The 57,671-nt window shown below is 70.2% G+C and carries 45 protein-coding genes and 2 pseudogenes (1 of these 47 running past the window's edge); 21 read left to right on the top strand and 26 right to left on the bottom strand.

Annotated features, from left to right (window positions below; all coding sequences use genetic code 11):
- Positions 1-98, bottom strand: partial view of a hypothetical protein gene (locus ABD140_RS32805; RefSeq protein ID WP_344245511.1) — the 5' portion only. It extends 436 nt beyond the left edge of the window; only the first 98 of its 534 coding nucleotides appear in the window; its start codon is at positions 96-98; its stop codon lies beyond the left edge, outside the window.
- A gap of 282 nt (positions 99-380) precedes the next feature.
- Here ABD140_RS32805 and ABD140_RS32800 point away from each other — a divergent pair, with 282 nt between their 5' ends.
- Together ABD140_RS32800 and ABD140_RS32795 are read left to right on the top strand one after the other, a co-directional pair.
- Complete coding sequence (locus ABD140_RS32800; RefSeq protein ID WP_344245509.1) at positions 381-1,253, top strand: acyl-CoA thioesterase; 873 nt, start codon at positions 381-383, stop codon at positions 1,251-1,253.
- A gap of 56 nt (positions 1,254-1,309) precedes the next feature.
- Entirely contained in the window at positions 1,310-2,290 is a 981-nt protein-coding gene (locus ABD140_RS32795) for an LLM class F420-dependent oxidoreductase (RefSeq protein WP_344245507.1), read from the top strand.
- 491 nt (positions 2,291-2,781) lie between these two features.
- On the opposite strand, the gene ABD140_RS32790 is transcribed toward ABD140_RS32795, so the two are convergent.
- From ABD140_RS32790 to ABD140_RS32760, 7 genes are all read right to left on the bottom strand, one after another.
- Complete coding sequence (locus tag ABD140_RS32790) at positions 2,782-3,186, bottom strand: nuclear transport factor 2 family protein (RefSeq protein WP_344245505.1); 405 nt, start codon at positions 3,184-3,186, stop codon at positions 2,782-2,784.
- On the bottom strand, positions 3,183-4,892 hold the full coding sequence (locus ABD140_RS32785) for a class I adenylate-forming enzyme family protein (protein WP_344245503.1): 1,710 nt from the start codon (positions 4,890-4,892) through the stop codon (positions 3,183-3,185). The genes ABD140_RS32790 and ABD140_RS32785 overlap by 4 nt, the downstream gene beginning before the upstream one ends.
- 89 nt (positions 4,893-4,981) lie before the next feature.
- Positions 4,982-6,253, bottom strand: a complete 1,272-nt coding sequence (locus ABD140_RS32780) for an ABC transporter substrate-binding protein (RefSeq protein WP_344245502.1) — start codon at positions 6,251-6,253, stop codon at positions 4,982-4,984.
- 8 nt (positions 6,254-6,261) lie between these two features.
- Positions 6,262-7,389, bottom strand: a complete 1,128-nt coding sequence (locus ABD140_RS32775; RefSeq protein ID WP_344245501.1) for a branched-chain amino acid ABC transporter permease — start codon at positions 7,387-7,389, stop codon at positions 6,262-6,264.
- Positions 7,386-8,282 carry a branched-chain amino acid ABC transporter permease gene (locus tag ABD140_RS32770; RefSeq protein WP_344245499.1) on the bottom strand — a complete coding sequence of 299 codons (897 nt, stop codon included), beginning with the start codon at positions 8,280-8,282 and terminating at the stop codon, positions 7,386-7,388. The genes ABD140_RS32775 and ABD140_RS32770 overlap by 4 nt, the downstream gene beginning before the upstream one ends.
- Before the next feature lie 14 nt (positions 8,283-8,296).
- Positions 8,297-9,007, bottom strand: a complete 711-nt coding sequence (locus ABD140_RS32765; RefSeq protein WP_344245497.1) for an ABC transporter ATP-binding protein — start codon at positions 9,005-9,007, stop codon at positions 8,297-8,299.
- Positions 9,004-9,783 carry an ABC transporter ATP-binding protein gene (locus ABD140_RS32760; RefSeq protein ID WP_344245495.1) on the bottom strand — a complete coding sequence of 260 codons (780 nt, stop codon included), beginning with the start codon at positions 9,781-9,783 and terminating at the stop codon, positions 9,004-9,006. The genes ABD140_RS32765 and ABD140_RS32760 overlap by 4 nt, the downstream gene beginning before the upstream one ends.
- Positions 9,784-9,999: 216 nt before the next feature.
- On the opposite strand from ABD140_RS32760, the gene ABD140_RS32755 reads away from it, so the two are divergent.
- From ABD140_RS32755 to ABD140_RS32725, 7 genes and pseudogenes are all read left to right on the top strand, one after another.
- Complete coding sequence (locus tag ABD140_RS32755; protein WP_344245494.1) at positions 10,000-10,557, top strand: nuclear transport factor 2 family protein; 558 nt, start codon at positions 10,000-10,002, stop codon at positions 10,555-10,557.
- A complete protein-coding gene (locus tag ABD140_RS32750; RefSeq protein ID WP_344245493.1) occupies positions 10,554-11,306 on the top strand; it encodes an SDR family oxidoreductase in 753 nt (250 codons plus the stop codon). Before ABD140_RS32755 ends, ABD140_RS32750 begins: the two co-directional genes overlap by 4 nt.
- Positions 11,303-11,998, top strand: coding sequence for a VOC family protein (locus ABD140_RS32745; protein ID WP_344245492.1), 696 nt, complete (start codon positions 11,303-11,305; stop codon positions 11,996-11,998). The genes ABD140_RS32750 and ABD140_RS32745 overlap by 4 nt, the downstream gene beginning before the upstream one ends.
- Positions 11,995-13,050 (top strand): NAD(P)H-dependent amine dehydrogenase family protein, encoded by a 1,056-nt coding sequence (locus tag ABD140_RS32740; protein WP_344245491.1) that lies wholly within the window; start codon positions 11,995-11,997, stop codon positions 13,048-13,050. Before ABD140_RS32745 ends, ABD140_RS32740 begins: the two co-directional genes overlap by 4 nt.
- The gene (locus ABD140_RS32735) at positions 13,047-14,648 is read left to right on the top strand and encodes an AMP-binding protein (RefSeq protein WP_344245489.1); all 1,602 of its coding nucleotides are present in this window, start codon (positions 13,047-13,049) and stop codon (positions 14,646-14,648) included. Before ABD140_RS32740 ends, ABD140_RS32735 begins: the two co-directional genes overlap by 4 nt.
- A 15-nt stretch (positions 14,649-14,663) precedes the next feature.
- Positions 14,664-15,083, top strand: a pseudogene (locus ABD140_RS32730) (AAA family ATPase); the annotation flags it as partial.
- The gene (locus ABD140_RS32725; RefSeq protein ID WP_344245487.1) at positions 15,083-15,640 is read left to right on the top strand and encodes a LysR substrate-binding domain-containing protein; all 558 of its coding nucleotides are present in this window, start codon (positions 15,083-15,085) and stop codon (positions 15,638-15,640) included. The pseudogene ABD140_RS32730 and the gene ABD140_RS32725, both read left to right, overlap by 1 nt.
- 263 nt (positions 15,641-15,903) lie before the next feature.
- Here the strand turns inward: ABD140_RS32725 and ABD140_RS32720 are convergent, their stop codons facing one another.
- Genes ABD140_RS32720 through ABD140_RS32705 form a run of 4 tightly spaced genes read right to left on the bottom strand, consistent with a single transcriptional unit; the run spans position 15,904 to position 21,201 of the window.
- Positions 15,904-17,424, bottom strand: coding sequence for an AMP-binding protein (locus tag ABD140_RS32720; protein WP_344245485.1), 1,521 nt, complete (start codon positions 17,422-17,424; stop codon positions 15,904-15,906).
- A 36-nt stretch (positions 17,425-17,460) separates the two neighbouring features.
- Entirely contained in the window at positions 17,461-18,441 is a 981-nt protein-coding gene (locus tag ABD140_RS32715) for a winged helix-turn-helix transcriptional regulator (RefSeq protein ID WP_344245483.1), read from the bottom strand.
- A gap of 16 nt (positions 18,442-18,457) precedes the next feature.
- Positions 18,458-19,972: a carotenoid oxygenase family protein gene (locus tag ABD140_RS32710; protein ID WP_344245481.1), complete on the bottom strand. Its 1,515-nt coding sequence runs from the start codon at positions 19,970-19,972 to the stop codon at positions 18,458-18,460.
- Positions 19,973-19,983: 11 nt separating this feature from the next.
- Entirely contained in the window at positions 19,984-21,201 is a 1,218-nt protein-coding gene (locus tag ABD140_RS32705; protein WP_344245479.1) for an acetyl-CoA acetyltransferase, read from the bottom strand.
- Positions 21,202-21,395: 194 nt separating this feature from the next.
- Between ABD140_RS32705 and ABD140_RS32700 the strand changes: the two genes are divergently transcribed.
- From ABD140_RS32700 to ABD140_RS32690, 3 genes are read left to right on the top strand one after another with little or no spacing between them, the layout of a single operon-like run.
- Positions 21,396-22,604: an acetyl-CoA C-acyltransferase gene (locus tag ABD140_RS32700; RefSeq protein ID WP_344245477.1), complete on the top strand. Its 1,209-nt coding sequence runs from the start codon at positions 21,396-21,398 to the stop codon at positions 22,602-22,604.
- Complete coding sequence (locus ABD140_RS32695; protein WP_344245475.1) at positions 22,601-23,491, top strand: SDR family NAD(P)-dependent oxidoreductase; 891 nt, start codon at positions 22,601-22,603, stop codon at positions 23,489-23,491. Before ABD140_RS32700 ends, ABD140_RS32695 begins: the two co-directional genes overlap by 4 nt.
- A complete protein-coding gene (locus ABD140_RS32690) occupies positions 23,488-24,303 on the top strand; it encodes a DUF1295 domain-containing protein (protein WP_344245473.1) in 816 nt (271 codons plus the stop codon). The genes ABD140_RS32695 and ABD140_RS32690 overlap by 4 nt, the downstream gene beginning before the upstream one ends.
- A gap of 111 nt (positions 24,304-24,414) precedes the next feature.
- On the opposite strand, the pseudogene ABD140_RS32685 reads toward ABD140_RS32690, so the two are convergent.
- From ABD140_RS32685 to ABD140_RS32655, 7 genes and pseudogenes are all read right to left on the bottom strand, one after another.
- Positions 24,415-24,528, bottom strand: a pseudogene (locus ABD140_RS32685) (IS5-like element ISMra2 family transposase); the annotation flags it as partial.
- Between the two features lie 162 nt (positions 24,529-24,690).
- Positions 24,691-25,095 carry a hypothetical protein gene (locus tag ABD140_RS32680; RefSeq protein ID WP_344245471.1) on the bottom strand — a complete coding sequence of 135 codons (405 nt, stop codon included), beginning with the start codon at positions 25,093-25,095 and terminating at the stop codon, positions 24,691-24,693.
- Complete coding sequence (locus ABD140_RS32675; RefSeq protein ID WP_344245469.1) at positions 25,092-25,817, bottom strand: hypothetical protein; 726 nt, start codon at positions 25,815-25,817, stop codon at positions 25,092-25,094. Before ABD140_RS32675 ends, ABD140_RS32680 begins: the two co-directional genes overlap by 4 nt.
- 4 nt (positions 25,818-25,821) lie before the next feature.
- On the bottom strand, positions 25,822-26,292 hold the full coding sequence (locus ABD140_RS32670; RefSeq protein WP_344245467.1) for a hypothetical protein: 471 nt from the start codon (positions 26,290-26,292) through the stop codon (positions 25,822-25,824).
- 76 nt (positions 26,293-26,368) lie between these two features.
- On the bottom strand, positions 26,369-26,941 hold the full coding sequence (locus tag ABD140_RS32665; protein WP_344245465.1) for a hypothetical protein: 573 nt from the start codon (positions 26,939-26,941) through the stop codon (positions 26,369-26,371).
- Complete coding sequence (locus ABD140_RS32660) at positions 26,941-27,459, bottom strand: DUF4913 domain-containing protein (protein WP_344245463.1); 519 nt, start codon at positions 27,457-27,459, stop codon at positions 26,941-26,943. Before ABD140_RS32660 ends, ABD140_RS32665 begins: the two co-directional genes overlap by 1 nt.
- Positions 27,460-27,527: 68 nt before the next feature.
- Entirely contained in the window at positions 27,528-29,294 is a 1,767-nt protein-coding gene (locus tag ABD140_RS32655) for a TraM recognition domain-containing protein (protein WP_344245461.1), read from the bottom strand.
- A 74-nt stretch (positions 29,295-29,368) separates the two neighbouring features.
- Between ABD140_RS32655 and ABD140_RS32650 the strand changes: the two genes are divergently transcribed.
- Complete coding sequence (locus ABD140_RS32650) at positions 29,369-30,016, top strand: DUF6000 family protein (protein ID WP_344245459.1); 648 nt, start codon at positions 29,369-29,371, stop codon at positions 30,014-30,016.
- 41 nt (positions 30,017-30,057) lie between these two features.
- Here ABD140_RS32650 and ABD140_RS32645 read toward each other — a convergent pair whose 3' ends face one another.
- From ABD140_RS32645 to ABD140_RS32620, 6 genes are read right to left on the bottom strand one after another with little or no spacing between them, the layout of a single operon-like run.
- Positions 30,058-31,524: a hypothetical protein gene (locus ABD140_RS32645; protein WP_344245457.1), complete on the bottom strand. Its 1,467-nt coding sequence runs from the start codon at positions 31,522-31,524 to the stop codon at positions 30,058-30,060.
- Positions 31,521-32,987 carry an SCO6880 family protein gene (locus ABD140_RS32640; RefSeq protein ID WP_344245455.1) on the bottom strand — a complete coding sequence of 489 codons (1,467 nt, stop codon included), beginning with the start codon at positions 32,985-32,987 and terminating at the stop codon, positions 31,521-31,523. Before ABD140_RS32640 ends, ABD140_RS32645 begins: the two co-directional genes overlap by 4 nt.
- Positions 32,980-34,353: a hypothetical protein gene (locus tag ABD140_RS32635; RefSeq protein ID WP_344245453.1), complete on the bottom strand. Its 1,374-nt coding sequence runs from the start codon at positions 34,351-34,353 to the stop codon at positions 32,980-32,982. Before ABD140_RS32635 ends, ABD140_RS32640 begins: the two co-directional genes overlap by 8 nt.
- Positions 34,340-34,984: a DUF8175 domain-containg protein gene (locus ABD140_RS32630; RefSeq protein ID WP_344245451.1), complete on the bottom strand. Its 645-nt coding sequence runs from the start codon at positions 34,982-34,984 to the stop codon at positions 34,340-34,342. The genes ABD140_RS32635 and ABD140_RS32630 overlap by 14 nt, the downstream gene beginning before the upstream one ends.
- Before the next feature lie 11 nt (positions 34,985-34,995).
- On the bottom strand, positions 34,996-35,325 hold the full coding sequence (locus ABD140_RS32625) for a hypothetical protein (protein ID WP_344245449.1): 330 nt from the start codon (positions 35,323-35,325) through the stop codon (positions 34,996-34,998).
- On the bottom strand, positions 35,325-35,822 hold the full coding sequence (locus ABD140_RS32620; RefSeq protein WP_344245447.1) for a hypothetical protein: 498 nt from the start codon (positions 35,820-35,822) through the stop codon (positions 35,325-35,327). The genes ABD140_RS32625 and ABD140_RS32620 overlap by 1 nt, the downstream gene beginning before the upstream one ends.
- A gap of 147 nt (positions 35,823-35,969) precedes the next feature.
- On the opposite strand from ABD140_RS32620, the gene ABD140_RS32615 reads away from it, so the two are divergent.
- The 8 genes from ABD140_RS32615 (at position 35,970) to ABD140_RS32580 (ending at position 56,867) form a co-directional block, all read left to right on the top strand.
- A complete protein-coding gene (locus ABD140_RS32615) occupies positions 35,970-36,416 on the top strand; it encodes a helix-turn-helix domain-containing protein (protein WP_344245445.1) in 447 nt (148 codons plus the stop codon).
- Positions 36,417-36,440: 24 nt separating this feature from the next.
- Complete coding sequence (locus ABD140_RS32610) at positions 36,441-37,400, top strand: C40 family peptidase (protein WP_344245443.1); 960 nt, start codon at positions 36,441-36,443, stop codon at positions 37,398-37,400.
- Positions 37,401-37,430: 30 nt separating this feature from the next.
- On the top strand, positions 37,431-37,793 hold the full coding sequence (locus tag ABD140_RS32605; protein WP_344245441.1) for a helix-turn-helix domain-containing protein: 363 nt from the start codon (positions 37,431-37,433) through the stop codon (positions 37,791-37,793).
- 210 nt (positions 37,794-38,003) lie between these two features.
- On the top strand, positions 38,004-39,182 hold the full coding sequence (locus tag ABD140_RS32600) for a serine/threonine-protein kinase (protein WP_344245439.1): 1,179 nt from the start codon (positions 38,004-38,006) through the stop codon (positions 39,180-39,182).
- A gap of 63 nt (positions 39,183-39,245) precedes the next feature.
- Positions 39,246-42,401 carry a DEAD/DEAH box helicase gene (locus ABD140_RS32595; RefSeq protein ID WP_344245437.1) on the top strand — a complete coding sequence of 1,052 codons (3,156 nt, stop codon included), beginning with the start codon at positions 39,246-39,248 and terminating at the stop codon, positions 42,399-42,401.
- Entirely contained in the window at positions 42,398-47,872 is a 5,475-nt protein-coding gene (locus ABD140_RS32590) for a DNA methyltransferase family protein (protein ID WP_344245435.1), read from the top strand. Before ABD140_RS32595 ends, ABD140_RS32590 begins: the two co-directional genes overlap by 4 nt.
- Positions 47,869-54,570: a DEAD/DEAH box helicase gene (locus ABD140_RS32585; protein WP_344245433.1), complete on the top strand. Its 6,702-nt coding sequence runs from the start codon at positions 47,869-47,871 to the stop codon at positions 54,568-54,570. The genes ABD140_RS32590 and ABD140_RS32585 overlap by 4 nt, the downstream gene beginning before the upstream one ends.
- The gene (locus ABD140_RS32580; RefSeq protein ID WP_344245431.1) at positions 54,567-56,867 is read left to right on the top strand and encodes a UvrD-helicase domain-containing protein; all 2,301 of its coding nucleotides are present in this window, start codon (positions 54,567-54,569) and stop codon (positions 56,865-56,867) included. The genes ABD140_RS32585 and ABD140_RS32580 overlap by 4 nt, the downstream gene beginning before the upstream one ends.
- A gap of 87 nt (positions 56,868-56,954) precedes the next feature.
- On the opposite strand, the gene ABD140_RS32575 is transcribed toward ABD140_RS32580, so the two are convergent.
- Complete coding sequence (locus ABD140_RS32575; protein WP_344245429.1) at positions 56,955-57,527, bottom strand: hypothetical protein; 573 nt, start codon at positions 57,525-57,527, stop codon at positions 56,955-56,957.
- Positions 57,528-57,671 lie beyond the last annotated feature (144 nt).

Below are 57,671 nucleotides of genomic sequence, written 5' to 3'. Positions count from 1 at the left end.
AGAACGGGACCGTAGTGCGGACAGAGGTCCGCTTTCCGCAGCGTCCGGAGGAAGTTCCGGCCGAGCAGCTGGATCGTGCTTTCGCTCATCACGGCCATAGCCGCCAGGTTCCCATTCATGCTCTGATCCCGCATCCGGTTTCAGAGCACGACCGGTGTTCCAGCCCAGCGATGGAATCCGTACCCCGAACCGAGACCAGGATCGACGCCTACCGCCAACCCCGGTACAGAGCCTCCTTGCGGGCCGATCCCGTCGGGCGGGTGCGGTCGGGGAGCGCTCGCTGGTGGCGGGTGTTCGTCGGCCCCTGGTCGCCTCCTCCGTACTTGACTCTGTTTATTATAGTGACCTGGAGCACACCGATCGGGAGAGAGTGGGCGCGCATGGTCGGAGTCGACGGGCACAGCGGCATCGGGCCGGACACGGCGATCACGGGCGTGCTCAGCGCGCTCGACCTCGCCGAGACCGGCCCGGACGCCTATATCGCGCCCGCCTTCCACGGCATCGACGCTCCGCGCTCCTACGGCGGCCAGCTCCTGGCCCAGGGCCTTGTGGCGGCCGCCCGCACGGTGCCCGGCGCGGTTCCGGCGCACTCGCTGCACGCCTACTTCCTGCGCGGGGGTGATCCTCGCAAGGACACCGCGTTCGCCGTGCGGCGGCTGCGCGACGGGCGCCGCCTGTGCAGCCGCGCGGTGGAGATCAGGCAGGACGAGCGGGTCCTGGCGACGATGACGGTGTCGTTCGCCGCTCCGGCCGGGGGCCTGTCGCACCAGGCCGGGGCGCCGCGCGTCGCGCCGCCGGAGGAGTTGCCGACGCTGGTGGAGTGGAGCAGCGGGCATGGGGCGGATCCCGAGCATCTGTGGGACATGCCGACGGTCGAGACACGGGTGGCGTCGGACATGCCGCCGCACGGCAGCGCGGCCTGGCATCGCATGGCGGGGGCGGTGGGCGATGAGCCGGCTCTGCATCAGGCGCTGCTGGTGTACCTGTCGGATGTGACGACGCTGGCGGGTGTTCTGGTGCCGCACGGGATGCCGCTGGGGGTGGAGGTCGCCGACGGGCAGGTGTGGGATGCGGTGTCGCTGGATCATGCCGTCTGGTTCCATCGCGCCGCGCGTGCCGATGACTGGCTGCTGTTCCTGCAGGATTCGCCCGTGGCCGAGGGCGGGCGCGGCCTGGTGCGCGCCGATGTGTTCGATCGGGGCGGTCTGCTGGTCGCCTCGATCGCGCAGGAAGGCCTGTTCTATCCCCGCTGAGAGCTTCCGGCCCCCGTCGGAGCCTCCATGTCGAAGTGAAAGTGAAGGAGACGCCTGTGAGCATTCTGCCGTCTTTGGCGGTGTCGCTGGGATTCTGGCAGGATCGGCCGCCGGCCGAGGCCCTGGAGACCGCACGGCATGCCGACGCGCTGGGCTATGAGCGGCTGTGGATCGGTGAGATGGCGACGTATGACGCGTTCGCGCTGGCCACGCGGATCGCCGCCGGGACGCGGCTCGCTCTGACGGTCGGGCCGCTGGCCGTGGCGGTGCGCGATCCGATGCTCATCGCGCGTGGTGCGGCCTCGGTCGCCGATCTGGGCGGGCGGCCGGTCGATGTGGCGGTGGGCACGTCGAGCCCTCTGGTGGTCTCCCATTGGCATGGCAGGTCGCGGGAGCGGTCGGCGAGGGTGCTGAGCGAGTCGGTTCGGGCGCTGCGGCCGCTGCTGGCGGGTGAGAAGACCGATTTCCAGGGTGAGGCCGTCAGCACGCGGGGCTATCATCTGCGGCTGGCGGCGCCGGGGTCGTCGCTGGCGGTCGCCGCGTTCGGTCCGGCGGCGGTGCGGACGGCGGCGCGGTATGCCGACCGGATGGTGCTGAATCTGCTCACTCCGGCGTCGGCGGGTGCGCTGACCGCGGCGATGCGGGAGGAGGCGGCTCTGGCGGGCCGGGACGCGCCGGCGGTGACGGCGTGGGTGAGCGCCGCCGATGCCGGTGACGGTGAGGCGGTCGACCAGGTCCGGCGGGGTGTCGTCGGTTATCTGGCGGCGCCGGGGTATGGCGAGATGTTCACCGAGGCGGGGTTCGGTGACCTGGTCGCGTTCGCCCGGACCCGTCCGCATCCGAAGGAGCTGCTGGCGGCGGTGCCGCGCGAGCTGGTCGGGGCGGTCGGGTTGGTGGGCTCCGATGAGGAGGTCCGTGCTCAGCTCGCCGCTTATGCGGCGGCGGGTGTGGACGAGGTGGCGGTGATTCCCGCGAGTGTCGGCGCCGATCCCGGTGGGCGCGCCACGCTGGAGCGGCTGCGCCGTCTGGCTTCCTAGAGGAGGGGGGGTGTTTCCTCCGGCGGGTGCTGTGGCACCCGCCGGAGTGAACGCCACGCGGGTGCGTTCCAGGGGTTCGCTGCAGCCGCGGCAGCGCAGGTACGGCTGGAGGGGCCGTCCGCAGGCGCGGTGGATCAGGTGCACGTCGCTGCCGGGCGGCCAGGTGTACCAGCGTTGGGCCCCGTCGGCGAGGAGTGCGAAGGCGCCGAAGAAGGCGGCGCCTTCGTCGGTGAGCGGGTAGCGGCGTGCGGTGCCGGTTCCTTCGGGGTGCAGGACGCCGAGTTCGCGTTCGAAGTCGGCGAAGCGGCGGATGTGCTGGTGGAAGGCGCGTTGGAGGATGAGCAGGGTCCATTGCCCGCCGATCGCCAGGAGTGCCTGTCCGATGGCGCCCGGTCTCGCCTCGACCGCCATGGTGCCCGCCTCCGTTCGGTCGCCTGTCCGGTGGTTCTCTCGGGCTGGCTTCGGTCACCGAAGTGGAGGCGGGCGGGGTGTCAGGTGTCGAAGTCGGTGGCGGCGGTGCGGCCGAGGCCTGCCAGGAGTGTCGCCCGGTCGTAGTACTCCAGCCATTCGGATACCAGTCCGTCGGCGGTGTAGGACAGGACGCCGACGACGGGGACCTCGGTGCGGCCGTGGCCGCTGTCGAACACGTCGCGGCGCTCCAGGAAGACGCGGCCGTCGATGACGCCGAGGGCTCGGACCTGGAGTTCGAGGTGGGTGAGGCCGACGGCGAGGTGGCCGAGCCGTTCGGCGATGGCCTCGCGGCCGCGCAGCGGCTCCTGCATGACGCTGTGCAGGAGGCCGTCGGGGGCGAACATCGCGGTGATGCCCGCCCAGTCCTGGGCGTTCCAGGCGGCGACCATGTCCCGTGCGGCGGCGAGCTTGTCGTCGTCGGTCATCGGAGGTCCTTTCCAGTGGACAGGTCGGCGCGCAGTTCGCGTTTGAGGACCTTGCCGACGGGGTTGCGGGGCAGCTCGGTGCGGATTTCGAGGTGTTCTGGCAGCTTGTAGGAGGCGATCTTGCAGTCGCGCAGGAACGCCACGATCCCTTCGAGCGACGGGTGGGCGCCGGCCCGGGGTACGACGACGGCGCAGGCCTTCTCGCCCAGGACGGGGTCGGGGTAGCCGACGACGGAGACTTCGGCGATGTCGGGGTGGCCGGCCAGGAGGCCTTCCAGTTCGGCCGGGGCGATGTTCATGCCGCCGCGGATGATGAGGTCCTTGGCCCGGTCGACGTATCGGAGGTACCGGCCTCCTTCGCCGGCGATGACGAACACGTCGCCGGTCTTGAGGTAGCCGTCGTCGTCGAACGGGGAGGGCAGGGCGGCGCCGCCGAGGTAGCCGGGGAACACCATGGGGCCTTTGATCCGCAGTTCGCCGGGTATGCCGGGCTCGGTGACCGGCGCGCCGGTGTCGGGGTCGACGAGCCGGATGGAGACCTGGCCGGAGATCCGGGAGGACCACCGGGTGCCGGGGGCGCCGAAGTGCGGGAAGTACAGGGCGCGCTCTTCGGGGTCGGGTACGTCGTGCGGGTCGGTGAGCAGCGCGATGCCCTCGTTGGAGCCGAAGAAGTTGATGATGCCGATGCCGTGGCGTTCCTGCCAGCCGCGGACCATGGACGGGGCGAGCGGCGCCGAGCCCGATCCGATGAGCCGCAGTGAGGACAGGTCGGTGGCGGACAGGAGGTCCTCGCGGGCGAGGAGCATCGTCAGCAGTGCGGGCGGTGCGACGGTGTAGGTGGCCTTCTCGGCCTGGATCTGGGCCAGGAAGGTCGGCAGGTCGAAGGGGTGGTGCTGGACCAGGACGCCGCCGACGCGCAGCCACGGCAGGAACATCCCGTTGATGCCGGCCATGTTCACCATCGGGAAGGGGTTGAGCAGTACGTCGTCGCCGGTGAGGCGGGGTGCGTCGATCGTCGCCCAGCTCATCGCGAGCCAGTCCAGGTGGGTGCGGGGCACGCCTTTGGGGGTGCTCTCGGTGCCGGAGGTCCAGCAGATCGTCACGCAGTCGTTCGGGTCGGCCGGATGGGCGGCGGTGTGCGCCGCGACCCGGTCGGCCGCGCCGGGCGCGGTGGTGACGGGCACGATGCCGTCCGGCAGGGGCGTGTCGCCGAACGCGAACACGGTCCGCAGGGCGGGGAGGCCGCCGCGCAGTGCGGCGATCTCGGCCGCGGGGCTGCGGTCGCCGACGCGCGCGGTGGTCAGGAACGCCGAGAAGGCGGCCAGGCCGCCCAGTTCGGTGATCTCCCGTTCGCGGTACTGCACCGGCAGGGGCGAGACGACCGCGCCGATGCGCCAGAGCGCCAGGTAGGCGATGACGAGTTCGACGGTGTTGGGCAGTTGCAGGCCGACCACGTCGCCGGGGCCGACGCCGTGTGCGAGCAGCAGGTCGGCGAGGCCGTCGGTCTCGGTGTCGATCTGCCGCCACGTCAGCCGTCGGGGCGCCTGCCCGGTGAGCGCCTGCTTGTTGGCGGGGTCGACGAGCGCTTCCCGGTCGGGCGCCGCCGTGACGCGGGCGCGGAACAGGGCGTCCATCGTCTCGTCGCCCCACCAGCCGCGCGCGGTGTAGTCGGCGACGCGGTCGGCCGGGTGCAGGCCGCGGTGCATAGGTGCTCCCTTGTTGTCGGTGCGGGAAGGAGGGGGCGCGGTCCGCGCCGACCGCGCCCCCGGGGAAGGACGGCCGAGGCCGTCCCGGCTCAGTTCCCGGCGATGGAGATGACGTCGCCGGCGGGCTCGAACGACTTCTTGGCGGCGTTCCAGGTGAAGGGGCGGAACGCGCCGATGCCGAGTGAGGTCTCCGGCGTCATCTTCCATTCGATGCCGTCGATGAACATCGGCGGGGAGTAGGTCTGGGTGCGGGCGACCTTGATGATGCCGAGCCTGCTGAGGCCGTCGTCGGAGGCGGCGGCCTTGGTGAACGCGTCGACCATGAGGTCGCCGATGGCCCAGCCGTTGACGGTGTAGTTGTTCAGCGGCGCCTTGACGCCGTGCTTTTCGGCGTCGGCCAGGTACTGCTTCACGCCGGCGTCGTCGGCGTAGATGGGGTTGGCCGGGTCCTTCAGCCACACCATCACCTGCTGGCCGTCGGCGGCGGCGCCGGCGGGCTCGTAGAGGCTCTTGCCGTCGACGCAGTTGGCGGGCTGCACGAAGGTCTCGGGCTTCCAGCCGGAGCGGCCGACGGCCTGGCTGAGGGACAGGCAGTCGGTGGTGACGCCCGCGTCGATGAGGACGGGTGCGCCGCTCTCCTTCAGGGTGGTGACGGCGGCGTTGGGGTCGGTGAGGGGCGCTTCGGCGGCGATGGTGATGTTCGTACCCTCGATGGCCTTCTTGAAGCCGTTGGCATAGCTTTGCCCGGATTCGGTCTGGTTCGAGGCCAGAGCGACCTTCACGCCGTTCGGGTACTTCTTCTTCAGCTGCTCGACCACGACGGCCATCTCGGCCTCGCTGGAGGGCAGGTACTCCGTCGTCCACGGGAAGTTCACCGCGTCGCGGTACTCCGGCACCGCGGCCTGGGCGAACAGCAGCGGCACGCACGCCTCGTTCTGGTCGTCGGCCGCGGCGTTCAGCTGCCCGGAGCCGAACACCTCCAGGACGTGCACGCCGTCCTTCTGGATCAGTTCGTTCACGTTGGCCTTGGCGCGCTCGGGGTTGAACGCGTCGTCCTTGGCGACGACCTCCAGCTTGACGCCGCCGATGCCGCCGGCGTCATTGGCGACGGCGAAGCGGGCCTTCATCCCGTCGATGACGGCGCCCGCGGCCACGGCCAGCGGGCCCGACAGCGGCGCGCTCCATCCGACCTTGAGGGTGCCGGTGATCGCGGCTGTCGCCGCGTCGGGGTCGAGGCAGTCGTCGGCGGTGACGAGGCCGCCCGCGGCGCCGGGGGCGGTCTCCTCCTCGGCTCCGGTGCCGCAGCCCGCGAGGAGCAGAACGGCGGCGGCGCCGGCGGCGGCCAGTCGCATCGATCGCATGGTCGTACTCATTTCTGTGTCGTCTCGCGCTCGGGCGAGGCGGGGGTGGGGTCGGAGGGGAGGTCTTCGGGCGGGGGCTCGATCCGGACGAGGCGGCGCGCCACCGCGCCGAACCGTCCGGCGATGCCCTCGGGCATGAGGAACACGATCGCGATGAGCACGGCGCCGAAGAGGATCCCCGAGACGTGCCCGGAGACCAGGTCGGCGGTGTAATACGGCAGGAACACCACGGCGAGTGCGCCGGCGATCGGCCCGTAGAGGGTGGCGGCGCCGCCGAGGAACAGGCCGGTGATCAGCTCGATCGACTTCAGGAGGGTGAAGGATCCGTCCGGGGACAGGGCGCCGACGTACATGGCGAACAGGCCGCCCGCCAGGCCCGTGACGGCGCCGGACAGGCCGAACGCGAGGGTCTTGACCGAGGCGATGTGGACGCCGGAGGAGGCCGCCGACAGCTCGTTGTCGCGGACGGCGAGCATCGCCTTGCCCAGGCGGCTGCGGGTGAGGTTGCGGATCAGGATGATGACGGTGATGAGGACGACGGCGCACACCCAGTAGAGCCACAGGTAGCGCTGGCCGGCGCCCAGGCCCGTCCATTCGGGCGGGGCGAGCTGGCGGGAGCGGATCACCAGGCCCGCCGCGCCGCCGGTCAGGTCGGTGAACCGCTTGACGAGCTCGGGGAACGCGACGCCGACGGCGAGGGTGACCAGCGCGAGGTACAGGCCGCGGATGCGCAGGGCGGGCAGGCCGACGACGAAGCCGAGCGCGAAGCAGAGCACGGCGGCGACCGGGAGGGTGAGCAGCGGCTCGACCTGGTAGGAGACGATCATGACGCCGGTGGTGTAGGCGCCGAGGCCGAAGAACGCCGAGTGGCCGATCGACAGTAGGCCGGTGTAGCCGGTGACGAGGTTGAGGCCGCTGATGGCGATCGCGAAGATCAGGACGCTGGTGAGCTGGCCGACGCGGAACGGCTCGAGCCCGGAGCCGAGGTAGAGGGCGGCCAGTGCCAGGAGCGGCCCGGCGGCGATGGCGGCGCGGTGCTCGGCGCTGCCGCGGACCAGGGTGAGGAGGGGGCCGCGCGGGCGTTTTGCGGGGGCCGGGGCGGGCGGCGGCGCGTGTTCGGTGGAGGTGGTGGTCACAGCCGCTCCATCTGTCGGGTGCCGAACAGGCCGGTCGGCCGGAACAGCAGGATCAGGACGATGACGACGAGTGCCGCGGTCTGCTGGAGGGTGCCGCCGATGACGTCGACGTAGCCGGTGATCATCGCTTCCAGCAGGCCGATCGCCAGGCCGCCGACGACCGCGCCGACGGGGCTGTCGAGGCCGCCGAACAGGGCGGCGGCCGAGGCGTAGATGAGGATGGGGAACATCGTCGTCAGGGACAGCTGCTGCGCCGACAGGGGTGCGATGAGCACGCCGGCCAGGGAGCCGATGATCCCGGCCAGGCCCCAGCCGAGCATGAGGATCCGGCCCGTGGGCACCCCGGCCAGGGCGGCGGATTCGGGGTTGTCGGCGACGGCGCGCATGTGCAGGCCGAGGCGGGTGCGGTTGAACAGGGCGAAGACCAGGCCGATGAGGACCGCGACGACCAGCCAGACACCGAGGGCGTCGAAGTACAGGCGGGCGCCGCCGACGGCCAGGTAGTCGTCCTGACCTCCGGGGAACAGGCCGGGCATCGTCTTGGTCTCGGCGTCGAACAGCAGCCCGGCGAGGGCGTTGAAGCCGGTGAACAGGCCGAGGGCGACGATCAGGGTGGCCATGTCGTTGCGGCGCCGTACGGGCCGGATCAGGGTCCGCTCGACGGCCGCGCCGAGCACGAAGCCGATCGCGCAGGCGATGAGGGCCGCGGACCATACGGGGATGCCCTGGGTGGTGAGGGCCCAGGCGATGTAGGTGGTGAACAGCGCCATCTCGCCTTGGGCGAAGTTGATGGTGCCGGTGCCGCGGAACACCACGACCAGGGCGAGGGCCATGATGGCGTAGACGGTGCCGTTGGTGATGCCGTCGAACAGGCGCTCCAGGAAGATGTCCATCGTCGTCTCCCTTCTCAGAGGCCGAGGTAGGCGCGGCGGATGGACTCATCGCCCCGGAAGCGCTCGGCGTCGCCTTCGGCGATCACCCGGCCGACTTCCAGGAGGTAGACGCGCGAGGCGAGGCGCAATGCGAGGTCGGCGTTCTGCTCGACCAGCAGCAGCGCGGTGCCCTGCTCGCGGTTGACGTCGGCGAGCACGTCGAACAGCTCGCCGACGATCTTGGGGGCGAGGCCGAGGCTGGGCTCGTCGCACAGCAGCAGCCGGGGGCGGCTCATGAGGGCGCGGGCGACCGCGAGCATCTGCTGCTCGCCGCCCGACAGGGTGCCGGCCTCCTGTCCGGCGCGCTTGGCCAGGATCGGGAAGATCGCGCACCACTTGTCGATGTCGGCGGCGATGGCGGCGGTGTCCTTGCGCAGGGCGGCGCCGACGCGCAGGTTGTCCAGGACCGACAGGTGCGAGAACGTGCCGCGGCCCTGCGGGACGAGGCTGATGCCCGCTGCGACGATCTGGGGTGCGGACAGCGCGTCCAGCGGCCTGCCGTCGAGGGTGATGGCGCCGGTGTGCGGGATGAGGCCGGACAGGGCGCGCATCGTGGTGGTCTTGCCGGCGCCGTTGGCGCCGAGGATGACGACGATCTCGCCCGCCTCGACGGTGAGGTCGAGGCCGTGCAGGACGCGGGCGGGGCCGTATCCGGCGCACAGGCCGGTGACGTTCAGCAGGCTCATGCGGTCCTCCCCAGGTAGGCGGCCAGGACGCGCTCGTCGCCGCGGACGTCCTCGGGGGCGCCTTCGGCGATGTCGCGGCCGGATTCCATCGCCACGACGCGGTCGCTGATGCCCATGACCAGGCCCATGTGGTGTTCCACGAGCAGGGCGCCCAGGCCGCGTTCGGCGCGCAGCCGCAGGATGAGTTCGCCGAGTTCGTCGACCTCGGCGTGGGTGAGGCCGCCGGCGGGCTCGTCGAGCAGCAGCAGGCGGGGCCGTCCGGCGAGGGCGCGGGCGAGTTCGACGCGCTTGAGGGTGCCGAAGGGCAGGCCGGCGGCCTCCTGGTGGGCGACGTCGGCCAGTCCCAGGTCGTCGAGGATGTCCATGGCCTCGGCGGCCAGTGCGCGGTGCGCCCGGCGGGTGCCGGGCAGGCCGAGCAGGGAGGCGGTGAAGCCCGAGGAGTCGCGGGAGTGGGCGCCGAGCAGGGTGTTGTCCAGGACGCTCAGGGAGGGGAACAGGGCGAGGTTCTGGAAGGTGCGGGCGATGCCGAGCCGGATGATCCGGTCGGGGCGGGTGCGCAGCAGGTCGTGCCCGGCGAAGGTGATGGTGCCCGAGTCGGGCCGGTACAGGCGGGTGACGCAGTTGAACAGGGTCGTCTTGCCCGCTCCGTTGGGGCCGATGAGCCCGCGGATCTCGCCGGGGGCCACGGTCAGGGACACCCGGTCGAGGGCGGTCACTCCGCCGAAGCTGAGCGTCAGGTCGCCGACCCTCAGTTCGGGGGGCGGATCGTGGGACATGGGCGGCGGGCTCCTCTCGCCGTTTTCACACTTCAGTTGTGAGTGTGCTTCCGGTCACATGATTGCTACAACAAAGAGAGTGGCCACGTCAACGGCTTGATATGAGACCGGTATGGCGATCTTGACGGCCGGGTGAAGAGACCCCTTGGCCGATTCACTCTCTTAGTTGTAGCGTGAGGGAGACGGGGGTCACGTCCCGCTAGAGGAGGAAGTCCCATGCCCAACGACAGCCGCGACAGCGCCGTGCAGGCCCTGCTCGACAAGCAGGAGATCACCGAGGTCCTCACGCGCTACCTGCGCGGCGCCGACCGCGGCGACGCCGCGGGCATCGCCGCCTGCTACCTGCCCGGCGCCACCGAGGACCACGGCGGCGTCTTCACCGGCACCGCCGAAGACTACGTGGCGAGCATCACCCCGGTCCTCACCCATCCCCGCGGCCGGACCATGCACTCCATGACCAACGTCCTGATCGACCTCGACGGCGACACCGCCGCCGCTGAGTCCTACGTCGTCACCTTCAGCGCCGTCCGCACCCCCGACGGCCCCGGCAGCAGCTTCGTCGGCGCCCGCATCCTCGACCGCTTCGAACGCCGCGACGGCCGCTGGGGCATCGCCCACCGGGCCCTGCTGTGGGAGTGGAGCCACGACGCCCCGGCCGCCGAGACCTGGCTGTTCGGCATGCTCGCCGGTGACACCGCCGCCCTCAAGCGCGGCGGCAAGTTCCCCGCCGACCCCGTCTACACGGCGAACGGCGCCGCCGAGGAGGACAAGTGAGGAAGCTCAGCGACTACACCGCCCTGATCACCGGCGCCAACCGCGGCATCGGCGCCGCGTTCGCCGCCGAACTCCTGGCCGGCGGCGCCAAGGTCTACGCCGGGGCGCGCGACCCCGGCTCGGTCCCCGCCGAACTCCTCGAGGCCGGCGCAGTCCCCGTCGAGATCGACGTGACCGACCGCGAGCAGGTCGCCAAGGCCGCCGCCGCCTGCGCCGACACCTCCCTGCTGATCAACAACGCCGGCTACCACGCCGGGCAGCGCCTGGTCATGGCCGACGACCCGGACGCCGCCCGGCAGGAGATGGAGATCAACTACTTCGGGCCGCTCAACACCACCCGCGCGTTCGCGCCCGTGCTGGGCGCCAACGGCGGCGGCGCCATCGTCAACGTCCTGTCCGTCGCCGCGATCGCCCCCACCCCCTTCATGGGCGGCTACTCGCCCTCCAAGGCCGCGACCCTCTACCTGAGCGGCATCACCCGCGCCGAACTGGAGCCGCAGGGCACCCGCGTCACCGCCCTCATCGTCGGATCCGTCGACACCCGCATGGCCGACCACGTCGACGGCGCCAAGGAGAAGCCCGCCGACATCGCCAAGGCCGGGCTGAAGGCGATGCTGCGCGGCGAGCACGTCAGCGACACCGACTGGATGGCCGTGGACTCCCGCGCCCGCCTGGCCCGCGACCCCGCCCGCTACGAGCGCGGCCTGGCCAAGCTGCTGCACGCCACCGAACTGCGGACCGGCCGATGAGCGGGCCCCGGCTCGTGCAGGCCACCGTCGCCGCCGCCGACCTCGCACCCGCGGCGGCCGCCGCCCGCGCCCTGCTCGGCCTGCCCCCCGGATTCCCCGACCCCGAACTGGCGTCCTGGGGCATCGTCAACGAGATCCTCGGCCTCGGCGGCGGCACATACCTGGAGATTGTCGCCCCCGCCGGCCCCGAATCGGCCCTGCACGGATTCCTCGGGCGCGGCGAAGGCGGCTACGTCGTCGGCGTGAAGGTCCCCGACACCGACGCCGTCGTCGAGCGCGCCGGGAGGCTCGGCGTGCAGATCGCGCACCGGCAGGACTTCCACGGCGCCGACATCGTCCAGTTCAAGCCCGGAAGGCTCGGCGCGATGCTGGAGGCCGACCGGATGCCCGACGGCATCGGCTGGCACTACGACACCTGGGACACCCCCGCCCGCCCCGCGGACGCCCCCACCGGCGCGCTCCTGGCCGTCGACATCGCCGTCGAGGCGCCGCAGGAGACCGCCGCGCTGTGGGCGGAGCTGCTGGACGCCGAGCTCACCGGCCCCGCCCGGGTGAGCGCCGGAGACGGCGGCATCCGGTTCGTGCCCGCCCAGGGGCGGCGCGGCCTGGTCGCCGTCGACATCGCCGCCCCCCGCGCCGCCGAGCACACCCTCGCCGGGCTGCTCGTGCGCTTCACGAAGGAGACCGCATGACGCTGCGCGTGATCCAGTGGGCCACCGGCGCGATCGGCAGGACCACCCTGCGCGCCGTCCTGGACACCCCCGGCCTGGAGCTGGCCGGACTGTTCGTCTACGGCGACCGCAAAGCCGGGCGCGACGCCGGCGACATCGCCCGCCGCGAGCCGACCGGCGTGATCGCCACCCGCGACCGGGCCGAGATCCTCGCCATCGACGCCGACGTCGTCATCCACGCCCCCCGCCTCCAGGTCCCCTACGAGACCCACGACGCCGACCTGTGCGCCCTGCTGCGGTCGGGCAAGAACGTCATCACCACCGCCGGCCACCACTTCCCGCGCGCCCACGGCGCCGAGCGCGAGCGGATGTTCCTGGACGCGTGCGAAGCGGGCGGGACCACCTTGTACGGGGTCGGGATCAGCCCCGGCGTCGTCGGCGAGCGCCTCACCCTCGCCCTCACCGGCGCATGCCTGGACGTCGAACACGTCCAGATCGACGAGGTACTGGACGCCAGCCGCGTGCCCGACCCGAACTTCGTGTTCGACGTCATGGGCATGGGCGCCGAGCCCGCCTCGGTCGACCTCGCCGGCGGGGACCTGCCGGTGATGTACGGGATGCTGTACGGCGAGACGCTCGCGTTCATGGCCGAGCGGATGCGGCTGCCCGTCGACCGGATCGAATCCGACCACAAGGTCCGCGCCTCGGTCCGCGACCTGCAGGTGCCCGCCGGGACCATCAAGGAGGGCACCGTCGCGGCCACCGAGTGGCGCTGGCACCTCGTCAGCGAAGGGCGGCGCGTCCTCACCCTGGCGATCATCTGGACGATGGATCCCGACCTGCCCGAATACGCCGGCCGCGACCACTGGACGATCACCGTCCAGGGCAGACCCGGCATGACGATGACGCTCAACCTCATCGAACCCGACGACCCGACCAGCCGCACCACCGCCGGCCAGTTCATCACCTCCGGGCCCGTCATCCGGGCGCTGCACGAGGTCGTCGCCGCGCCCCCCGGCATCTTCGAGCCGCCCGTCTTCGCCCCGTTCGACTTCAAGGGAGGCACCCGGTGAGCCAGACCGCGATCCAGGAGGCCAGCCCCCACCCGCACTACGCGCTGCACGCCGACGGCACCCGCGTGGAGCGGTTCGCCGACCTGCTGCGCCGCCGCGCCGCCGCCACCCCCGACCTGCCCGCCGTGCTGGAGCCGGGCCGGACCACCACGTTCGGGCAGATGCAGGAGCGCGCCTCGCGCGTCGCGCGGGCCCTGCTCGCCGACGGGGTCGGCCCCGGCGATCGCGTCGCCTACATCGGCGTGAACTCCGCGGCGTTCCTGGAGGTCCTGCACGGCGCCGCCAAGATCGGCGCGATCGCGACCGCCGTCAACAACCGGCTCCACCCGCGCGAGGTCCTGCAGATCCTCGGCGACGCCGAACCGTCCGTCGCGGTGTTCGGCGCCGGGGACTCCGGTCTGGCCCCCGGGGAAGGGGCGGTGGCGTCCATCGTCCGGATCGTGACCGCTGACGACGCCCCCGGCACCACCGGCTACGAGACGTGGCTGAAGGACGCGCCGCACGGAGGCGACCCCGGATACGAGGCCGGCCCTGAGGACACCGCCCTCATCTTCTACACCTCCGGCACCACCGGGCTGCCCAAGGGCATCATGCTCAGCGGCCGCAACCTCGGCCAGGCGCTGGCGACCATGCACTACGGCATCGAACTCGACACCACCTCCGTGGCGATGGCGCCGATCCCGTACTTCCACGTCTCCGGCTTCGGCCTGGCCATGGTCGCGATGGTCAACGGCGCCGCCCTGCTGCTGGAGCTCGCCGCCGACCCCGAGGAGCTGCGGGACCTGCTGATCTCCCGGCGCGTCTCGCACGCCGCGCTCGTCCCCACCCTCATCCAGCGGCTCATCGCCCTGCCGGAGGTCGACAAGGCCGACTGGAGCGCGCTCAAGTACGTCGTGTACGGGGCGTCGCCCATCCCGCTGCCGGTGATCCACGAGGCCACCCGCACGATCGGCTGCAAGTTCCTGCAGTCCTACGGGCTCACCGAGTCCACCGGCGGGGTGACCATGCTCGCCCCCGCCGACCACCTGCCCGGCCCCGGGCAGGAAGGGCGGCTGCTGTCGGCCGGGCGGCCCATGCTGGGAGTGCCGATCCAGATCGTCGACCCCGAGACGCTGGCGGAGCTGCCCGCGGGCGAGCGCGGCGAGGTCGTCATCGGCGGCGGGCACGTCATGCAGGGGTACTGGCGGCGGCCCGACGCCACCGCCGAGGCGCTCCTGCCCGACGGGCGGCTGCGCACCGGCGACGGTGGATCCTTCGACGCCGACGGGTTCCTCTACCTGCACGACCGCCTCAAGGACATGATCGTCTCCGGGGGCGAGAACGTGTACCCGGCCGAGGTCGAGAGCGTCCTCACCGAGCATCCGTCGGTGCTGGAGGCCGCCGTCATCGGGGTCCCGTCCGCACGGTGGGGCGAGAGCGCGTACGCGGTGGTCGTCCGGCGGCCCGGCGCGGCCCTGGAGGAGCGGGAGCTGATCGCGTTCGCCCGCGAGCGCCTGGCCCACTTCAAGTGCCCCGCCGGCGTCTCCTTCACCGACGCGCTGCCCCGCAACGCCTCCGGCAAGCTCCTGAAGAACCGCCTGCGCGAGGCCTACCGGTAGGAGGAACGCACGCAGCTGATCGCCGCCGACGAGGCCCACTTCGCCGCCATCGCCGAGAGCCTCCACCGGTCGATCACCGACCTGTCCGGCCGGCTGGAGGAGCTGCGCAGGCAGCCCGGCGGCAGCGGCCGCGCCGTCCTGGACCGCGACCTGGAGGTCCACCGGCTCGCCGCCCGCCTGCGCGCCCTGCGCCGCTTCGGCCTCGACCTGCGCCTCGGCCACCTGACCGGCCCCGACGGTGCCGTCTGCATCGGGCGGCTCGGCCTCACCGACGCCTCCGGCCGCCGTCTGCTGCTCGACTGGCGCTCGCCCGCGGCCGAGCCGTTCTTCGGCGCGACCCACGCCGCCCCGATGGGCCTGACCAGCCGCCGCCGCTACCGGAGGACCCTCAGCAGGATCAGCGACTACTGGGACGAGGTGTTGACCGCGCCGGGGTGGTGGCGTCGCAGCCGACCTGGACGACGGTCGCGCCACCGGCGGTGCCGCCGGATCCCGGCGCTGCACCGGACCCCCGGGACCCCATCCTGCATCTCACCGAGCACGAGCCCCCCGCCGCCGAGGCCGCGCTCCTGCAACGCCGGGCCGACATCGCCATCACCCACTCCTACAGCCTGCTCCCGCGTCCCCTGCCGCCCGGCTGCGAGCAGCGCACCCTCTTCGACGAACCGGTCCATCTCGTCATGCACCCGGCAGTCGCCGCAGGCCACCACCTCTCCCCAGGAGATCCGGCGGACCTGCGCGACTTCGCCGAGGCACGCTGGCTGCTCCCCGACACCCGCACGGCCTGCCACGAGATGATCCAGCGCGTGTGCGGCGCCGCCGGCTTCACCCTCATCCCGCGCATGGCCCTGCCACCGCACGGTCCAGACCTCAGCGTCCACCCCCTGCGCGCCCCCGTGCACCGCAGCATCCACGCCCTGTACCGCTCAGGGACCGCACAGCACCCCGCGATCCGCAACGTCCTCGACCGCTTTCCCACGATCAGCGGCTGAGACAACACCTCCGGGTCGATCAGGCCCCGGGGTCCCAGTCCTCACCGGAGCGTCGGCAGGGACTTCGACCAGCATCGCCTTCGCTTCGAGGCACAGGGTGTCGATCTGGTCGACGGCCAGGCGCCGACAGGTCACTTTCTGGGACGGGAGGACCCCAGGGAGCTGATCTTGCATGCGGGCGTCGAGAAGGTGGCCGCGAGCGGGCCGTGCGCCGACGGCGGCCCGAGGACGGAGCCGGTGTCGCCCGGCCGGGAAGCGGCGGGTCAGCCGACGTTGCGGTCGGCGCCGTCCCACCAGGGCTTGCGCAGCTCCCGCTTGAGGAGCTTGCCGGAGGCGTTGCGCGGCAGGGCGTCGGAGAAGACGACGGAGGTCGGGCATTTGAAGTGGGCGAGGCGCTCGCGCAGCCAGCCGATCAGCTCGGCCTCGGTCGTCTCGGCGCCCGGGCGGCGCACGACGACGGCCAGCGGGGTCTCGCCCCAGCGGTCCGACGGGACGCCGATCACCGCCGATTCCAGGACGGCCGGGTGGCCCGCCAGGACGCTCTCGACCTCGGCCGGGTACACGTTCTCACCGCCGGTGACGATCATGTCCTTGAGGCGGTCGTGCAGGTAGAGGAACCCGTCGCCGTCCATCGACCCCGCGTCGCCCGTGCGGAACCAGCCGTCGGCGGTGAACGCCTCGGCGCTCGCCTCGGGGTTGCGCCAGTAGCCCGGCGTCACGCACGGGCCCTTCACCACGACCTCGCCGACGACGTCCGGGGCGGCGAGATCACCCGTCAGCAGGTCCAGCACCGCCACCTCCATGCCCGGGACTGCCGAGCCTGCCGAGCGCAGCCGTCCCGCGACGGGGTTGTCCGGCCGGTGCTGGTCGGGGCCGAGGAGCGTCGTCACGCCGATCGTCTCGGTGAGGCCGTAGGACTGGAAGAACTCCGCGCCGAACAGGGCGACCGCCCGTGCCAGGAGCGGCTCGGAGATGGGCGAGGCGCCGTAGACGATCTGGCGGAGCGCCGAGAAGTCGGCGTCCTTGGCCGCGGGCATCTCGCAGATCACCTGGATGACGGCAGGGACCATCGCGGTGTGCGTCACCTGGAAGTCGGTGAGCTGGGCGAGCATGGAGGCAGGCGTGGGTTCGCGCGACTGCACGAGGGTGCCGCCGCGCGCCAGGGTGATCAGCGCCCAGCCGGCGCCCGCGATGTGGAAGTAGGGGATCGGGACCATGCTGCGCGAGTCGGCGTCGACGTCGAAGCAGGCGCCGAAGAGCTCGGCGGCCGAGGCGAGGCCGGCGGCGCTGATCCGCACGCCCTTGGGGCGGCCGGTCGTGCCGGAGGAGTACATGAGGACCAGCAGGTCCTCGCCGGAGGCGTCGCGGTGCGGGTCGACGGGGCTGCCGGAGGCCACCCACGCCTCGTAGGGCTCGCCGACCTCGATGACGGGCACGTCGAGCCCGGCCAGCGCCGGGGCGTGCTCGGGCGCGGCGACGACCAGGGACACCTCGGCGTCGGCGAGGATCCACTGGATCTCCGGCGGCGACAGGCGGAAGTTCAGCGGTACGAGCGCGACGCCGGCCTTGGCGGCGCCGAACAGCAGCTCGAAGTACTCGGTGGCGTTGCGGTCGAGGTAGCCGACGCGGGAGCCGGGCGGCAGCGCCGACAGCAGGTCGGCGACCCGGTCGGACCGCTCGGCGAGCTCGCCGTAGCGGATCGGGCGGCCGTCGCCGGTGACGGCGAGGGCGTCGGGGCGCGCGGCGGCGGAGCGGCGGAGGAGTTCGGGGACGGACAACGGCACGGTGTGCTCCTCACCAGGGGGGTGGGGTGGGGTGGATCAGTCGAGCAGCACGGACACCTCGGTGCCGCGCAGTACCTCGCCGCACTGGTCGCAGGTGAGCCTGACCTTCAGGTCCTGGCCGCAGGCGCGGTGGGTGTAGACGAGGGCGGGGCCTTCGGCGGCGCGGAACCAGCGCTGGCCCCAGTCGATGGCGGTCATGACGGTGGGGAAGAACGCGCGGCCCTTCTCGGTCAGGCGGTAGTCGGGCCAGTCGGCGCGCTCCGCTCCGGGGCCCTGGTCGAAGACGCCGAGGTCGCAGAAGACGCGCAGCCGGTCGGCGACGATCGTGGGCGGCGCGCCGAGCCACTGCTCGAAGTCGCGGAACCGGTGCGCGCCCTGGAACGAGGCGCCCAGCAGGGCCGCCGACCAGCGGTTGCCGATCAGCGCCATGGTCTCGGGGAACAGCCCTGCCTCGCCCGCGGACTGCGAGCGGCGCCGGGTGGTGGCGGCCGGGACCGAGCGGCTCCAGGTGCCGCTCGGACCGAACCCCCCGGTGACGTCGCGGGCCTCGGCCGGCTGCTCGCAGGCGCCGCAGCCGAACACCGGCCGGAAGTCCCGGCCGCACAGCCGGTGCGCCATGCGGGGCAGGCGCTCGCCGTGGGCGGGCACCCAGACGGCCTCCCACGCCCAGATCGTCAGCAGGACGGGCCACAGGTCGCGGCCTCGCTTGGTGAGCGCGTACTCGTACCGGCGGGCGCTGGCCTGGTACTCGACCTTCTCGAAGACGCCCATGGTCGTCAGGGACGCGAGCCTGCGGGTGAGGACCGCGTCCGAGATCGGCAGGGCGTCCTTCCAGTCGCCGTACCGGCGCGCGCCCAGCATCGCGTACCGCAGGATCAGCAGGTTCCACTCGTCGCCGATCAGCCCGAGGGTCAGGCCGACGGCGTTGGTGCCGCCGCGCGGGAGCCGGGTGGGCCGGTCGGGCGGGTGCACCAGTTCGGTGGTCGCCGCCGCCTGGGTAGCGCTCTGCCGGGTCACGGGAGAAGGTCGCCTTTCACAGTCCGACGGACGCCGCCGGAGTATCGGAGCCGTCCCAGCCGGTGATGGCGGATCCAGGTGCCCAGGTGGCGTGCGTGCCGCTGGAGATGCGCTCGGGCAGCAGGACACGGGCGAGCGGGCCGTCGGCCAACCGGGCGGCATCGAAGATCAGACACTCGGAACGATCTTCGTTCATGTCGGTGGTCAGCGTAACAAGGTAGCCGTCGTCCTCGGCGGTGCCTCCCACCCGCGGCGCCATGGCCGGCTCGCTGCCGTAGACGCCTTCGGGCAGGGTGAACCGCTCTTCGCCGCCGGTGAGCAGGTCGTGCTTGACCAGGCCGTTGAACAGGAACCAGCCGTCCACGCCGCTGGCGGCGTAGGTGTAGCGGTGGCGGCGGCCGCCGTAGGTGTTGTTCAGGACGCCGAACTCGGTGATGGAGTCCGACAGGCGCTCCTCGCGGCATTGGCCGGTGCGCAGGTCCAGCCGCCAGCGGTGCAGGCGGGTCTGCATCCGGTCGAGCGCGAGGAAGCGGAACATGCGCTGGTAGAAGCTGCCGTCACCGGTGTCGCGGGGCTCGGGGTCGCCCTGGAAGAACCCGTCCAGGACGATCTCGTCGCCTTCTTCGTAGGCGTTGACGAAGTGCAGGACGTAGGTGGGGGCGGCCTCGAACCAGAGGATCTGGGCGGCGGTGCCGCGCCGGGGGATCACACCGAGGCGGGTGGGCAGGTCGGGGCGGAAGCGGGCGGCGTGGTGGCCCTTGGCGAGCAGGTCGGGGTCCCAGAACAGCGGGCAGTCGTTGAGGATGGCGTAGTTCTCGGTGAAGGCCATGTCGTGCGGCAGGCGCGGGCCGGGCAGCGGCACCTCGGTGTAGTGCACGAGGCGGTCCTCGGCGTCGACGACGCCGTAGTGCATGTAGGGGGCGTCCTTGCCGTAGTTGAAGAACAGCAGTTCGCCGGTGTTCTCGTCGGACTTGGTGTGGGCTGAGACCCCGCAGGAGGGGAACTTTCCGTCCCAGTCGGACTTGCCGAGGGTCTCCAGGGTGAGCGGGTCGAGCCGGTACAGGTCGCCGCACTGGTAGAAGCTGGTGAGGGCGACACCGGCGTGCACGACGACGTCGGTGCTGGAGGCGTCCTTCATGCGGCCGCGCGCGCCCCATCCGTCCTGGCGGGGGGACCTCTCGGGCCGGTCGGCGATCCCGGCCCACAGGGGGGCGCCGGCCTCGCGTTCGGCGATGAGGCCGTCGGTCTGGACGAAACGGTTGCGGTAGAAGGCCTTGCCGTCGCGGAACCCGACGGCGTGGATCATGCCGTCGCCGTCGAACGGGTGGTAGCGCTCCAGCGCCGGGTGGACGGGGTTCTCGGTGTTGCGCAGGTAGAGGCCGTCGAGGTCGGCCGGGATCTCGCCGTGCAGGACCTTGAGGTCGTCGGCCTTCCACTCCGTCGTCTGGGGCCGCCACGGACCGGTGCGGTAGGGGTGGTCGTCGTCGTCCGGCAGGGTCGACAGGACCCTGCCCAGGATCTCCACGTCCATGGGGGTCTCCTTCAGTCGGTGCCGATGATGAGGCTGACGGCGGTGGTGGTGCTGCCGCCGATGTTCAGGGTGGCGACGCGGCCTGCCCCGTCGACCTGGGTGTCGCCTGCGGTGCCGGTGACCTGGGCGGCGGCGTCGACGAGCATCCGGACGCCGGTCGCGCCGACGGGGTGGCCGCCGCCGATCAGGCCGCCGGAGGGGTTCACCGGGATCCGGCCGCCCTTCTCCAGGTCGCCGCTCTCCACGGCCTTCCAGCTCTCGCCGGGCGCGGTGATGCCGAAGTGGTCGATCGCCATGTACTCCGACATGGTGAAGCAGTCGTGGGTCTCGATCGCGTCCACGTCGGCGACCCCGGCGAGGCCCGCGCGGGTGAAGGCGTCGGCGACGGTGCGGCGCACGTGCGGCAGGACGTAGGCGTCCTCGCGGGACCGCTCGGTCTTCTGCGCGAGCGGCAGGCCGACGGTGCGGTGGCCCCAGCCCTGGATGCGGGCCAGGCCGCGCAGCTCGGGGCGGCGGGCCAGGTAGCGGTCGCTGACCAGGACGACGCCCGCGCCGCCGTCGGTGATCTGGCTGCAGTCGTGGCGGCGCAGGCGGCCCTCGACGAGGGGGTTGACCTTGTCGTCGGCCGAGAAGCTGGCGTCGGTGAGCTCCCAGGCGCGGGTCTGGGCCAGCGGGTTGGCGCGGGCGTTGCGGAAGTTCAGCTCGCCGATCGCGCGCAGGTGGGCGTCGTCGATGCCGTAGCGGCGGTCGTACTCATCGGTGAGGGCGCTGAACATGTACGGCCACATGAAGGACGCCTCCTGGCCTTCGTGGCCGACCCAGGCGGCCGCGCCGAGGTGGCGGGCGGCCTGGTCGCCGTGCACGGTCTTCTCCAGCTCCAGGCCGAGCACGAGGGCGACGTCGTAGCGGCCGGACTCCAGGTCGGCCATCGCCTGCAGGATCGCGATCCCGCCGGACGCGCAGGCCGCCTCGTGGCGGGAGGAGGGGACCTCCCACAGGTCGGGCAGGACGGTCGCGGGCATGCCGCCGAGCTGGCCCTGGCCGGTGAACAGCTGGCCGAAGGCGTTGCCGACGTGGATCACCTCGACGTCGCCGGGTTCGATCCCCGCGGCGCGCAGGGTGCCGGTGGCGACCTCCTCGGTGAGGTCGGAGAATCCCAGGCCGGCCCGGGACCAGTTGCGTGCGAAGTCGCTCTGGTATCCGCCCAGAACCCATGTTCCAGCGGTCATCGCTTGCTCCCTCCGGGGGTGGTGCGGCCGGGAGGCCACTGCCTCACACTTACTACAACAACGAGAGTGAGTCGTCAATGGACTCTCGGCCGGAGCCCAGTACAGAGCGGAAGTTCTCGTTGAACGAGGCCTTGTCCCGACCCGTGGATCTCACTACATTTAAAAGAGTAACCGAGGAGGAGAGGAGAAGCCGCATGGCCGAGGCCCTCGTATTGGACTACGTGCGGACCGCCCGCGGGAAAGGATCACCGCGCGGGTCCCTGCACGGCATCGGACCGGTCGACCTGGTCGTCCGGCTCCAGAAGGCGCTCGCCGAGCGCACCGACCTCGACACGGCACGCGTCCAGGACGTGATCGTCGGGTCGGCGTCCCAGGTCGACGAGCAGGGCGCCAACCTCGCCCGCACCGCGACCCTGCTCGCCGGATGGGGCCACGGCGTCCCCGGCGGCGCCATCAACCGGTTCTGCGCCTCCGGCATCGACGCCGTCGCCCAGACCGCCGCCCGCATCCGCGGCGGCGACCTGAACCTCGCCGTCGCCGGCGGCGTCGAGTCGGTCTCGCGCGTCGCCATGTTCAGCGACCGCGGCCCGCTGTGGAGCGACCCGGCCACCGTCCAGTCCATCGGCTCGGTGCACATGGGCATCGCCGCCGACCTCAACGCCACCCTTGACGGCTGGACCCGCGAGGAACTCGACGCCTACGGCGCCGAGACGCAGGCAAAGGCCGCAGCCTCCTGGGACGCCGGCCACCACAACGGCGCCGTCATCCCCATCACCCTGGACGACGGCACGGTCTTCGCCCGCGACGAGCTGATCAGGCCGGGCACCACCCCCGCCGGCCTGTCGAAGTTCCCGGCCGCCTTCGCCGAACTCGGCGCCCAGGGCCAGGACGCGATCGCCCTCGCCGCTCACCCTGAGGCCGGCGAGATCCGGCACCTGCACACCGTCGGCACCTCACCCGCCCTCGCCGACGGCGCCGCCCTGCTCCTGCTCGGCGACGCCGAGGCCGCCCAGGCCGCCGGGCTGCGACCCCGCGCCCGGATCATCGCCTCCGCCACCTGCGCCACCGACCCCGTCATCATGCTGACCGCGGGACAGCAGGCCGTCGAGGCCGTCATCGCCCGCGCCGGGCTCACCCCCGACGACATCGACGTCTACGAGTTCGCCGAAGCGTTCTCCGCCCTGTGCCTGAAGCTGCGGCGCGACCTCGGCGCCGGGCCCGACCGCCTCAACCCGAACGGCGGCACCATCGCCATGGGCCACGCCTTCGGCGCCACCGGCGCGATCATGGTCGGCGGCTGCCTCACCGAACTGGAGCGCCGCCAGGGCCGCTACGGCGTCGCCGCCGTCTCCGGCGCGGCCGGCCTCGGCGTCGCCGTCCTCATCGAAAGGATCCCCGCATGAGCAGCCTCGACGGACAGGTCATCGCCATCAGCGGCGGCGGCCGCGGCCTCGGCCGGGCCTTCGCCCTGCACCTCGCCGAACGCGGCGCCCGCCTGGTCGTCAACAACCGCAACCGGATCGTCGACGACCAGGGCCTCGGCCCCGCCGACCACGTCGTGGCCGAGATCCGGGCGCTCGGCGGCGAGGCGGTCGCCGAACACGTCGACCTCGCCGACCCCGCCACCGCCCAGCACATCGTCAAGCTCGCCCTCGACGGCTGGGGAAGGCTCGACGGCCTCGTCACCAGCGCCGCCGTCTCCGGGCCCGCCATGTTCCACAAGTCCGCCCCGGAGGACTTCGCGAACGTGCTGCGCACCAACGTGCTCGGCACCTCCCAGATCGCCGCCGCCTGCGCCGCCGTCATGCGCGAGCAGCGCCACGGCCGCATCGTGCTCGTCGCCTCCACCGCCGGCCTGCACGGTGAGCCGACCGTCTCGGCGTACGCGGCCAGCAAGGGCGCCGTCATCGCGCTCGGCAAGACCATCGCCGTCGAAGGCGCGCCGCGCGGGGTGTTCACCAACGTGCTCCTGCCCTACGCGCTCACCCAGATGACCGACCAGGGCATGGACCCGGGCCACCGCGAGGCGATGGACGCCGCCGCCGTCGCGCCCCTCGTCGCGGCCCTGTGCGACCCGGCCTCGACGGTCAACGGGCAGGTCATCGTCGCGGCCTCCGGCGGGCTGCGCCTGGCCGACGCGGTCGAGTACGGCACCGTCCGCCACGCCGCCGCCGTCGACGGGCCCGGCCTGGCCGACCTGCTGGCGGCCAGCCGCTCCGGACCGGCCCACACCTACGTCCACGCCCAGGACGCCTTCCAGGACTTCGCCCGAGAGCTGAGCGCACCGTGAACCTCGTCCCCCTCCTGATCAACCTCGGCGCGACCGCCCTGGCCGTCGCCGTCGCCATGGGCCTCACCATGGCCTACGGCCTGCGCACCCGCACCCACAGTGTCGTCGACGTCGTGTGGGGGCTCGGGTTCGTCGTCATCGCCCTCACCTCCTTCGCCGTCTCCGGCCTCCAGGGCGAGGGCGTCACCGGGCGGCGCCTGCTGGTGCTGGCGCTCACCGCCCTGTGGGGGCTGCGGCTGGGGATCTACATCTTCCGCCGCAACCACGGCAAGGGCGAGGACCCCCGCTACGCCGCCCTCCTGCGCCGCAACAAGGGCCCGGTCGTGCCGTTCGTGCTGCGCCACATCTACTTCTCCCAGGGCTGGATCATGTGGCTGGTCTCCCTGCCCGTCCAGGTCGCGATGTACCAGAACGCCTCCCTCGGCCTGCTCACCTGGCTCGGCGCCGCGATCTTCGCCGTCGGGTTCCTCTTCGAGAGCGTGGGGGACCGGCAGCTTGCCCGGTTCAAGGCCGACCCCGCCAACCAGGGCAAGGTCATGGACCGCGGCCTGTGGGGCTGGACCCGCCACCCCAACTACTTCGGCGACTCCGTCGTCTGGTGGGGCCTGTTCCTCATCGCCTGCTCGCACTGGAGCGGCCTCATCACCGCGATCGGTCCGGCGTTCATGACGCACCTGCTGGTCAACCGCAGCGGCAAGGCCCTGCTGGAGCGGCAGATGGCCCGCCGCCGCGGCCAGGACTACGCCGACTACCTCGCCCGCACCAGCGGCTTCTTCCCCCGCCCGCCGCGGCGCTCCGAGCCCGCGGCCTGACCCGGTTCCCCAAGGCCGGCGCCCTTCCCCGGAAGGCGCCGGCTTTCGCCGTCGCACACGCGGGCGATCCGCCCCGCCCCGGTCCTGCGGACCGGGCCCGCGCGAGAGCGGCCGGCGTGCTCCCGCCGCGCTCTGGTGAGCCCGCACGATCGTGGGGTCCACGCTCACGTCCCAGCAGATCAGGCCGTCCGCATCCGGCCCGGCCTGCAACGCGCCCACGATCCGCTGGGCATCGGACGGATCGAACCGCCGCGTCACCGCCAGGGCGGCCACGAGGTCTCCGGTAATTCAGGTTCTGCTTGGTCGCTGAACCATCTACCGGGGACCTCACTCGTCAGCGATCACGACACACCACCACAACTCAGACTTCGAAACAGGCTTGATGTTCTAGCGGAGGGCTTGGTGGGCTCGGGCGGTGTGGAGGGCGGCTTCGAGGCAGGCGAGGCGGTCGGCGGGGTGGGGGGATTTGCGGGCGGCCAGGAGGAGGGCCTGGTGGACGGCGAGGGTGAGGGTGATGAGTTGGGCCGCGAATTCCTCGTGGTGGGGGAGGGCGGCGAGGTAGTCGCGTTCGGGCCAGGTGAGGGAGGGGGCGGTGGCCAGGGCGACGGCGGCTTCGTCGGCTTCGAGGATGGCGGACTGGTAGGCGGGGACGTCGGGTTCGGGGCAGAGCTCGGCGAGGGCTGAGGCGGCTCGGCTGACGAGGTCGAGGCCGATGTAGGCGGTGGCGATGAGGGTGGGGCGGGCTTGGGCCTGCTGGAGTTGCCGGGTGATGTGGTCGAGGTGCTCTTTCATCGGGTGGGGCCCTTCAAGGTGGCGCGGACGGCTGGCGGGATGTGGTGGACGGCGGTGGGGGTGGGGTCGATGTTGGGTTCCGGGTAGCTCTGCCGGGCCAGGTGGGCGGGGTGGGGCGAGGCGGCTCGTTGCACGTTGAGGTAGAGCTCGTCTCGGGGGACGCCGCTCCAGGTGGAGAGGGCGTCGGCGAGGCGATGGCAGTTCCTGGTGCATTCGGGAGTGGGGGCCTGCAGGGTGCGGGCGATGTTGTGTCGGAAGGCCTGCTCGGCGGCGGCTGCGGTGAGCAGGCGGAAGCCGTCGATGGTGAGAGCGGGGAAGGCGAAGGCGGGCGCGAGGTCGGCGGATGTGAGGAGCCGGCGGTCGGGCTTGCCGATGATGCGGACTTCGTAGCGTTGGGTTCCCCGGCTCGAGGTGATCGCGGTGATGATGCCTTGGTGCGGGGTGTCGTAGATCGCGACTTCGTCGCCGGGGCGGTAGCGGATCTGTTCGGCGAGGTCGGTGCGGTGCCAGGTGCGGGCTTCGCGGAGGGCGTCGTCGAAGTCGAGGTCGTGGGCGTCGGCGTAGTGGGCCAGGTCGCGGAGCAGGGTGGTGAGGCGGGCCTGCCGCCACCAGGGTTCGTCGGCGGGTGCGGGTGTGGAGCCGGTCGAGGTGCGCTCGTGGGCGTTCAGGGCTTGTTCGGCGGAGCGGCTGGCGTGCTCGATGGGGTTGAAGTCGTCGGTCATGGGTTCACCTGAGGGCCTTGGCCAGGAGGCAGGTGTGGCGGGCCGCGGTCAGGCAGGCGGTGCGGTCGGTGGCTTTGGTCTTGTTCGCGGCGGACATGAGGGCGCCTGCGATCTGGTCGGCCAGGGTGGTGAGGTCCCGGACGAGCAGGGCGGGGTCGCCGCCTTGGGCCAGGTAGGTCTCTTCGGGGTGGCTGAGGGCGGGGATGGCGAGGAGTTCGTGGATGGCCAGGCCGGTCTCGTCGCAGGCGGACAGGTAGGAGCGGGCGGCGTGGTCGGGGCCGCGTTCGGCGAGGGTGTGGGTGGCGCGTTCCACTGCTTCCAAGCAGGTGAGGGCGGTATGGAGTCGGTCGGGCAGGCTTCGGGCGTCGGCGAGCCGGGCGGCGAGGTGGATCAGCATGAAGACCTCCAGGAAGAGCGGGATGTAGGAGGGGAGAGCCCTCACGGGAGCGCGCAGGAGCAGAAGGTGGCTACTCACCGTGAGGGCTGATCCCAGGATGGTGATCGCAGAAGAGGATGCCAACTTTAAGCAACGTCATTTATGGAAGTTGCCTTCAGTTGATTCGCTGCGATCTCTGCTTGCTGTCGGTTTGTGCTGTTCTGATTGGCTGAGCGACCGGGCCGGGAGCAGCCAGGTCGCATGCAGGGAAGTTCTCGGCGGCGAGCTGCGCGGGCGTGAGCGGCTTGTTGCCCTCGACTGCCTCCTGCGCGGAAGCCGAGGCACAGGCGAGAACCTGTTCGGCACCGCTCCCGGACCAGCTCCCGAGAGCTTCAGCGAGCTGAGCCCGATCCCGCAGAACCGCCCCATCCGGCGGCTCGTGAAGGAGCTCGGTGTTCCGGACGGACAGTTCCAGGACGACGAGCAGTCTCTGGGCCTCGGCTGGCGTGGCGGCGGTGCGGTTGATGCTGTCCACCGGTACGGGCTCGAACGGGTCGGCGGGGGAGAGGCGCCTGGTCGGCACCCGGGCCAGGAGCCCGTCGTAGCCGGGGACGCTGAGCAGCCGGATGCTCATCCCGCCGTCGGTCTTCTCTCCGGCGACGACGGTGCCGCGCAAGGTGTGGCCGCCGTCATCGGATCTGAGCTGGACGAGTTCACCGGGCTTGTGCCGGCGGATGCGAAGCGCCATCAGGCATCACCCGCCTCGTCGTCCCCTGCCTCCGCCTCGTCGCCTGTCGGCGGAGGGAAGTCGCTGATCTGCCGGAACAGCGTGAAGACCTCCAGATCGGACATCTCCTCGACGTCCTCCTCGGGAAGGGCGGGTGGCTCGGGATCGAACCAGCCTTCGATGGGCGGCGTGAGCCGGGCCTGGTGGGGTTCGAAGTGCTGGGTCTCCGAGCACTGGTAGAAGGGGCCGCGCGGGCCCATGAGGATGGGCAGCTGGTGGTCGAGGTGGTCGCGGAACCACAGGCTGATGCCGGTCGCGCCTTGGAGCCGCATCGTTTCCCACGAGTACCAGAGGGCGGAGAGCCGGACGATCGCCTCGGCATGGCGCCACCACTCGGCGCACCAGCGGTATTCGCCGCCGAGGGAGCGCCGGTAGATGGGGTTGAACTGCCGGGTCACCCAGTCGGTGAGGTCTTCGTACCGGGTTTCGAGGCCTTCAGCTGCGGGTGAGAGGTCGCTGGCGAGCGGGTCGGACTGCACGGATCCTCCAGGTGAGACGGGTTCGGGTCATAGGCGTCGTTCCTTTCTCGTGCGAAGGGACAGGGGCTTCAGTAGGAGTCGTTCCGCTCGGCATAGCGGGTCGCTCCAGCGGCGATGGATGCTTCGGCCTTCTGGATGCAGGAGGCGATGTCAGAGGCCCGGGGGCCGCGGTACCAGGGCTTGAGGTGAAGCAGCGCGGGTTTGCCGCCGGTGGCCAGTAGTAGGGCGGTCGCCGGTGGAAGAGCCCGGATGGCGGCGGGTTCGAGGATGTCCTGACGGCGCAGGGAGACCTGTTCGCTGGTGCGCCCGTCGCCGTAGGTGAGGGAACTGGTGGGTACGTCGTGCTGGCCGACGAGGGTGGCCAGGTCGCGGACGAGCCGCGGGGAGTCGACGCCGGCGCCGATGAGTTTCCGGGTGGTCGCACCCCACAGAGCGGCCATTCCGGGCTCGCCCCACACGGTGACGCCCTGCTCGTAGGACTGCAGGATCGTGACGGGGACGATGCCGCGGGAGCCGAGGTGGGAGTACAGCTCGGGCAGGTCGGCGATACGGCAGATGTTCGCGGCCTCGTCCAGGACGACGACGAGCGGCGGGTCCAGCCGCCCGCCCGAGCGCTCCGCGCGACGTTCAGCGGCCCGCATCGCGGCGTCGGTGAGCGCCGCGATCAACGGAGAAGCAGCCGAACGGGACTTCGACAGCAGATAGAGCGTTGTTGCGTCGGTGAAGTCGGCCGGATTGAAGGACGGAAGTCCCGGCTGCGGAGTGACCCACAAGATGATCTCCTCATCGCGCAGGCACTTCGCCGCCGTCCGCGCGGTCTGGTAGATCCCGTCCCGGGTCTCCACCGCTCCGTGCTGGGTGCCCTGCAGGGAAGAGGCCATCAACTCGAATCCGCCTGAGGAGAGCAGCTCGATCGGCGTGGGCACACCGGGCTCATCAAGCCAATGAGCGACCTGACGCAAGGTGCCCCCTGAACCGGCCGCGGCCAGGAACAGCGCCGACAGCAGGTCTTGAGCGGCCGGCCCCCACAGGTCCTTCTTCTGCGGGTCGTCGACCGTGAGCACGAAATGCCCGGCGAGCCGATGGGCGTCCTCGACGGTGGTGAGCCCTTCGAGCGGATTCCACCAGAACCCCTGACGCTGGTAGGCGATGTGCTGCGGATCGAACAACCACACCTTCTTACGGAGCGCGGCCGTCGCCGCCCACAGGTCGGCTTTGTTGCTGGTCACGACGACCGGACCGGGCGCTGAGAGGACGTAGGGAATGGCCAGAGCTGTTGTTTTGCCCGAACGAGGGGCCATGAACGCGGTGATCGTGTCTTCCCAGGAGGAGAACAAGGCGGGTCCCTTGCCGCGAGGCACCATCAGCTCACCGAGGAGAAGTCCCACCTCGCCGGGCTGCAGACGCTCGCCGTCCGTCAGAGAACGCCGTAGCTGAACGGCTCGGGCCGCCGTTGCGGACGCCGTCAGGTTCTCCACGCCGGGATCACTGGCAAGTGCGGCGACAGGATCGTCTGGGGCTGGCCAGCGAGAGGCTGCGAACCTCCACCCCCACCAGATAAGACCGCCGAAGCTCCCGAACATCATCAGCCAGACGAGGACGACCAGGGGAGTGGGCGTCCCGGGCCAGGCCCGTGCGTAGTCCCGGCCGAGCAGGGCGACGACGAACTCCACCCCGAAATCCGCGACGTCGCCTCGATAAAGGGAAGCCACCTTGGCTCCCGCCCACAGCAGCCACAGCAGACCGATCGGCGTCCAACAGGCGATGAGCACTGTCCAGCCTCCTGCCGCTCCGGTGTGCCAGAACGACGGTTTGGGTCCGAGCGAGCGGGTCATCTGACGGCCTCCTGTCCGGCTGCGGCCGCGGACCCGGTTCGCCTACCTCCCGAGAACGACGGGATGATCCCAGCGTGAGCACGAGCCCGGACCACGATTCCGTCCACGCCAAGGCCCTGCGACAGCATGTCTTCGGTACGCCTGACGATCCCGTTCCGGATCTCATGGCTGAGAACGCCAAAGCCATCCGGCGCTACGTCGTCTGGAAACGACGCAGGCCCCGCTATCTCCGGCTGCTCGGCGGGATTCCGGAACGTAAGGACCGCTTCACTGCCGCTCTCATCCGTGATGCCCGAAAGATCAGTGATGCGGAGCTGGACCGGCTGCTTTCCTGCGGATGGCGACCCTGCCTCACTGCTGCATGGCTGATCGGCATCGACCGCCGTCAGCATTACCGCGAGCGCCTCGGCGAACTTCTCCTGGAGAGCGCAGGCCCGTATGCAGGGCAGGGCTACTGCTTTGCGCTCGCCCGCTTCGGCCGACCCGAGGACGCCGAGATCCTCACCGCTTACCTGGACCGGTACCTGCCCAGAGCGGACTGCTACTACGACCAGGCTTGGGCCATGGGAGCACTTTTGTATCTCGATGAGCGGTTGGGCACTTGCTATGCCGAACGTTTTCTCGAGACCGGGTTGTGGCAGTCCTCGGCGTTCTCGGAGACAGAGCCCGCCGACTACCACGAGATGATCGCCAGCTTCTGCGAGACCGTCGGCGATGCCTGAGGCCGAATGAGGGGTGAGCACCCCGGACCGGAAACCCCGATTCACTGGACACCACCTTCGAAGCGCGGGCTCTGCCGCCCGGAGTCCGATCGGATCCGCTGGTCGGTGTCGTACAGCCAGTACTCGGCTCCCACGAGGGTGAGCTGGACCGGCAGCCCGAGCCGCTCCCCGGTCTTGATCAGATAGCGTCCCCTGCCCGGATGCCTGGCTCCCGGCTGCCAGGTCTCCGGCGCGGACCAGGACGTGACGAGCTGCTGCTCCGGCTCCGTCAACGGCGTGATCTCGTGCACCCGGGCGAGCTCCCGGGGCGGCAGTCCGGCCAGCACGGTGATGGCGCTGCGGTCCACGAACCCGCGGGCCTTCGCCCGGTCCTCCTCGGTGGGCAGCGCGTCCAGGTCCGCGAGCGAATGAGTGATCATGATGCTGGCCATGCCCTTGGCCCTGCTGAGCCTCGTCAACGCATCGGCGTGCTCAACGAGACCAGGCGCCCCGCGCAACGCCCGCCACAACTCGTCCATGACCCCGAAGTAGGAGCGGCGTCGTCCGCCGAGGGCTTCGGCGGCGTCGATGGTGCCGTAGGCATAGCTCCAGGTGCACAGCATCGCCGCGGTGAGCAGCTTGTCCCCGGCCGCTCCGATGCGGGAGATGTCGACGCTGATCGCAGGCGCGTCGAGGTCCAGCGGCGTGGTCGTCGGCCCGTCGAAGACCCCTGCCAGGGAGCCGTTGCACAACAGGTCGAGCGCGAACACCAGCTCCCGCACCTCACGCCGGTAGACCTGCTCGTTACGGGCACGAGCCGCCGACCACAGCTCGGCCGAACCTTCTTCAAGCGCGGCCAACACATCCGGAACGGTCGGCTCCTCCTGCAGTCGCTCATCGAGCAGATCGATCACCCGGCCGAGGACGACCTCTTCAGCGTTGGTGATGCGGCCCTCCCGCACCAGGGTGCACAGCGCGAGCAGCAACGACAGCCGACGTCCGCGGACTTCGGCCCGCAACGCTTCGGCTTTCGCTCCGTCCAGCTTGCGCAGCGCGGAGCCGAGCGGCCCGGAATCGAGCGGGTTGACGCGATCCAGCCCCCGCCCGATCTGGATGACCTGCCCGCCCAGATGCTGCACCAGCGCGGTGTAGTCGGGCTTGGTGTCGCCCAGGACGATCGGGATGGTGCCGGTGGCCACGGCTCCAGTGACGAGCCGTTTGACGAGGGTGGACTTGCCGGTGCCGGGCTGCCCGAGGACGAACATGCCGGGATTGGTGATCAGTCCAGCGCGGCACCAGGCCAGCGGATCGAGGCAGACGACCTCCCCATGGAGAAGGTGGCGCCCGATCGGAGTCCCGACGGTGGGGCTGCCGGACCCGGCGACGAACGGGAAGAGCCCGCACAGCTGGGTCGTCGTCGCCTGGTACTCCGGTGCCGCGGTGACGTTGGCCGCCCGTCCGCCGAAGCGGTGCGGCCAGCCCCAGGCCGGAGCCAGCGGGTCGGAGGCGGCCAGTTGCTCGACGCTCACAAAGACCTCCGGGTCAGATCGGGCGGGCAGATGCCGCAGGGCAGGGTCGTGGCGAAGCCGGCGGCCTGGCTGCCCCACAGGATGCGAAGCCGGGTCTTGCTGGAATCGCTGGCCGACTCCACGTCGGCGACGGCGTGGGGCAGCTGCTCGGGGTTGGTGACGGTGACCGTCGCATACAGGGAGACCAGGCACAGCCCGGCTCCGGCGGCCTCCTCGGCCGCGGCCTGGCGGGCGCGGGCTGCATCCCAGGCGTCGTGGGCGGTTTCATCCCGGCCGGTCCGCTGCTTGACCTGGGCGCGGAACGCGGCGGCGTTGACCTCGTTCTGCAGGGTGCGGCTGGCCGTCGCCGAGTCCAGAGCCCGGTACTGCAAGGTGACGCGCTTGGGGAAAGGGCCGGGCGCGACAAGGCGGGTGAGGATGTCGGAGTGCACGTTCTGGCGCGGCGGCTCCTGCCACGCCCAGGTGACGCTCGTGCCGCCGTCGTGCTCGTACCTGTTGGGGTGCTCGAGGGCGTGGACGGGACCGGCGTCCGCCCAGCCGAGGAGCTCCGAGGAATCGGGGCGGCTCAGCACCCGGGCGACTTCGGCACGCGCATACGGGTCGAAGGCCGTGCGGATCGTGCCTGCGAGCTGGGCGGCGTTCATCCGCCCCGCCACGGAGACCCCGCAGCCGCCGAGCCGTCCCGCGAGGGCATCCAGGATCCGACCGAGCTCGGCGACCGCTTGGGTGAGGTCCTTGGCCTGGGTGCGCTTGGGGTCGAAGGTCACCGAGACGCGGGTGTCGACCTCGGCGGAGGCCGCCGGAGCAGAGGCCACCAGCTTGCCCAGGATCTCCTGGGCCGTCTGCGGCGCGTTCGGCTTGATGGATGCGGTGACGGCGTCGGAGAGCGCCGTGCCCGGTGAAGGCGCGGTCTCGACGGTGACCGTCACCCACCGCACAGCGGGCATGTGTCCGAGCGAGGCCAGCCAGCCGCCCCAGGAGGCGACCCAGGCGTCGGCCTCGTCACGGTCGGCGAGCCAGGGCGAGGCTGGGGTGACGTTCAAGGTGGCGGTCAGGAACCCGGTCCGCCGGTCCCAGATGACGCCGTACCGGCTGCCGTAGCCGTCTTCTGCGGACAGCAGTGTGAGCGGTGCCAGGACGCCGGGCAGGTGGAAGGCGCGCGGGTGGTCGATGACGATGCCGGCCCGGTAGCGGGTGTAGCCGCGGAGGCTGCTCCACCACCAGCGGATCCGGGCGAGCAGGAAGGTCGCGACCGGCTGACCGCCGACGTGGATGAAGCACAAGAGGCCGACCAATACGGCAGGAGGTGCGAGGTAGAGCAGGACGGCGGGCTTGAGGGAGGCGGCGATGAGGAAGATCAGCGCCGCTCCGAGGGCGAGGAACGTCGTGGTGGTGTCCATCCCCGCCAGGCCGAGGCCTCGCCTGCGACGCCAGCCGCCATAGGTGCGGATCGAGTCAGACACGGCGGCCTCCTGCCCCCGATGGGCCGTTGTCCTCGGCTTGCTTGCGCCAGGTGATGGGAGCCGCAGAAGGGAAACGATCGTTGGCGGGCCGCTGTCCGGACCCGGTAGGCGCGCTGCCGCTCGGTGGCGGTGGAGCCGGTTGACCTGGGTTGGTTCCCAGCTGCGCGTTGCCCGGCCGCTGCTCGGCGTTCTGGTTTCCGCTGCCGGGAGGAGCGCTTCCTTCCTGTTGCCTGGCGTTCGTGGCGCCTTCGGCCGTCGCCTGCTCCTGCCGTCCTGGCCGGTCGGCGCTCGGCGGCGAGTTCGAGCCTTGCGGCTGGGTGGCGCTCAACTGCTGGTCGAGGTGCCCTGCATGCTCAGCGGCCTTCGCTACTCCGGAAGCCGCCGAGCCCACCGCCGCTCCGACCGGGCCGAGGCCGCGGGAGGCTCCGATGGCCGTTGCGCCGCCGATGATTGCGCTGAGCAGGCCGCCTCCGCCGCCGCTCGAGTCCGCTCCGGTCGTCCAGGTGAAGAACTTCAGCAGGACGGGGAAGGCGACGAGGGCCAGGACGAGCATGGACAGCCCCATGAGCGTCGTCCGCAGACCCTTTCCCGTCCCGATCAGGGTGAACGCCGCGGCGTAGACGGCTGCCGCGGCGGCCGGGTAGAAGATCATGGAGAGCATCCAGCCGGTGACCTTCTTCAGCCAGTCCCGGGTGGCCGGGGCGAGCGCGCCGGCCGCGGCCAGGGGCAGCACCCCGGCGAGGATGATGAGTGAGGACTGGCGGAACAGCAGCAGGATCGCCTGGATGCCGCCGATGACCAGCGCGACGAGCCCGAGGACGAACGCCAGCACACCGGGCACTGCTTCACTGGCCAGGACGATGCCGGTCATCCGTTCGGCGAACGCATCCCCGGTCGAGGCGGTGAGGACCCATTCGGTCCACTCGTCCACCCACCGGAGCAGCAGGTTCGGCAGCGTCACGCCGATCGCCGCGACGACGGCGACCAGCGCCAGGCCGGAGCCGACCCCGATGAGCGGGTCGGCTTTGCGGGTGAGGGCCATCTTGCCCGCGGCCAGGAGCATCGCCAGGACGGCAACGGTGAGCTGGACCGGCTGGAAAAGGTTCTGCAGATGGCCGACGGCTTGTTCCTGCGCTAGATCGGGGGAGTCGATCTGGACCCACCAGGAGGAGGTCTCCTTGAAGAACCAGCCGACCGACTCCTGGAAGGCCCGCCCGACGGCGTCCATGGTGTTGGTGCCGAAGTCCTGGACGCTGTCGGGGATGAAGAAGTCCCGCGCCTTCTCCTGGAGCTTCTCCACCTCGGGGGTGGTTTCGGGTGCGATGCAGGGAAAACGAAAGAACTCGCAGTCGTCAGGTGCCCTCATTCGCACCCCCGGTGAACAGTTCGAAGTCCTCCTGGGTGAGGGCATCGGGCAGCTGGGGCAGCCAGCCGCCGCTCTCGGGGATGACGAGCTTCCAGTCCGAGCCGTCCCACTGCAGGTCCAGCTTCGCGGAGTAGCGCGTCGTCTCGCCCTCGGGGGAGACCAGCAACTCCAGGGTCGCCTGCTGCGGGTCGGAGACCAGGAAGCGGTAGCCGACGAGCTTGGCGGTGCCGCCGGGGGAGTCTTCTCCGGTCAAGCCGTACTGGTCTCGAGTCTCACCCAGCAGGGTGTCGCGGCCGGGGCCGGTGGTCTGGTCGGTGATCGTGGGCTCGTAGATGGAAGGGCCGACCTGGGAGCGGATCCGGGCCCCGATGTGCGCGGCCGCCAGGAGGGCGCCGGCTCTGGAGTGGGAGAACCCGTGGGCGAGCCCTTCATCGGTCTCATACGGTCCGTCGGCTTCGGAATGGGGGAGGACGGCGGAGCGGTAGCCGCTCCACTTCCAGCCGGTCTGGTCGACGGGGCCGTGGTCGAAGGCGTCTGGCGGGGCGTCCTTCTCCAGGACGAGCCACAACCCCGTGCCGAACAGAGCGGTGACGAGGGCGGCGGGGATGGCGAGCTTGCGGATGGTGCTCATGGATGTGCCTTTCAGGCGAAGAAGAAATCGACGATGGAGGCGGCGGTGGCCGCCAGGGACAGGCCGCCCAGGACCCACGGGATGCCGGTGGCGCCGTCGGCGGCGAAGGAGGAGCGGTTCTTGCGGCCGATGGCCATCTGGCCGCCGCAGATCAGCAGCCCGGCGATACCGCAGACCAGGACACCCCACTTGCCCCACGCGATGAGCGTGGAGACCTGCTCCTCCAAGCCCGGTGGAGCGGCCGGAGCGGGATCGGGGACTTTGACGCCTCCCTCTGGATCTCCGGGTGCGGCCAGCAGCCGGTGCGCGGCCTCCTGGAGATGGACGGACAGGCGCGGCATCACTGGCCACCTCCCTGAGCCAGGTAGGTCAGGTGCCGGATATCGGTCAACGCCCGCTGGGCGCGTCCGTTGAGCGTGACGTCGCCCGGGTCGTCCAGCAGCCGCAGCTCCCGCAGGTAGGGGAACCGCACGATGCCTCCCACCCGGGTCTCCAGCAGCAGGAACCGCGCGGAGGCGTCCTTGGGCTCAGCGGCACCGTCGCTGACGACGGCCAGGCACGCGACATGCTCCTCATACCCGCGCAGGACGGTGACGGCCGTGGTGGCGGCGCGGGTGGCCGACACCGTGTTGCGGCAGACCAGCACCAGCGGTCGGCCCTTGGAGAACACCGGCGGGGTGCCCGGCTGGTAGCGGTGGGCGAGAGAACCCAGATCCCAGGACGGCTTGAGCAGCGCGGCGAGCGTGGTGCAGCCCGCACCCCCGTGCGCGCCGACGACCACCACCTCCGGACCGCCGGGCGGCCAGAAGTCGTAGCGATGCCGGTTGTGTCGACCCACTCATGAACCTCCGAAAAATCGTGTCGCTGTGTGGTGTGGCGATGACAGTACGTGTCATACTCACAGAGCGCAAGTAACGCGACACGAACACAGACAGCAGAACTTGAAGGCTGAGCGCTTGAGCGCGAACACAGAAAGGCAGAGTTCATGACCACGGGAAACGACACCGTCCTGACCACCGCGGAGCTGGGCGAACGGATCGGCCTGTCACCCCAGACGATCCGCCGCATGGCCAACGCCGCGCAGCTGCCCGGCCTGAAGTCCGGACGGGACTACCGCTTCCTGTGGACCGCCGTCAAAGCCCACCTGCGCAACCCCGGCCACGCCACCGCCCCCGAAAGCGACAACGACCAGATCCTGTCCACCGCCGAACTGGCCGACCGGCTGCGCCTATCGACCCAGACCATCCGCCGCATGGCCCACCGCGACCAACTCCCGGCCCTGAAGTCCGGACGCGACTTCCGCTTCTCCTGGGAAGCGGTCAAAGAACGCCTCTGGCACCCCATCACCCTGGAGGACACCACTGACCAGCCCCAAGGCGCAGGCCTGCGCGCCCAGCGCCGAGCCCGCGACACCGACGCCCTCAACGACTGACCCCGCCGACGCCGGGCGGCGCCCATGCTGAAACCCGCCCTCGCCACCGGCGCCGCCCTCCTCGCCCTACCCGTCCTGACCGTCGTCCTCCTCGCCGCCCACAGCCAAGCCGCCGCCCCCACCGGCCCCGACATCACCCAACCCACCAACGAGGCCATCGACGACATCCCGCCGCACTACCTGCACCTCTACCAAGAAGCAGCCCGCCCACCCGGCCTGCCCTGGAACGTCCTGGCCGCCATCAGCGACATCGAATCCGACCACGGCCGCAACCCACCCGACTGCACCCCGAACGCGGCCGGAGCCGCCGGCCCCATGCAGTTCCTCGCCCCCACCTGGGACGCTTATGGCATCGACGGCAACGACGACGGCCGCACCGACCGCTGCGACCCCGCCGACGCCATCCCCGGCGCAGCCAACTACCTCGCCGCCAACGGCGCTGCCAAGGGCGGCAAACACCTCGAACGCGCCCTATGGCACTACAACCATGCCGACTGGTACGTCCGCAAAGTCCTCGACCGCGCCCAGGACTACGCCACCCCACCCACCACGGGTGTCGGTGCCGGTGCCACCGTTGTCAAAGCCGCCCTCCGCTGGCTCGGCACCCCCTACTCCTGGGGAGGCGGCGGCCCCATCGGCCCCACCTACGGCATCCAACACGGCGCCGACATCAAGGGCTTCGACTGCTCCGGCCTCGCCCAACACGCCTGGTCCAAAGTCGGCATCAACCTCCACCGCGTCGCCGCCGACCAATACAACGACGGCCCCCACATCCCCCGCGACAAGCTCCAGCCCGGCGACCTCGTCTTCTTCGCCTCCAACCCCGCTAACCCGCGCACCATCCACCACGTCGGCATCAACATCGGCAACGGCCGCATGGTCCACGCACCCCACACCGGCGACGTCGTCAAGATCTCCAAATTCACCGACGTCCCCTACCGAGAACGCGAATACGCCGGCGCCACCCGCCCGGCCCGCCGCTGACCACTCCAGCCCAGCAAGGAGGCATCTGACATGGCCATCTACAGCATCGCCGACCTCAAAGAACTCCCGCCCACACTCGACGTTCCCACTGCCGCCAAGCTCCTGGGCCTCTCCCGCACTAAGGCCTACCAGCTGGCTAAATCGGGAGATTTCCCCTGCCGAGTTCTAAAAATCGGCCACTCCTATCGAGTCCCCACCCTCAGCCTTCTCCGTCTCCTGGATGCAGGAACGCTCCCCAAGAACACAGCCCAGTCGGATAGTGCGAGGGCCCGGTTACGTAGCCAGACGGACATGGCCGCGAGGGGACTGAGCTGCGAGTGCTGCTTGTCACGGCTCCGCTGGGCTGTGCAAACAAACCAACTGGGCCAGCGCCGACGACTAGAAGACCGCTGAAAATCTTAGGGGTTCGTCCAGTTTTCAAGCGGTGGGTGCGGCGGCCTGTACCGCTGGTGTGATCGGCTTCTCCTGCGGGGTATCGAATCAGTAGGCTGTAGCGGTGATTCGTCGGTATCCATTGCTCTTCTGCCTTTCCTCTGGGGCCGGACGGATGCGAACGCCGAGCGGGGCGGCCGCTCCCTCTTCGCGGAAGCCAGGCGATGCGCGGTGAGCGGCGCAACCGTGCCGACACGCATCGGTCCGTATCTCATCGAGCGGCGGCTCGGCGCGGGCGGGATGGGGGAGGTGTACCTTGCCTACTCCGTCGCGGGCGAACCGGTTGCCGTGAAGGTGATCCGACCCGACCGCACGGATCCGCACACACGTGCCCGCTTCGAACGCGAAGCGGCGATCGCGCGCACGATCTCGGGTACGGGCCGTGTGGCCCGTTTCATCGACGCGGACCCGTTCGCCGAGCAGCCCTGGCTGGCAATGGACTACATCCCCGGTCGGCCGCTCTCCGACGTCGTGAAGGACCGGGGTCCGCTGTCCGCGCCGCTGGTGGCGAGCCTTGGCGCGCTGCTGGCCGAGGGCCTTGCCGCGGTGCACGCCGCGGGCCTGGTGCATCGTGACCTGAAAGCGCAGAACGTCATTCTCGGCGACTTCGGCCCGGTGATCATCGATTTCGGTCTGGGTGCCTTCGTCGGGGCGTCCAAGGGATCACTCACGCAGGTCGGCGCGGTCATCGGCACGGTGCGTTGCATGCCGCCCGAGCAGGCCATGGGCGAGCTGGACATGACGCAGGCCGCTGACGTGTACGGCCTGGGCACCGTACTCTTGTATGCCGCGACCGGGCACCATCCCTACGACGGCGCCCGTTGGGAGGCGGTCGCCTCGCAGGTGATCAACCCCGAGATCGGCCCCGACCTGTCCGGACTGCCCAATGAGTTGGCCCCCGTCGTGACGGCCATGCTGGCGCATGAGGCGGGCGACCGGCCCTCCTTGGCGGAGGTGACCCGGCGGTGCGCCGATCTCATCCGCCTGCTGGGCATGAGTCCCGCTCGTGCGCGGCACGCTCTGATCCAGGAGACGACGGCGAAGGACCATCCCACGATGGTGCAGCCGCAGCCTGACACGTCGATGCTGGACCGGCTCGATTCACTCGAGAAGCTGCTGCGTGAAGAGCCGGCGGCCCCGAATGGATCGGGTCCGGGCGCTTTGGCCGAAAGCGATGCCGCGAGCCCGTCTCCGCCCGGGCCTGTGACCGCGCGGGAGCTCGAGCCCGAAAGCGGAGGCCCGGTCGAGCCCGTACCGCAAGGGGGCCGTCCTCCCGCTTCGCGGAGGGTCGCCGAGGAGCTGCGAGAGCGCTACGCGGTGGGGCTGGCTCTCGCCTGGCCGAAGCGCTGAACCGCCCTTGCCGCCCCGCACGAGCGCACAGTCCACGAAGGAACTTGAAAGGTAGGGCACCACGTGACCACGGCGATACAGCCCGAGGTCCCTGAGGCGCGCGACGCCGATGCGGCGCGATCGACGCACCCGGCCGGCGCCGGGCCGGGTTTCGCGCCCGGCGTCCAGGTGCGCATCCGCGACGAGCAGTGGCTCGTGAAGTCCGTCGCGGACTCCCGCGACGGACTCATGGTCGAGGTCAGCGGGGTCTCCTCGTTCGTCCGCGGCACGGACGCGGTGTTCTACTCCGATCTGGACCAGATCGACGTACTTGATCCGCGCAGGACCCGGCTCGTGCCCGACGACACCTCCAAGCACGCCAAGGCCCGCCTCTACCTGGAGGCGGTCGTCCGCAAGACCGCGCTGCCGCAGACCGAGCACGGCATCGCGCTCGCCGACTCCTTTCTCATGGACCGGCAGGAGCATCAGCTGCGCCCCGCCGAGCTGGCGCTGTCCATGCGTAACCCGCAGCCCCGACTGCTGATCGCCGACGTTGTCGGTTTGGGCAAGACGCTGGAAATCGGGATCATTCTCTCGGAACTGATCCGGCGGGGACGCGGTGAGCGCATCCTCGTGGTCACGCCCGCCCATGTGTTGGAGCAGTTCCAGCGCGAGCTGTGGACCCGCTTCGCCCTGCCGCTGGTGCGCCTGGACTCCACCGGCATCCAGCGCATCCAGCAGGAGATCCCGGCGGGCCGGAACCCGTTCGCCCACTTCAAGCGCGCCATCGTCTCCGTCGACACCCTCAAGTCGGCGACGTACGCCCACCACCTGGAGAAGTCCGACTGGAACGCGGTGGTCATCGATGAGTCGCACAACCTCGTGAACAAGGGCACCCGCAACAACCGTCTCGCCCGCCGCCTTGCCGAGCGGACCGATGCGCTGATCCTGGCCTCGGCCACTCCGCACAACGGTGACGCCGAATCCTTTGCCGAGCTGATCGGGATGCTCGACCCGGCGGCGATCGCCGACCCCAAGAATTACAAGGTCGCCGATCTCGACCACCTCTACATCAGGCGCACCAAGAACGACCGCGAGGTGCGCAACGGCCTCAAGGGCAAACCCTGGGCCGAACGCGGGGCCTCACTGCCGGTGCCGGCCCCGGCGACGCCGAAGGAGGTCGCCGTCCTGGAGAAGCTGGCGAGCGAGTGGACCCCGGGGGACCCCGACCGCTCGTCGGTCTGCGCCGATCCGCTGGTCGGCTACAACTTCCTGAAGGCGTTCCTCTCCTCCCACGTCGCTCTGCGCAAGTCCCTTGCCAATCGCCGTGCCTACCTGGACAACCCGAAGCGCAGGATCTCGAAGGACAAGGCCGCAGCGGATGCCCCCGAGCGGCGCGCCGCTCTCACTGCCGAAAGCAGGGCTCTGGCGGAGCTGGAGGCCTTGGTCGCGGACTTCACCGACCACGACTCCGCCAAACTCGACGCGCTCGTGCGCACGCTGAAGGACGTCCTCCAGGTCGGCCCGCGCTCCGAGCGCCGAGTCGTGATCTTCTCCGAGCGGATTGACACCCTGAACTGGCTGGCCCAGGAGGTCCCGGCCCGGCTCGGCTTCACGAAGAACCAAGCCAAGGCCGACACAACGCGCCCGTGGAAGGCGTACGGCGGTGCCGTCGAAGTCATGCACGGCGATGTCACCAACGACCAGCAGCAGCAGGAAATCGTCGACCGCTTTGGCCGGCTCGAGGAACCGGTGCGGCTGCTGTTCACCGGTGACATCGCCTCCGAGGGCGTCAACCTGCACCACCAGTGCCACGACCTCATCCACTACGACCTGCCCTGGTCCCTCATCCGCATCGAGCAGCGCAACGGACGCATCGACCGCTACGGGCAGGCGGTCAGCCCCGAGTTCCGTGCGCTCACCCTCACCGCCGACGTGCCCTGGCGGCGCAACGAGGAGAGCGGCGAAACGCTCACGCTCGACGACCGGCTCGTCGGCGCTCGCCTCCTGCGCCGCGAGGCCCAAGCGCACGAGATCGAGACCGGCGAAGGCAGCGCCGAGGCTGTCACCGGCCTCTACGACGACAAGAAGGAAGAGGACCGCCTCACCCGCGACCTCATCAAGGGCGGCACCGTCGAGCGCTCTATCAAGCAGTCCCAGCAGGAGTCCGGCGGGCTCCTTGCCGGACTCCTCGCCGGCGCCAATGCCCGGCTCGCCGATCCGGCGGCGGCTCCGACCGCCCTCGGCACGGCTCCGGTGCCCGAGGCCGACGTCCCTCGCGTGTTCGCCGACACCAAGGCCTACTTCCATGCGGCAGTGGACCTGATCTACCCGCAGGGTGAGCGCGAGGCCCTCAACTGGAGGTCCGAGACGGCCCACGGCCGCATCGAGTTCACCCCGCCCGACGACCTGCAGTATCGCTTCCGGGCACTGCCGAAGTCGTACCTAGAGCAAGAGAAGATCCTTACGACGTCCAAGCACGAAGGCACACTGCGCATCACCTTCGACAAGCAGTACGCCGCCGAGCGCCTGGAGGCGGCCCGCAACGCCAAACAGGGCAAGAGCGGCCAGCTCACCTCCCAGTGGCCCAACGTCTCCTACGTCTGCGACATCCACCCCGTGCTCGACTGGGTGACGGACAAGGTTCTGGCCAGGCTCCGGTACGACGAGGCGTTCGTCCTCGCCTACCGGCCCGACACCGCCAGAGCCGAGCGGATCGACGCCGCCCTGCCCGAGGCCCTCACCGGGCCGGTCTACCTCCTCCAAGGCGTCTACTCCAACGAGGCGGGCAAGCCGACGGTCGTGGAGTGGATGGCCGTCACCGGCCTCGCCGAGGCTGCTCCTCGCGTCTGGCGCATGGACTCGGCGTTCCTCACCGCCTGCGGCGTGGGTCCCGACATGCCCGGCCGCGCCCAGCCTGTGGCCCTCGGCCTCCTTCAGGAACTCCTGCCCGCGGCCATCGACGCGGCCGAGACCCATCTGCGCGAGCGCCGCGCCGACTACGACGAGCAGGTCGACTCCTACCTGGCCCCGTACGAGGACCGGGTGCGGGTCTGGGAGCAGGGCGCTCTGATCGCCGTCGGCAACCAGCAGGACCGCCGCGACCAGGTGTACGGCACCGCCGCCCGCCGCCGCGACCTCGTACGCAGTCTGCGGACCGCCAGCGACCCGATGCTGCGGGTCCTCGGCGTCCTCGAACCCCTCCACATCACCGCGTCCGCCGAGGAGTCCGCACGATGAGCTACGCCTACGACTCCTTCGTCAACCGCGGCGAATACCTCTCCGCCCATTACTTCAGCGAGGAGCTGAAGACCACCCTCACGAAAGCCAAGGCAGGCGACGAGGGCCTGTTCACCCTGTGGACCGGCCGTGAGAGCGACCCGCACGACTCTCAGCCCACCCCGCGTGAACTCCTGCCCAAGCTCCGCGGTGAGTACCTGGCCGCCGTGCGCCCTTTCCTGGCCTCCCGGGCCCAGCGGAAAGAACCCGGCGGCACCTACGACGACCCCACGGGCGAGTGGGCCGAGCGCATCGCCGCCTGGCACACCGCCGTCCTCGCAGCCCTCGGATACGACGAGCAGTCCGAGCCGGTCACCGTGCATAACGCGGGCAAGGACTACGAACTCCAAGCCGCCTGGCACGGAGACGGCATCATCGCCCTCGACTGCGGCTGGACCGCCGTCCTTGACGATGCCCTCGACCCCGACAGGGCTGGACGGCTCCTGCACCCCCTCAAGACCGCCGGCGGTCTCTTCGAAACCGGCGAGAAATTGGCGAGCTGGCTCTTCCAAAGCGAACTGCATGAACCCGGCGGCGACGCTCCCCGCTTCGTGCTGCTGCTCTGCGGCGGCGTGCTCGTCCTCGCCGACCGCCACGCTTGGGCCGAAGGCCGCTATCTCGCTGCCGACCTGGACGTGGCCCTTGCCCGTAACGACACGACGAAGACCGGCGAACTCGCCCTCCTCGCCGCCCTCTTCTCCCGCGACATGCTCACGCCCCGCCCCGACGGCAAGGGCCGGCGCATCGACGACCTGCTGAAGTCCTCTCGCGACAACGCCGTCGGCGTCAACTCCGAGCTCCGCAAGGGACTCCAGCACTCCGTCGAGATCATCGCGAACGAGGTCCTCGCCCGCCTGCGCGAGGCGAAGATCGAGCCGCGTGAGATCGAGGACCTCAAGAAGGGCCCATTCGCCAAGCAACTCACCCGCGAGTCGCTGCGCTACCTCTACCGCATCCTCTTCCTCCTGTACGCCGAGGCCCGTCCCGAGCTGGGCATCCTGCCCGCCGACGACTCCACCTACGAGGCCGGCTACTCGATCGCCCGGCTGCGCGAGCTGGTGGCACGCGAACGAAAGCTGGTCGACGAGGACAGCCGTGGCGGCTTCCATCTCTACGCCTCCCTCGACATCCTGTTCAACAAGGTCAACTACGGCCACCGTCCGCACGGCACCGAAGCGGACGACGACAAGCCCGCCGACGAGCGCAGCGAGAAGCGCGGCCTGCGCTTTGAGTCTCTGCGCAGCGAGCTGTTCGACCCGAAGGCGATCACTCTCATCGGCCGTGGCGTCCTGGACCCTCGATCGGACGGCGACGAGCTTCCGCGATGGCTGGACCTGCGGCTGCGCAACGAGGCTTTGCACCAGGTGCTGCGGCTGCTCACCATGAAGGAAGCTGGGCAGAGGGGCCGTCAGGGCGGCTTCATCTCCTACCGCAACCTCGGCATCAACCAGCTCGGCGCCGTCTACGAGGGCCTGATGTCCTACACCGGCATCATCGCTGAGAAGGAGCTGGCCGAGGTCGCCAAGCCAGGTGCGAAGAAGGGCGGCAAGCAGCATGGCGACCCCGAGAAGGGGTCCTGGCTCGTCCGCGCCGGCCGGCTGAGTGACTATCCGGAGAACACACACGTCGTGTACTCCGCCCAGGACGCCGAACAGCGCGGCCTGCGCGGCCCCAAGAAGTACCTTCCGGGCACCTTCGTCTACCGGTTGGCCGGTCGTGACCGCGAGACATCCGCCTCCTACTACACGCCTGAGTCCCTCACCGAGGTCACCGTCGAGCTGGCGCTCAAGTACCGCCTCGACCAGGATAAGGACTCCGACGGCAACCCGGTCCGGACCCGCGCGAGCGAGCTCCTGCGCTACACGATCTGCGAACCGGCCCTGGGCTCCGGCGCGTTCCTCAACGAGGCGATCGACCAAGTCGCCGAGGAATATCTCAAGCGCCGTCAGGAGGAGACGGGCATCAGCCTGGACACCTCGAAGGCACTCGACGCCAAGCAGAAGGTGAAGGCCTACATCGCCCTCCACAACGCCTACGGGGTCGACCTGAACGCGACGGGCGTGGAGCTCGCGGAGGTGTCGCTGTGGCTCAACACCATGCACCCCGGCATGCGCGCACCCTGGTTCGGCCTGCACCTGCGACGCGGCAACTCCCTCATCGGCGCACGGCGCCGGGTGTATGAGGCCGAGCGCATCGAGAAGGAGCGGACCATCGGCGCGCAGACGCCGACCAAGCTGCCGTTCCGGGCTGCCGAGGACGGCGCGGAGCAGCCGTTGCCGAAAGGGGCCGTACACCAGTTCCTCCTGCCCTCACCCGGCTGGGGCGCTGTCGCGGGAGCAGGAGGCGACGCCAAGAAGCTGGTCGAGCAGCTTGCCGGGGCGCAAGCGGAGCAGCTGAAAGCATGGAAGAAGGGCATCCAGACCAAGCCCAAGACGACGGGCGGCAAGAGCGGCCAGCTCGCCCGGCTGCAGGCGGCGGCTCGTCGTGTCGAGTACCTGTGGCGACTCGTCGCCAAGCGCATGGAACTGAGCGAGCGGGAGATCTCCCGCACCATCGCCGTGTGGGAGGCCGACCGGGTGGAGGACGCCGAGGAGTACGCCTTCCTCCGCCGCGACAAGCAGAACACCGACCAGAGCCTGCCACTGACCAAGGAGCAGGTCTTCCAGGACCTCTTCGAGGCGGAGGGCTCCCCGTACTGGCGGCTCAAGCAGGTCATGGACGCCTGGTGCGCGCTGTGGTTCTGGCCGCTGGACAAGGTGGGCCTGCTGGACGGCACGGACCCGGAGTACGCCACGGCGCCGGTGGTGCCGGCGCAGGCCGGGGCGGACCTGGATGCGCTGCTGTCATCGGCGGCCGGGCAGACCGTCGAGATCGAGGCGGCCGTACCGGGACCCGCGCCCGCGCCTCAATTCGTTGAGAACCAGCTGCTGTTCGCCATGGACGGTGACCAGATCTCCCTGGGCGAAATAGGGGACGACGACGGGCTCGTGGAGAAGAAGGAACTCAAGGCGCATACCTTCTCCGTCCACAAGAAGGCCAGCGGGCCGGTACGCCGCCGCGCCATCATCCCGCTCGCGGACCTAGACGACTGGATCGCCTTCCTGGAATCCATGGTGGGCACGGGACCGGTACCGGAGAACACCCTCGCCGAGACTTTCGACTCCCTCCAGGAGCTGAAGACCCTCGAAAAGTGGATCGAGGGCGAGATGGGCATGGACGATGCCCGCAAAGCGGTCGAGACGCGATACCCGTGGATGCGCGTGGTCCGCGACCTCGCCGACGAACACGGTTTCTTGCACTGGGAACTGGACTTCGCGGGCGTGTTCGTCGGCGAGGCGGGGGGCTTCGACCTTCAGGTGGGCAACCCGCCATGGGTACGGCCGGAGTGGAAGGAGGACCCGGTCCTCGCGGAGTACGAGCCATGGTTCATGCTCGCGGTGGAGCCGAAACCGGAAGACAAAAGCGAGCGGCGGGAGACCGAACTCGCGCGCGAGGAGGTGCGGGAGTATCTGCTCGGCGAGGCGACGAATACGGTGACAATGGCGAGCTACCTCTCGGCGGCGCCCGTCTACCCGCTGATCTCGGGAACCCAGCCAGACCTGTACCGGGCGTTCATGTGCGAGGTGTGGGATCACGCCGGACGCGGCGGCGCCGCCGGGATGGTGCACCCCGACACGCACTTCGCCGGGGACAAGGAGGCCGCACTGCGCGCGGCGGCCTACCGGCGGCTGCGCGTGCACGGTGACTTCGTCAACGCAGGCAACCGCTTCTTCCCGCCGCCGGTGGGCCGGTCCAGCCACTTCGGCGTCCACATCTACGGGGCGGAAGGGGAGATCTCCTTCGACTCGTTGTCGTGGCTCTTCACCGTCGACTCGCTCCGGCTGTCCGCCTTCGCCGAGGACGCGGGCGCCGATCCCGGCGTCAAGTACGCCGGCGGCTGGGACGAGCGCCCTCACCCCAAGCGCGTCGTCCGCGTGACCACCGACACCCTCAAACGGTGGCGTCGGCTGGTGGGTGATGAAGGACCCCTGGACCACACCCGGCTGCTCACACCGGTGAGCACGGCGGAGGACCCGGCGATCGATGCGCTGGGGACCTATCCCTTGCGCCTCGGCGCTCTGCATCCCGACATCACCCCCGGATACCACGAAAGCGGAGCCAAGAAGGCGCAGTTCGGCCCGGACAAGAACCAGCGGCTCATCAACTACAACACCGGCGTCGACGGCCAAGAGGACTACCACGCGCAGGAATGGAGCGACGTCATCCTCAAGGGACCGCAGATCGGCGTCGCCAACCCGATGTTCAAGCAGCCCAGCCAAGGCGGCGGCGAGGTACGCGGCCTCGACCCGAGGACGCTCGCGGACGACGCGGTGCCGGAGTCGGAGTACCGGTGCGCGGCTCCACGCGACGTGTTCCTGGGCGAGCAGGACAGATGGCCCGACTGGGAGAGGTACGAGGCGCTGCTCGCGTCGCGGGAGGAGCGGGTGCGGGCGCGGATCCGAATCGCGGAGAAGCACAGGGTGGAGCCGGAGGAGGTCGAGGAAGAACAGGTCGAGAAGTTCCTGCTGGCCGAGGCGAGCCATCCCTACAGCGAGGACTATCGGGTTGCGTGGCGCCAGATGATTGCTCCAGATACAGAGAGGGCTCTGTACGCGGCCCTACTGCCTCCTGGCCCAACGCATGTCCATGGCCTACGAACGATGAGGCTTCGGAGCCGTCGTCAAACAGTGTTGGTTAGCGGTCTGTTCGCGGCATTGCCGTCCGACTACCTCTTGAGGACATCCGGCACGGCTAATTTTGATGTTGCGCAAGTTTCGAAGTTCCCCGCTTTCCAGCCCGACTTTCCTCTAGCCCCCGCCCTCCTCCTCCGTACCCTCCGGCTGAACGCTCTCACCACCGCCTACGCCGATCTCTGGGCGGAGCTCTACGACCCCGGGTGGCCTGGCTACGAGCCCTGGGCGATCGAATGGCCCTACCTCAGGACCGAACTGCACGACGTCACCCCCACCTGGCGGCGCGACACCCCGCTTCGCACCGAGTACGCCCGCCGCGCCGCTCTCGTCGAGATCGATGCGCTCGTCTCGGTATGGCTTGGCATCGACGCGGACACGCTCATCGCCATGTACCGGGCCCGCTTCCCGATCATGCAGGACTTCGACCGGGTGATGTGGTTCGACGCTAACGAGCGGAAGATCGCCGGGGACCGGTACACGTACGGTTTCGACCAGACCAAGGACCACTGGACCCAGTTCGTGGCCTACGAGAAGGACCCCGAGTCCGCCCCCGTCCCCGACGGCTACACCGCCCCCTTCTACAAGACCGACCGCGAGCGCGAGATGCGTGAAGCTCACGCCTACTTCAAAGAGTGTCTCGACGAAGCCGTGGCGAAGGGACTGTGGGACCCGGAGAAGATGGAGGTCCCGACCCCGTGAGGCCGACCCTCGAAGCGCAGGGACTCAAGGAGAGCCTGCTCCAGTATCTGTCCACGACGTACGGTCTCGCCGACGAGGGCGCCCGTAAGGCGCTGCACGCCTTCCTCGGGGAGGAGACGACGGGCATGTTCCGTGGCCCGTACCTGCGGCTGCGTACCCCCTTCACCCCGGCTGGCGACGGTTGGCAGCAGCACCTGGATTGGGTGCGCACCGACGGCTGGACACCGCACGCGCACCAGGCCCGCGCCTTCGCCCGGCTGACCTCGAAGGACGGGCACGCACCTCAGCCCACGCTGGTCACGACGGGCACAGGCTCTGGCAAGACGGAGGCGTTCCTGTACCCGGTGCTCGATCACTGTGCCCGTGAGCGCGCAGCCGGGAACAGCGGGGTCAAGGCCGTCCTGCTCTATCCGATGAACGCGCTGGCCACCGACCAGGCGGCCCGGATCAACGAACTGCTCACCGACTACGAGGAGCTGAGCGGCGTCCGCGCCGGCCTGTACATCGGGGACAAGGCGGCGACGCACTACGACCGGGTCTACACGCGCCGTCAGGACATGCGGTTGTCTCCGCCGGACATCCTGATCACCAATTACAAGATGCTCGACCAGCTTCTGCAGCGTGCCGCAGATGCTCCCCTGTGGGACGGCTGCGACATCCGCTACGTGGTCGTCGACGAGTTCCACTCCTACGACGGCGCGCAGGGCACCGATGTGGCGATGCTGCTGCGCCGTCTCGCCATCGCCGTCGGTGCCGGCCGGCCCGGCGAGCCGCTCGGCACGATCACTCCCGTCGCGACCTCCGCGACTCTCGCCTCCAGCACCGACGACGAAGGAATGCGCCGGCTTCTCTCGGCGGCCGCCCATGTCTTCGGCGCCGAGTTCACCCAGGACTCGATCATCGGCGAGGACCGGCTGACGGTCGAGGAGTTCATGCTCGACGAGTCGGTCCCGGACGCGAAGTTCCTTCCCGGCCAGGTCACGCCCCCTGAGACGTTGACTGCTCTGCAGGATCCTGCCGCCGGCCTCGAAGCGCTCGCGGACCTCGCCGGGGCCGTCATCGGAGTTCGTACCATCGACCCGTTCGTTATCGGTGCCGCGCTCAGGCGCAACCGTCTGACGTACGCGGTTTTGAAGGCGTTCGACGGCACGGTGCGCACCTATGACGAGGTGCTCGACGTGATGCGCCGCAGCGGGGCGAGGAGCTGGGACGAGACGATCACAACGCGGCCGCAGGTCGCTGCGCTGGCGCTCGCCCGCTTCGTCGCCCTGCTGGCGGTGGCGCGTGACCCCGAGGCGCCGCGCGCCTCCAGACGGCCTCTGATCCAGGTCGAGGTGCATCAATGGGCGCGGTCCGTCACGCGCGTGCTGCGCGGGGTGCTGCCCTGGCCGAAGGCCGAGTTCGCCTGGGACGCCTCCGGGGCGCACAACCGGCTGCGCACGACGCCAGACACCACCGCCTCCCGCGACACCAAGGTCTTCCTTCCCGCGGTGTACTGCCGCGAGTGCGGGCGCTCGGGCTGGTCGGTCCTCGCCCCCGAGTCGGATTTCGAGGAGCTGGGCTTCGAGGCCCACAAGATCCGCCGGGCCACGGTCACCGCCGACAAGGCCAAGGTACGCACCCTGGTGGCGGCCACCGACAACGAGGCCCGTGAAGGCAATGGCCGCACCCTGATGGACAGGGCGGCGCAGAGGTCGCTGACCACCGGCGGCGCAGGCGTGCTCATGGTGCTCGACGGTCTCTCCCGCCGACTGCGTCTACCCGACCCCCAAGACGACTACGACGACGAAGGCAACCCGCAGCCCGCCGGCCCGGACTCGGTCTTCGTCCTCGTCCAACTCGGCGACACTGCGGAACGCGCCGCCAAGGACGACTGGTGCCCGGCATGCGGCACGCACAACGCGATCCGCTTCCTCGGTACGGGCGCCGCCGCGCTCACCGCCGCGTCCGTCACCCAGCTGTTCACCGGCGGGGAGATGGACAAGGAGCAGCGTGAGACGAAGACGCTGATGTTCAATGACTCGGTGCAGGACGCTGCGCACCGGGCCGGTTTCGTCGCCTCCCGCTCGTACACTTTCTCTCTGCGTGCCCTGTTCGCCAAGCACCTGAACGAGCAACGTCCCACCGCGCTCAACGACCTCGTCGCCGACGTCGTCGCCGCCACCACCGACCGCGAGACGCTCGCCGCCGTGGTCCCGCCGGATCTGCACGACGACACGGGCGTGGCGCGTTTGCTGTTGGGCAAAGGTCGCGGCGGGAGCAAGAAGACCTGGGACCTGATCGGTGAGCGGTTCGCGTTCGAGGCCGTGATGGAGTTCGGCCACCGTTCCCGCAACGGCCGTACCCTCGAACTGACCCGCACCGCGGCCGCTTGGGTGGGTATTCCCGACGAGCGGGCGGCCGTGGCGATCGTCCGCGCCGCCCATGAAGAATCCGCCCACCGAGGACTCGCGCTCACCGAACACGACGACGCCCGCTACCTGGCCTTCCTGCGCGGCCTACTGGAGCGGCTGCGCACACGAGGCGCGGTCGGGCACAGGTGGCTGGAGAAGTTCCTCGATGAGGCGGGCACTAGCCGATACTTCATCTGGGGCGGCCGCCCGCGCGGCATGAAGGCCTTCCCCAGGGGAGTCTCTGCGCCGAGCTTCCTGCTCGCACGGCCCAAGCACGGCAGCGAGTTCGACATCGCCGCCGGGCGCCTGTCCTGGTACCAGACCTGGGCGCAGCGCTGCTTCGACATGACCCGCGAGCAGGCCGACGAGTTCTGGGTGCAGCTGCTGCCCCAGCTCACCGACGCCGGACTGCTGGCGGCGCGCACCCCGCGCGACACCGCCGTCCGCGTCTACGGCCTCCAGCCGGGCGCTGTCCGCCTGCAGCGGTTGGCCGACGCGCAGGCCAACGAGTCGTATGCGCGCTGCCCGAAGTGCTTCTGGGAGCAGACCGTCCACCCCTCGCTGCTGGCGCAGTACCACGGACAGCCCTGCCCGGCGTATCGCTGTACGTCCGGGCGGCTGGTCGCGGGCGACCGGTGGCTGGAGACCGTCGACCGGCACGACCGGGACCGCGACTACCGCGACGACTACTACCGCGGCCTGTACCGGCGAGCCGGCACCTACCAGATCGTCACCGCCGAACACACCGGTCTGCTCTCCCGGGCCAAGCGCGAGCGCGTCGAGAGCGCCTTCCGTGACGGCGAGGGGTTCAACGACCCCAACGTGCTGTCCTGCACGCCCACCCTGGAGATGGGCATCGACATCGGCGACCTGTCCGCCGTCGTCCTGGGTGCCCTTCCACGCGGGCCGGCCAACTACGCCCAGCAGGCGGGTCGGGCCGGGCGCCGTACCGGGAACGCCTTCCTGCTGACCATCCCCGACCGCTCCCGTCGTGACCTGTACTTCCTCGACCGGCCACGCGACATGATCGACGGACGGATCGTGCCGCCGGGCTCGTACCTGTCGGCCGTCGAGATCCTGCGCCGCCAGTACACCGCGCACCTGCTCGATCTCGCGGCGCGCGGCCGGCTGCCGCGTGAGGACGGCAGACCGCTGGCGGCCCTGCCGCGCCGGGTCGATGAGCTCTTCGGCCCCTCCGGCTACCTCGCCGACTTCACCGAGGCAGCCCTCGCCCGCGGCGAGCGGCTCGTCGCGGACTTCCTCGCGCTCTTCCCGACCGGCGTGAGCGAGACCGCCCGACAGGAACTGAAGCGGTACGCGGTCCGCGGCATTCGCAGCGCGATCGAGAAGGCCGAGCGGGAGTGGGGACGCGAGAACCAGAAACTGCGCACCCGTATCCGGACGATCCGCGCCGCGATCGACGAACTCAAGGACGGAGACGACGAACAGGCGCGCACGAAGGCGGAGCTGGAGGCCGAGCTGGGCTCCGTCTCGAAACAGGGCGCCGCACGCCAGCGCCGGCCCGCACAGAGCGTGCTGTGCGACCTCGGCCTGCTGCCCAACTACGCCCTCATCGACGCCGCGACCACCCTTGAGGCCACCATCTTCTGGCCCGAGGGCACCACACCCGAGGGCGGAGTCCGCTACAAGTCGAAGTCGTTCTCCTACGGGCGGCCGCGCGGCTTCGCCCTGTCTGAGCTCGCCCCCGGCAACACCTTCTACGCCGAGGGCTACAAGCACCGGATCACCGGCATCGACATCATCACCGGCCGGGATCGGGACTGGCGCCACTGGCGGTTCTGCCCCTCGTGCGGCTACGTCCGCACCGAGAACGCCGAGAACGACATCACGCCCTGCCCACGCTGCGGGGAGGAGGGCATCGCCGACTCCGGCAGCCTGCGGCAGGTCGTCCAGCCCAGCGTCGTCACGGCCCGCGACAAGCGGGAGGACGCCAGGATCGGCGACGAGAGCGACGATCGCGATCGCCGTTTCTACACGGTTGTGGACATGGTCGACATCGACCCCGGTCACTTCGCCGCGGGCAAGTCCTGGCGGCACACCAAGCAGACCTTCGGTGTGGACTACACCCGCCGCGCCGTCATCCGCCGCATCAACGCCGGACCGCTCAGTATCGGCGCCCAGGAGAACGACCGGCTCGCCGGACGGCCCGTGCGCATCGCTCCCTTCCACGTGTGCACCGCCTGCGGCGCCGCGAGCGCCGACGGAGTCGCGGTCTTCGACGACGACCGCGACTCCGTCGACAACTCCGCCAACCGCCGGCGCGAACTCAAGCACCACACCCCCTGGTGCCCGCTGCGGCGCGGCAAGGAGGACGTCCCCCAGGAACCCGTCCTGCTCGCCCACGAGCTGGAAACCGAGGCCCTGCGCATCCTGCTGCCCGCCGCGACCGTCCTCGTGGAAGAGAAGATCCACTCCTTCCAGGCGGCCCTGCGCCTGGGCGTGGACGACGCCTTCGGCGGCGACCCGCAGCACCTCGACACCACCCTCGCCACCATGCCGGACCGCGACACCGCGGAGAGGCGGAACTTCCTGGTCCTGTACGACCTTCTCCCGCACGGCACCGGCTATCTCGACCGGCTCACTGCTCCCGCGACCTTCCGCCAGGTACTCGAGAGCGCGCGCCGGCTGCTCGTGGAGTGCCCCTGCAACGGAGAGGGCATGCCGGCCTGCCACCGCTGCCTGTACCGCTACGCCGACGAGCAAAAGATCGAGCGCGTCTCCCGCCAGGCGGCCCTGGAGATCCTTGATGAACTCCTGGGCACCGACATCGACGCCTGGGACACCCAGCCGATCGGCAACACCGACCAGATCGGCCTCGACGGACAGATCGAATCCGACCTCGAGGCGCGCTTCCTCAAGGCCCTGCGCGGGTGGGCCGGACAACGCGGCGACGCCGCCCTGGAAGAGAGCGGCGACAACAGCGCCTACCTGCGTCTCGACGAGGTCGGCACCGTGCGCGGCTGGCGTTTGACCGCCCAGCGCAACGAGGGGTTCACCCGCACCGACTTCACCTTCGAACGCGTCGACGGCCCCAAGCAGAAGATCACCGTCTACCTCGACGGATACCGCTACCACGCCACCCGCCGCCACAACCGGCTCGCCGGCGATGCTGACAAGCGCAACCGGCTCCGGGCTGAGGGACGCGCAGTCTTCCAGCTCACCTGGGACGACCTCGACGCCTTCGAGCGGCAGACGAACACGGCGGAATCCTCCGCGAGGCGCGAGGCGGCCGAGCCGGTGTGGCCGCCGTATCCGCGCAGCGCCCAGAATCTCGCCCAGCAGCTGTACAGCGAGCGCGACGGCGATGACCTCGCCGCCACTGCCTTCACCGACCCGATGACTATGCTCCTGGCGTATCTGCGCGGTCCGGACGACGCGGCCTGGGGCAGGCGGGCATCGGCCGCGATCGGCGGGCTTCTCGGAACCGGCAAGGAACTCCTCGTCGGCAACGGCACCGCCGACCAGGCCAGCCAGGCGCTCGAATGCCTCCTCGACGCCTGGGGCCGTGCCGACGGCGCCGACCCGGCCCCCGTTCAGGGCGCGGGCACGCTCAACCTGTTCCAGACCTGCGACCAGTCCGGCCTCCCCATCGCCTTCCTCGTCGACGGATCCACCCGCCGCTGGTCCGCCCTGGCCTGCCTCGACGACGCCGCACCCGAGCAGCTCGGCACGCCCGAGCACAAGGCGCGCTGGCGCTCCTGGCTCCAGTGGTCCAACATCCTGCAGTTCCTCGCCCATGACGGCGGCGACGGCATCCAGCTGACCACCACCACCGCGGCGAGGTTCGACATGTCGGTCCTCAAAGCCTTCGGCGGTCTCGGTGAACTGGAGTCTCTCATCGTGCGGTACGGCACACCCGCACCGCGGCCCGCACCCACGCACGCCTCCCACGACACCCCCGTCGAAGCGGCGCTGCGGGATCTGCTGTGGGACCGGGAGATCCTCCAATACCTCGACGAGGACGAACCCGACACCCCCCTCACTCGCCTGGCCCATGCCTTGGCCGACGGCGGTAGGAAAGCCCCCGCCTACGGCCACGAGCTCGGCGAACGCCGCTGGCTCGCCGACTTCGTCTGGGACCACGGCGACCAGCGGATCGCTGTCATGGCCGAACCCTGCGACCAAGCGGACGAGGAGAGCGACAAGACCTGGCGCGCCTACCGCGACGCCGGTTTCACCATCCGCTCGGCCGACGACTGGCTCGCCGACCTCGACGCCCTGCTGGCCGCGCTTCCCGAGGCCGGCGTCCACCCCGATCCCGAGGAACAGAGCGCTGCACGATGACCGCACGTCTCAGCCTCTACCAAAAGGCCGAAAACGAGCTCTACAAGATGGACTCGTCGGTCAAGACGAAGTTCTACGACTTCTGTCACCAGTTCCGCATCAACCCCGATCACCCCAGCCTCGACCTCCAGCCCCTCAAGGGCGACAGCCGTATCTTCCGCGCGAAGATCGACCGTTCCTACCGGGCGCTTCTCGCCCGGGCCGGTACCGGTGCCGACGGCATCCAGCAGTGGCTGATTGTCGCCGTCCGCCACCGCAAGGACGTCTACGAAGAACTCACCGTCGCCATCAACCGGATCACCGGCGAGATCGAGTTCGTCGACCTCGGCGTCGTCGGCCAGAGCGTCCTCCAACGCGCGGGACTCCGACTTACCCCCGCCCCGGACGAGCAGGCCACGCCAGCCGAGCACACGCCCGCACCCGTGGAGACGCGGGAGCCGGCGCCCCCCGCCGAACCGATCCTCGCCAGCTGCGCTCCTGAGGACCTACGCCGGCTCGGCGTCGTCGACGCCCTCATCGCCATCGCCCTCACCGTCACCGACGACGAGGAACTCGACCAGCTCATCGCCGGCGCCCCGCGCCTGACCGCAGAAGTCCTCACCGGCCTCGGCTCCGGCATGACCGTCGAGGAGGTCGAGCGCGAGATCACCCTGCCCGCCGCGACCCCGCTCGAGCCGGGCTTCGAGAACGATATGGCCACGGCCCTCACTCGTACCGCGGTGACCACGGTCGACGACGACATCCGCAACGTCCTGGCCGAGGGCGACTTCCGTGCCTGGAAGGTCTACCTCCACCCCACCCAGCGCAAGATCGTCGAACGGAACTACAACGGTCCCGCCCGCGTCAGCGGCGGCCCCGGCACCGGCAAGACCATCGTCGCCCTGCACCGCGTCGCCCGGCTCGCAGCCGCCCTGCCGTCCGGCCCTGGCAGACCGATCCTGCTGACCACCTACACCAAGAACCTCACCGCCGACCTGCGCTCCCGGCTCACCTCGCTCATACCCCCCGCGCTGCTCGGCCGTATCGACATCAAGCACATCGACCAGCTCGCGCAGAGCGTTCTTAACGACAACACCTCGCCCGGCTCGCAACGCAGCCTGATCACTGACGATCAGGCCATGGACGTGCTGCGCGAGGTTCTCTTCGAACACGACGAGCAGCGTTGGGACGCCGAATTCCTCTTCGACGAATGGGAGCAGATCGTCCTCGGCCAGTCCCTGGCCACCCGCCAGGACTACTTCAAGGCCCGCCGCGCCGGCATGGGCCGCGCCCTCAACCGACCCGAACGCGCCGCCGTCTGGAAACTGCTCGACCAGTTCGCCCTGCGCCTCAACGGCCTGGGCCGGGAGACCTGGGCCCAGGCCGCCGAACGCGCCGCCCGCTACGAGATGGAACGCGCCCGCAAGATCCAGATCCGCGCCGAGCACAAACCCGACGACAGCACCCCGAACCATCTCGACGACGCCTCCGGGACGCGTCGCCTACGCCACCGCTATCAGCACATCGTCGTCGACGAGGCCCAAGACCTCAGCCCCGCCCACTGGAAGATGCTGCGCGCCATGGCCGCGCCCGGCCCGGACGACCTGTTCATCGCCGGCGACACCCACCAGCGGATCTACGACCGGCAGGTCACCCTCTCCACCGTCGGCATCAACATCCGCGGTCGCTCCTCGAAGCTGACCCTCAGCTACCGCACCACCCAGGAGATCCTCGACCAGGCCGCCAAGATCGTCCGCGGAGCCGCCTACGACGACCTCGACGACGGTACCGACACCCTCGACGGCTACCAATCCCTGCTGCGCGGCCCGGCCCCCGAATACGTCGCCTGCACCGACTGGACCGACGAGATCACCCAGCTCGCCCAGACTCTCGGACAATGGCGCGCGGAGATCACCCGGCCCGCTGTGGACGGCACCGTGCGCGACCCGAGCGGCCATCTCGCCGTCTGCGTCGCCGACGGAGAGATGGCCGACCGCGTCGCCGCCGACCTGGAGACCAAGCACGGCATCACCACCACCACCCTCACCAAGGACGGCCCGCAGGGCGATGGTGAAGTCCACATCGGCACCATGCACCGATTCAAAGGACTCGAATACCAGAGACTCGCGATCATCGGCGCAAGCGACGGCATCATCCCGCGCACCGCCTTCATCGACAAATACGCAACGACCGATCCCAACCGCTACGAACGCGAGCTCAAGAAAAGCCGCAACCAACTCTTCGTCGCCACCACCCGAGTCCGGGACGCACTACGCATCTCCTGGCACGGCAGACCCAGCCCGTTCCTGCCCCTGTAGGCGGGTTGCGGGACGCAGCGAGACCAAGGGCCGAGAAACCGCCTACCAAAACTAGAGAGGTTCAATGACTGTGTGACCTGGCCGTACTCAGATCTCGTCAGGTGCGATCCAGGCGCCATTTCTTTTCGGTGCGTTGATGCCGACGTGTTTCTCGGCCCAGCGGAACAAAGTCTCCGCTCGGTCTAGAACGTCTTCAGCGAGGTCGGCGGTCATCAAGACCAGCGGTGACTGGTCAGGCGTGAGCCGCTTTTGGGTTATGAGCAGGTCGGTGAGCCGGTTCTTCGCCTTGGAGTCGCTGTGTAGGAGAGCATTACGCCATGCTCCGATCTCCAGAAGGTAGGCCTTGTGGCTGTCGGGCAGGGCGAAGTCCGAGGGGCGAGATCTCGCCGTCGCGGCCTCAGGCAGCCGCTCCCAACGCTCCACCCACGAGACGTTCTTCTCGGTTCCGGCCTGCTGGTGAACCCAGTTGATGTAGCCCTCCGCTGCCGCTTGAACCTGGGTGAGCGTGGACTGTGTTTCGTCTCTTTCCCGCTGCCGCCGTTCCATGGCCTGGCCCCGAATCGCTTCCTCGGATTCCGCTTGGTCGGCGCGCTTACGAGCCCGAAGGGCAGCGACGATCGCGAGCCTGAACATCACTTGTGACGAGTTGTAGTTCTCCATACCGATGATCCTCCTCAACCGGTACGCCAGACCGTTAACCGCGAGTCCCAATTTCTGTGCTGGATCTTTGAGCCTCTTTCATCCTCGGCGAAGGGCTTTGATCACGGCATGATCGCGAGTTGAGGATTCGCCCCCGGACACAGA

Origin of the sequence: Actinocorallia libanotica (assembly GCF_039525175.1) — a bacterium.
GTDB classification, from domain to species: domain Bacteria; phylum Actinomycetota; class Actinomycetes; order Streptosporangiales; family Streptosporangiaceae; genus Actinocorallia; species Actinocorallia libanotica.
This window is presented reverse-complemented; position numbering and strand designations above follow the sequence as displayed.

Bases quoted from the DNA above. Each gene is read 5' to 3' on its own strand.
- ABD140_RS32800 (WP_344245509.1), top strand. From the start codon at position 381: ATGGTCGGAGTCGACGGGCACAGCGGCATCGGGCCGGACACGGCGATC.
- ABD140_RS32790 (WP_344245505.1), bottom strand. From the start codon at position 3,186: ATGACCGACGACGACAAGCTCGCCGCCGCACGGGACATGGTCGCCGCC.
- ABD140_RS32785 (WP_344245503.1), bottom strand. From the start codon at position 4,892: ATGCACCGCGGCCTGCACCCGGCCGACCGCGTCGCCGACTACACCGCG.
- ABD140_RS32780 (WP_344245502.1), bottom strand. From the start codon at position 6,253: ATGCGATCGATGCGACTGGCCGCCGCCGGCGCCGCCGCCGTTCTGCTC.
- ABD140_RS32770 (WP_344245499.1), bottom strand. From the start codon at position 8,282: ATGGACATCTTCCTGGAGCGCCTGTTCGACGGCATCACCAACGGCACC.
- ABD140_RS32765 (WP_344245497.1), bottom strand. From the start codon at position 9,007: ATGAGCCTGCTGAACGTCACCGGCCTGTGCGCCGGATACGGCCCCGCC.
- ABD140_RS32760 (WP_344245495.1), bottom strand. From the start codon at position 9,783: ATGTCCCACGATCCGCCCCCCGAACTGAGGGTCGGCGACCTGACGCTC.
- ABD140_RS32755 (WP_344245494.1), top strand. From the start codon at position 10,000: ATGCCCAACGACAGCCGCGACAGCGCCGTGCAGGCCCTGCTCGACAAG.
- ABD140_RS32745 (WP_344245492.1), top strand. From the start codon at position 11,303: ATGAGCGGGCCCCGGCTCGTGCAGGCCACCGTCGCCGCCGCCGACCTC.
- ABD140_RS32740 (WP_344245491.1), top strand. From the start codon at position 11,995: ATGACGCTGCGCGTGATCCAGTGGGCCACCGGCGCGATCGGCAGGACC.
- ABD140_RS32710 (WP_344245481.1), bottom strand. From the start codon at position 19,972: ATGGACGTGGAGATCCTGGGCAGGGTCCTGTCGACCCTGCCGGACGAC.
- ABD140_RS32705 (WP_344245479.1), bottom strand. From the start codon at position 21,201: ATGACCGCTGGAACATGGGTTCTGGGCGGATACCAGAGCGACTTCGCA.
- ABD140_RS32700 (WP_344245477.1), top strand. From the start codon at position 21,396: ATGGCCGAGGCCCTCGTATTGGACTACGTGCGGACCGCCCGCGGGAAA.
- ABD140_RS32695 (WP_344245475.1), top strand. From the start codon at position 22,601: ATGAGCAGCCTCGACGGACAGGTCATCGCCATCAGCGGCGGCGGCCGC.
- ABD140_RS32680 (WP_344245471.1), bottom strand. From the start codon at position 25,095: ATGAAAGAGCACCTCGACCACATCACCCGGCAACTCCAGCAGGCCCAA.
- ABD140_RS32675 (WP_344245469.1), bottom strand. From the start codon at position 25,817: ATGACCGACGACTTCAACCCCATCGAGCACGCCAGCCGCTCCGCCGAA.
- ABD140_RS32665 (WP_344245465.1), bottom strand. From the start codon at position 26,941: ATGGCGCTTCGCATCCGCCGGCACAAGCCCGGTGAACTCGTCCAGCTC.
- ABD140_RS32655 (WP_344245461.1), bottom strand. From the start codon at position 29,294: ATGACCCGCTCGCTCGGACCCAAACCGTCGTTCTGGCACACCGGAGCG.
- ABD140_RS32635 (WP_344245453.1), bottom strand. From the start codon at position 34,353: ATGAGGGCACCTGACGACTGCGAGTTCTTTCGTTTTCCCTGCATCGCA.
- ABD140_RS32630 (WP_344245451.1), bottom strand. From the start codon at position 34,984: ATGAGCACCATCCGCAAGCTCGCCATCCCCGCCGCCCTCGTCACCGCT.
- ABD140_RS32625 (WP_344245449.1), bottom strand. From the start codon at position 35,325: ATGCCGCGCCTGTCCGTCCATCTCCAGGAGGCCGCGCACCGGCTGCTG.
- ABD140_RS32615 (WP_344245445.1), top strand. From the start codon at position 35,970: ATGACCACGGGAAACGACACCGTCCTGACCACCGCGGAGCTGGGCGAA.
- ABD140_RS32610 (WP_344245443.1), top strand. From the start codon at position 36,441: ATGCTGAAACCCGCCCTCGCCACCGGCGCCGCCCTCCTCGCCCTACCC.
- ABD140_RS32605 (WP_344245441.1), top strand. From the start codon at position 37,431: ATGGCCATCTACAGCATCGCCGACCTCAAAGAACTCCCGCCCACACTC.
- ABD140_RS32590 (WP_344245435.1), top strand. From the start codon at position 42,398: ATGAGCTACGCCTACGACTCCTTCGTCAACCGCGGCGAATACCTCTCC.
- ABD140_RS32580 (WP_344245431.1), top strand. From the start codon at position 54,567: ATGACCGCACGTCTCAGCCTCTACCAAAAGGCCGAAAACGAGCTCTAC.
- ABD140_RS32575 (WP_344245429.1), bottom strand. From the start codon at position 57,527: ATGGAGAACTACAACTCGTCACAAGTGATGTTCAGGCTCGCGATCGTC.